This window comes from Gluconobacter sp. R75690 (assembly GCF_015244525.1).
Classification (GTDB): domain Bacteria; phylum Pseudomonadota; class Alphaproteobacteria; order Acetobacterales; family Acetobacteraceae; genus Gluconobacter; species Gluconobacter potus.
This window is the reverse complement of sequence record NZ_JABCQB010000004.1, coordinates 282309-327761: the sequence shown is the minus strand read 5'-3', so window position 1 is coordinate 327761 and position 45453 is coordinate 282309. Positions and strand designations below refer to the sequence as shown.

Sequence of the window (45453 nt, the reverse complement as noted above, 5' to 3'; positions counted from 1 at the left end):
CTTCTGCGGGCCGCAAGACGCTCAATCTGTCGAAACAGGCTCGTGCCGCCTGATCGTTCCTTTATTGTTCATGCCAAACGTTGTTTAGCGTACCATCCACACGATGGCCTCTACCGGCTTACTGCTATGGGGGCTCGGCTTGTGGTGGATGCTCATGGCGATGCTCATCACGGTGCGCTACATGCGGGCTTCCATGCCATTCAACTTGGGCTGGTGGGGCTTTACCTTTCCACTGGGGGTCTACACCGTTGCCACGCTGAAGCTGGGGGCCCTGCTCCATCTGAGTTTTTTCAACATCGTCGGGACATGCCTTGGCGCCATGCTTGCGTTGCTTTGGATCATCGTCGCGGGTCGTACCGTGGCCGGGGCTTATCGGGGCGACCTGTTTGTTTCACCGTGCATCGCCTCATTAAAAGCAACGGCGGCTGATTGACGGGTGAGGCGACGGGCCTGGCGCAGCGCGCTCACGATGCGTCGGGCGACCTCGGGATGCTGGTTGACCGACAAAGGGCTAGGATGCGGCATCGTCAAGATGGGGATTTCCGGGCGCCATTGGTGGACGGTGGGTATGGCGCCAGACGCGGTGCGGCCCGCTAGTACGACGACCCGCAGAGCGGGCAACAGCCCAAGCAAAACGGGCAGTGCGGCCAATCCCGCAGCAATGTCTGCCCGGCGAACCGAGCTGACCGGATGATCGTCCGGCGGAAGCCAGGGGATCAGGTTCCAAAGCACCGTCATCTTGCGCGGCACGTTGGCCTCCAGCAAAAACCGTTTGAGATTCTGCTGAGCCGGACCAGGATTGTCCCGAGACACAAACCGCGGTCGCATCGGATGCCGAGCGGGCCGTTCAAGGAGAACGAGCATGGAGGCATGGACGCCGCCGTCGAGGGGGTCAAAGTAAGGCAAGGATTCTCCTGGCCGGGACTGTGCCTCCACGTAACGCGTCAACGATGAAATATGGGCGGCGTGGAGCCCAAGCACCCTCGCGTTCACGGCCTTGGAGTCGTCTAACCGGCGCGTTCTGGCCCCGAGTTTACCCAAATGCTTTTTCTCTTATTGACAGTGCCCGGTGCGTCGCGCCAAACAGCGCGATCGCGCTAGCAAAAAGGCGTAACCGATAGATGGCGAGAATCACCAGCAGGATATAGGTGCCTATAGTGTTTCTGGGCCTGATTATAGGCTGGCCTACCCACGTCGACAATTCCGCGTTCGGCCGCCTAAGCGGTGCGCTCCATGGCGAATAAGCGGGTGGCGTAGTTGCGCATCATATCTCCCGAATGCGTCATCGGTATGCCGCAAATAGCCGTTCGAGCAACACTACGCCAAGTAGGTCTTTGCTACAAAAGCGCCGGCTGGGAAATGAAGGCGTGCCTGGCGACCTTAATGAGGTTGTCAGCCGCAATTATCGCGCAAAAGAGAATAAGCGATGAACGTCATTCATATCAAAATGATATGGCACTACGCAGTAACTTGCATTCGAGTTGCATTTCAGATTGGGGCATCCTACTCACCCACCAACAGGATTATCGACCATGCGCCGTTTTGCCAAGATCTTCGTCCTTGTCAATCTCGCACTTGCCGCCTCCACTGCGTTTGCCCAGCATAACTTTTCAGACCCAGGTTTCTGGACCACGCCGACCATCCAGAGTTACGGCAAGATGCACATGCTGCCCAACGCGGCCTACAAGCCCGAAAAAGATGCGACCTACAAGATCGTGTTTTCGCTGACCAAGGGCTCAAAGACGCCGGCCGACGTGAATCCGTCGCTGGATCACGTGGCCCGCACCGTCAATCTGTATGTCGCATCAGGCGTGCCGGTTTCGCACCTGAAATTTGTGGCCATTGCTTATGGCGAAGCGACGTCGCTGGCCCTGAGTGACGAAGCGTATCGGGCCAAGTTCGGCAGTGCCAATCCCAACCTGCCGTTGATTGCCTCGCTGCGCAAGGCTGGCGTGGATGTGGCGGTCTGTGGCCAGGCCGTCGCAGAGCATCAGTTCACTTACGCAGATGTGGACAAGTCGGTCACCACCGCGCTGTCCGGGCTGACCACGATTACCACGCTGGAGCACGAGGGTTACGACCTGATGCCGATGTAAGGATCGGTCCGCCATTTCCTTGTCCAATTCGAATGCGTTTCTTTGGAGATACATCATGTTGAAACAGTCGACTCTGGCTGCCGGTCTGTTGTGCGCACTGTTTACCTCGCTCGCCAGTCCATCCATGGCGCAGGACGCTTCTTCGCAACGTTTCAACGAGGCGTTGTCGCCGCCCTGGCAGAACGGCGCCAACGACGACGCCACGGATCGCGGCTTCGACTTTACCGTGCCTGATGCGGACAATCTCGCCGATTTCCACGGTGACCCGGTTAACCCCAAACTTGCGCTGTACGTCGGTGGCAACTATTTTTTTGCGATGGCGCCGCTAGTGCAGGCGTTCGAAAAACTGCATCCCGAGTTCAAGGGCCGTATCTACTGGGAGACCATTCCCCCCGGTTTGCTGATGAAACAGCTGAAGGCCGGCGGCACGGTTACTGTCGGTAACATGACCTGGACGGTCAAGCCGGATGTCTATCTGGCAGGTCTGAAGAAGGTTCAGCAGTTTGTCGCCGACGGCACGCTCGACGCGCCGGCTGTGCCCTACGTCACCAACACGCTCACCATCATGGTTGCAAAGGGCAACCCCGAGCACATTACCAAGCTGGCTGATCTGGCCAAGCCTAATATCAAGCTGGCCATGCCGAACCCGGAGTTCGAGGGCATTTCTCGCCAGATCACCGATGCGCTGACCAAGGCGGGCGGTCCATCGCTGGCAACCATGGTCTACGAAACGAAGCGGAAGGACGGCAGTACCGTGCTGACGCACATCCACCATCGTCAGACGCCGCTGTGGATCATGCAGGGAAGGGCCGAAGCCGGCGTGACCTGGCAATCGGAAGCGATATTCCAGGAGCAGGCCGGGCATCCCATTTCGCACGTGGATATTCCGGCATCAGAAAACAGCACGGCGATCTACGGCGGTGCGGTGGTGAAAGACGCGGCGCATAAGGAAGCCGGCCGTGAGTGGCTGCAGTTTGTCCGCTCACCCGAAGGGCTGGCCATCTTCGAACGCTATGGCTTCAAGGCCTACGCGGGCGGCGGCAAAAAATAATTCGGGTGTTGACGCTGCATTAACGTAGGGGTACACGGCATGATCAAACGGGCCATCGCTGCAGTCTTCTGTTTCGCTGTATCACTGGGCAGCGCCCATGCGGCGGAAGTCATCCACATCTATGGCCCGGGTGGTCCGGCGCCTGCCATGAAAGCCGCTGCCAAAGCCTATGGCGATGCGCACGGCGTGGAGGTCATCGTCACGGCTGGCCCCACCGACGCCTGGGCCGACGATTTCAAAAAGGATGGCGACCTGATCTACAGCGGCTCGGAAGCGATGATGAGTGACTTCGTCACGCAGTTCGGTGGCGCGATGCTCGACGGGACCATCGAATCACTGTATCTGCGACCAGCGGCTATTCTGGTTCGTCCCGGCAACCCGCGGCATGTCGGTGGCTTCACTGACCTGCTCAAGCCGGGTATGCGCGTCATGGTGGTCAACGGTGCCGGTCAGGTCGGCATGTGGGAAGACATCGCCGGACGTGACGGCGACATCCGCACGTTGCAGGCGTTGCGTCACAACATTGTTTTCTACGCGCCGAACAGCGCCAAAGCGAAGGCGCGCTGGACGCAGGATGCGAGCGTAGATGCGTGGATCATCTATGCAATCTGGGCCAAGGCCAATCCGGGCATTGCCGACGTCGTACCGCTGGATGCCGACCACGCCATTTACCGCGACTGCGGCGTAGCGCTGACGGCCAAGGGCCAGAAGGATGCGGCGACCACCGGTTTCGTGGCGTTTCTGAAAAGCCCCGAAGGATATAAAATCTTTGCCCGCTATGGCTGGAGCGATCATGCGCCTGCCCATTGAACTGCGCGCCTGCCTGCTGATTCTCGTCCTTCTGATGACTAGCAGCGTCGCGGCGGCTAACATGACTCAGGGCGCGCAAATTGCAAATGCTGGCAACGGCCATGGCGCTCCGCCCTGTGCGAGCTGCCACGGCGTTATGAGCGAAGGCAACGCGGTGGCAGGCTTCCCCCGGCTAGTCGGTTTGCCGCCTGAGTACTTGCAGAACCAGCTGACCGATTTCGCCAGCGGACAGCGGCAAAACGCCATGATGACGCCTATCGCCAAAGCTCTGTCGGCCGACGAGATGGCATCACTGGCAGCGTATTACACGCAATTGCCGGTTCCGACCAAGGTCACGCCGCTTGCTTCCGGGACTGCAGGTAATACTGCTTCCAGCATAGGCGAGCAGCTGGCTAACCGCGGGCGCTGGTCCGATGGCGTGCCCGCTTGCAGCTCGTGCCATGGTCAGGGCGGCGTGGGCGTGGGCGCGAACTTCCCAGCACTCGCCGGGCAGTCATCGTTGTATCTGGTGAACCAGCTACAGGCGTGGCGCAAGGGTACACGCGATGCCGGTCCGCTGGGCCTGATGGGCGGCATCGCGAAAAAACTGTCCGATGCCGAAGTCCAGGCCGTGGCCGATTACTTCAGTGAGCAGACACCTGCCACACCCGGGGAAAAGCCATGAAAACCTCTTACGTTATCGCCGCCGTTGTCGGTGTACTGGCTATCGCCGGTGGCACCATTTTCATTTCGGGTTACCACGAGGCCGACGAACCAAAGCCGGTCGCGGTCGTCGTTGCCAAACCGGCGGCGCCGAAGCCCGAGAAGAAGCCCTTTGCGCCGCCTTCGGAGGCATCCATGCCAAAGGACGATTTCGGCAAGATGGTGAGCCTGGGCGAACAGATTTTCGAGCACCCGAAAGAGAACGCGCCCGAGTTTGTCGGCAATCAGCTGCACTGCAGCAGCTGTCACCTGGACGCTGGCCGTAAGGCCGGCGCGGCGCCGATGTGGGCCGCGTACGTGGCGTATCCTGCTTACCGAGCCAAGAATGGTCACGTCAATACATTCGAAGAACGCCTGCAGGGCTGCTTCAAGTTCAGCATGAACGGGAAGGCGCCGCCGTTGGGTGACAAGACACTCGTGGCATTGGAGACCTACGCCTACTGGCTGGCGAAAGGCGCGCCGGTGGATGACAAGCTTCCCGGCCGTGGCTATCCGAAACTCGACAAACCTCCGCTGCCTGCCGACTACGCCCGCGGGCAGACCGTCTACGAGGCCAAATGCGCGCTTTGCCATGCCAAGGACGGAGGCGGTCAGATCGCCGCCGATGGCAGCATGGCATTTCCTGCCCTGTGGGGGCCAGGGTCGTTCAACTGGGGCGCCGGCATGGGCAGCATCAAGAACGCAGCAGCCTTCATCAAGGCGAACATGCCGCTCAGTCGCGGTAACACCCTCTCTGATCAGGACGCCTGGGACGTGGCGACCTATATGAATAGTCAGGATCGTCCACAGGATCCGCGCTATCTGGGAACCGTGGAGGCAACCCGCGCCAAGTTTCATGATTCGGCCAGTTCGATGTACGGCAAGACGGTCAACGGTCATGTGCTCGGCAGCGCATCGGTGCCATCCGGCGGTACGACCATGAAAGGCGCGCCCAATCCATGAGCAGTGTGGCGATAGATACACACGGCGACAGCGAACTCGATCTGCCGATCACCGGGACGTTGGCCGGCACCGAACACGGGCTGCTGCGTGCGCATGGGCTTGCGGCCCTGACTACGCTGATCCTGTCAGCGGTCTTCGGCACCGTCGTCGCGATCAAGTTCGTGCTGCCGAATTTTCTTGGTAGCGAACCGTGGGCGACCTGGGGTCTGCTGCGTTACAACCATACGCAGGGCATCATGTTCGGCTGGCTGGGTAACGCGTTTCTGGCTTTTCTGTATTTCGCCACGCCGCGATTGTCGGGACGTGCGGTGACCAGCCGAGGCCTGGGCTGGACGCTGTTCGTGCTGTGGAATTTCGGCATGGTGCTGCCGGGCTGGGCGCTAGTCGAGGCGAACCTGCCGCACTGGCTCTTGGCGATCAAACCACTGGAATGGACCGAGTTTCCGCTGCTCATCAATGCGATGACGGAACTGTGCCTGGTGTTGCTCGGGGTCCAGTTTCTTTGGCCGATCGTGCGCGGGCCTGAGCGCGATCGACTGTACATTTCGGCGTGGTATGCGCTGGGTGGCGGCGTGTTTACCCTGCTGTCGTTTCCGATGGGCAGCCTGATTCCCGAGTTCACTCCCGGCGCCGTGGGAGCGGCGTTCAGCGGCTTGTGGATCCACGACGCGGTCGGCCTGCTGGTGACGCCTTTTATCCTGTCCATGTCGTATTACGTCATCCCCGCCGTGACCGGCAAGCCGGTCTACAGCCACTTTCTGTCGATGCTCGGGTTCTGGGTGCTGTTTTTTGTCTACCCTCTCAATGGCACACATCACTACGTGTACTCGGCCATTCCGATGGATACCCAGCGCGCAGCGATTGCTGCTTCGATGCTGCTGGGCGTCGACGTCATCATGGTGGTGTTCAATCAGCTGATGTCGCTGCGCGGATCCGGCGCCATGGCGATGCGCGACGTACCTCTGCGTTTTGTGACGGTGGGCGTGGTGTTTTACCTGCTGGTGAGCATCCAGGGTGCGGGACAGGCCGCAATGCCTGTGCAGCGGCTGATTCATTTCAGTGACTGGGTAATCGGCCACTCGCATCTGGCGATGCTCGGCTTTGCCAGCTTCATTGCTATCGGTGCCCTGCTGCATGCGTGGCAGCGCACGCCCGGCGCGCGCTATCACAATGGTCGTGCCAATGCCGCGTTCTGGCTGATTCTGGGTGGACTGACGCTGATGGTCGCCGACCTGACGATGGCTGGACTGGTGCAGGGCGAGCTGTGGGGCGAGCACGTGCCGTGGATGGATTCGGTGCGTGCATCGATGCCGTATTGGTGGTGGCGCGTTGTTTCGGCCGTCCCTATTCTGGCCGGCTTCGGTTTCCTGATTGCTGCCATGCTGAGCGGCCCACGTGTTACCGCCGCGGCGCGGGTGCCAGCATGAGCCTGCTGCCGCGCAAACGCTGGTTTGGCGCCGCCCAGATGATTCTTTTTGTGGCAGGCATCGGCTTCTTCGTATTGTCTGTCGTGGCGCTCGGGATCCTGCCTGGTTTACGGCTGGAGAAATCGATCCATGATCATGCGCCGTTGACGCTGGCTCCCTTCACGCCGGCCGAGGCCAGAGGCCGTATTACCTATGGCACCCAGGGCTGCGCGTACTGCCATAGCGAGCAGGTGCGCAGCACGCCCGAGGACGTGCGTCGCTGGGGACCGCCGACCACACCATGGGAAACCAAGTTCGAGTCGCCGCAGCTGTGGGGCACCCGACGAATCGGGCCCGACCTCGCGCGTGAATCCGGAGTCCGCAGCGACGACTGGCAGTTGACCCACCTCTACAATCCACGGCTCATCGTTCCGGGCTCGGTGATGCCCGGCTTTGCCTGGATGTTCAAAGGCAGCCCCAACCAGCCAACCGACGTGGCCAAGGATCTGCTGGCCTATATGAAAACCTTGGGCCGCGCACGCATGCAGGCGGGGAGCGCCGCGCACGATGCGCCCAATGAAGCCATGCCGGGCATGCAGCCTGACAGCGATGCATCGCTGGACGCGAATGGCGCACGCGCGCATTTGGCGAGTCCTGGCAGGGAACTGCCACGGACGCTTTCTCCAACAGGGGTCGCCAATCGGGGGGCAACGCTGTTCGCACAGAATTGTGCAGGCTGCCACGGTGCGCTGGGCAATGGCGCGTCGGTGGCTAGCGCATCGTTGCTGCCACACCCTACCAACCTCACCGTGTTCCGTTACAGCGAAGGCGCTTTTGCCGGCATTTTGCATGATGGAGTCGTTGGTAGCTCGATGCCGGCCTGGCGAGACCTGACCGCACAGCAGGTCGCTGACCTTGGGGCCTTCGTGTCGACACTACATGCGGCCGCAGAACCGGCAACGTCCGAGCCCGGCGGCGTCTCGCGGGGTGTAGAACTGTATGCGCAAAACTGCACGGCATGTCACGGCGTCGGCGGCGGTGGCGACGGTCCGGCATCGCTTGCGTTCAAACCGCGGCCCTACAACTTCCGGCATCTCCAGCCCGACGTGAGCGAGATTGACCGCGTACTCCGCGTGGGTGTTCCCGGAACGGCCATGCTTGCTTTTCCAACGCTCAGCGAACCGGACCGCCAAGCGCTGGCCGCTTATGTGCGCTCGCTATACGGGCAGGCAGCCGAACAGGGTTCGCTGAAAGCCGCGGCGCCAGTGAACAAGCCCTGATGGCGAATGTCACCATCGTTACCTGATCGAGGGACCGCTGCATGTTTGCCTTCATCGTCATTGCCTTGCTCGTATGTGTCCTCGCCGTGGTGCTGGTGTGGTGTCTTTCGCCGGCTTATCGCAAGCGGGTGGAAGAACCGAAGTACCGGTTTCTTGAAATGCAACGTGAATTTTTCGATCAACCCCACACGAGGCTTCCCGAGCAGTCGACAAAACCGCCAGCCGAAAAGTAGCCCTAAAGCACCCGCCTATATGTAGCGCCGGGAGGCGGCGACCCAACCATGCAGCTGTGACAAGCTGCCTTCTGCAGCCAACTTATGCTGAAGTGATCACGAGCAGCCGGCCCATTTATGCTTTCAAAACATCATAAACTGGCCAATCGGGCCAATCTATGCTTTTCAGAACATGCGCCGTTTCCTGTTCCAGACCATTCATGATGTCTGTCTGATGCTTGATCGTGAAGCGGCAGGACGCGAAACCAGTCCATCGGGTGGTGTCATTGATAGCCAGAGTATCAAGGCACCCCACGCAAAGACACGTGGTTATGACGCAGGCAAGAAGATCGTCGGTCGGAAACGTCACATCGCAGTTGATACGGATGGCCGCCTTCTCCTGGTTCAGCTGACAACAGCCGATATTTCGGACAGTGCAGGAGGACAGATGATCCTTGATGCCATTCGTAAACGCTGGCCGTGGGTGAAGCACCTGTTCGCAGATGGGGCCTATGACCGCTTGCAGTTGATGGACAAAGCCGCCTTTCTCGACTTCACAGTCGAGGTCATCCGGCGGTCAGATACAGCAAAAGGGTTTGAAATCCTGCCGCGTCGGTGGGTTGTGGAACGGACCTTCGGTTGGATGATCCGCTGGCGTCGCCTTGTGAAGGACTACGAACAGCGGATCGACGTCGCAGAGGCCATGATCCACATCGCCATGGGAAGCCTCATGCTACGCCGAAACGCTCATCCGTGAATTTCCAAAAGGGCTCTTACGCCTCATCTCGGAAATTCAGGCCCTTGACACGGTTTCCCGAGAACTGACATTCGCATGCTTATCTCAATCGGTTGGGTTGGAGACAGTCGCGACCTTCAGATTCTGTTGATGATCATCCAGAAAGCAAATGTCAGCGACGCTAGCCTTGAATGCCTCCTGTCTTCCATAGTCCGTTCAGATCGATCAGGGTTGGTCGATATCTCGTCAGCGGCTAATCAAGCTTGTTGTCCTACAACAGGCGCGTATCGCAATTGAAAGGACCAACATGTCAACGAATGAATCAACTACCGCTGATCAAAGGTTTGACCTTAACCAATTGCGACCTTACCTCGGGGACAAGATCGTCGACACGATGCATGCGATCAATGCAATCTCCGGTTACGAGATGGCCCCCGGACTACGATCGCCATTTGTCGATTTTAGAAATTGGCTCAATACAAAGCCATATTTTATCGAGCAATGGCGCTTGTCCAAGAGCGACGAAATTAAGAAATATGGACGCTTTTCGAATGGCGTCGAATATTGTGAACGGGCCATGGCAGAGTGCTATTATAGACTAGACTTGATCCGGGATATGGATACTCGCTTACGCAAAGAACTCGCGGACAGAAATATTTCAAGTCAGATTCCCCTTGGATCGACAATGTGCATAGGAAATACTGCGAAAATCGATTTCGAGTATAGATCGTTCGTCCTGTCATACCGAAGGGCGCTCGATTATCTATCCTATGGCTTGTCGACGTATTTCAATGAATCTCAGGATTCGTTCAATCGGTTTGCGAAAAATATCCTGAAGTCCCATCCGACTACCGTATCAGCGGTCCTGGCCCCTATTTTGAAAAGATATATGCCCCATTTCTCCTTCGTCATTGGTGATCAGAAGGGCCGATCCACGCGCGATATCATTGCTCACAAAGCTGCGCTGGATGCAGGATCGATCAACATCAGAAATAATGGGTTTGTGTTGTTTGGTGGTGGCGAAAATCTCGGGATCAACACGGAACGCGGTGATGATTTTCTCAATCCGCCGACTTTGCCTGACGTTCTTGAAACCAGAATGGTGAATTTACAAGGGTGTATTGCGGATCTTTTGGCAGGCATCCGGGAGGCGATTACCGATTACGAAAAATCCCAAGGATGGCGCTAGGAAGGACCTTTCACAGTGAACCACGCTGCGTCTACGGAGGCCATTTGATTTAAACCCAACAGCCACTGACGGTTCGATGAACGCAACCGACTGATCTGAATGACTACTTTTCTTATCTCACCACCAGACAACAGACTTTCCGCTTCCCCCCCTCAGCGGACAACCACTCTTACGCTAGCGAGATTCTGAGCCAGCGCATAAGGATCCTTGCCGGCTGGTGCGACGTTGGGCGGGCGCTGTTCACGCGCGGCCGAAACCCGCACAGTGGGGAAATACACACCAGGCCGGGCAAATGTGTGTTCTCCCGTCAGGTTCGCAGCATCCCCAGTACCTCCGGATGATACAGGGGGTGCGTAGTGGCCGGTGCCGTCCAGATCCCATTCGACTTTCACGATCCGGCCTGTTCCCGGAGGCACTTGTGCCGTCATCAAAAACGTCACTGGCTGGCCTGCCCGAACCTCGATTTTCTCACGCCCGTTCCCGGTCAATGCCACGACTGGCTGAACCCCAAGGCGCCGGGACGCGGGGCCTGTCACAACCGTCTGGGTGTCGGGAGAGATGCTGTAGGTCGTGCTGGCAGGAGGCGCCACATCCCTGGCGACCCAGTCGTTGAGATAGAGTAGCGCCTGCTCGTATTCCCCCTGATAAGGCACGATATGGTCGACCGCCCGGGGGGCGGTTGTCGCCCTTGGGCCTATGGGATCATGATCGGCGTTGTCCATGTACCACAGACGGTAGCTGCTCCAGAGTTGCCCGCCCTTCTCCTGCATGGCCTTCTTGCGATACCAGTCTGCCCCCCAGGAGAAAGCCTGAACGTCCATGGTCGACGCCAGCATAATCATCCTGCCGTGGAAGCGTCCGTTCGTCACCGCTCCGCCACTGCTGTTGGCGTCCAGCATGGGTCCTACGAGAACGGGGCGTTGAATGTAGCGTGGTTTCCCCTGAGTATCCCGATACTGGTTCCACCCATATTCGTCCGATGACGGGACCTGATGCCGGGGATAATACTGCAGGGCGACAGCCCACGAATTGTCGAGCGTTACGGACGTACCCGGCACGAGAGCACGAAGTGATGCACCCGTCCTGTCATTCGCCAGAGCACCATTGGTGGTGGCGATCTGCACCGTATGGCCCTTCACGCCCACGATCTTCAGCGTCGTGCCGGCCATCGCACCATCATGCACGACAAGATCCGCGTTGAGCAGGTCGCCTGTGGGGACATTGGCCAGAACGAGGCCTGACTCTCCCTCGAAACCTTTAACAGAGGTCGTGGCCTGAATCCGCAGAGCTTTGATCACCGGATCGAAGCCTTCATAACCGGTCTTGTTCCAGAAATCTGAGGCATAACCCGGGTCAATCGCCTGCACCGCACCTTCGACCGCGATAAAGGCACCTCCTGTCAGGGCCTCATATTGCCACCATCCCCGTAACGGAAACCCAAGCCGAGAGACTTCCTGAAGGGTAGACTGCTGGACTGGCGTGAGACCCGAGAAAGGCGATCCACTTCCACCCGGTGCCATGGCATCAACAATCTGTGGGAGGACAGGGCTGAGGACCCGGAGCCCGAGGATCTGCGCCGACTGGAAACTCGGAATGGAATTTGGCACACCCATCACCATAGGCACGCTGCCATCCCAGATATTGCTTGTGTTCTCTGCGGCGGCCAGAGTCTGATACGCGCCGCCACTCGCACCAAAGATGAACCCGCGAGGCCGCGCGATGCGACCGTAAATGCGAGTTGCTTCGAGGCGCGAGAACTTCGAGGCGGCGGCGTTGGCACGATAGGCCGCGAGAAGCCCACCTGCGGGAACGCCTCTATTATTGTTGGTGGAGACGACATACGCGCCGTGCGAAATACCAAAAACGATAGTGGCTGGAGTAGCAGCTTCATCCGTGACCGTTGGGTAGGTCGATTCAATGAACCAGCCCCGGTAATCGGCCTGCGCAGGGAAGTAAAATGCGAACTTCGTTTTCGAGCCTGCAAAACCACCATGCACATAGCGATAACGCACAGACACACCGGTTTCCGGATCGGTGGTTTCTCCTAGTTTGTCCTTATCAATATAGGGACGGCTGAGTTCAGGATCGTCACAAAGCGGTGTGATGAAAAGCGCCCCCTTCGGGAGCGGCGCCTGACAGACGGGGGAGGTTGCTGCCTGAGCTGGAAGAGTTGCCAGCACACAGGCGAAGGTTACAGCTGGCGCCGGAGCGAGTGTGCCGACAATGCCTCGGATAAACCTCGTCCTGATCACTAAGTGACTCCTGCTGTCTGCGCCACCATTGGTACTCTGGCTCGAAGAGCCTTTTGAAATCAGCCTTCTGTCTGGAGCATGCCACCATTGTGTGGTAGCAGAAACCGGGGCATTCGGGCGAGACGCCGTCCGGACACTAATCCCTGAGCAGTTCCGCTTCAGATCCTGCCAAAAGAGAAAGAATGAGCTTGTTCAGTGGCGTTGGAATGCTTTGCCGTGCGCCAGCCCGCACGACAGCTCCTGTCAGAGCCTGATATTCCAACGGAGCCATCGCCTGTTTGTCCTGCAGCATGGAGCTCCGACTTTCTGGTGGAATGGTCGATATCCATTTCATGATCGCTTCGACATCCTGCCTCGTAATCTTCGCTCCCTCTGCTCGGGCAACAGGAAGAGCTTCGAACATCAGAGCTCTTGCGCTGTCCGCAATGTCCAAACGGTGCATGATGCCTGTTGGCTGCCCAGTTAAGGCCGTCAACGGGTTGACGGAAATGTTTGCGAGTAGCTTCAGCCATAGATATGTCTGGATATCCTCTGTCAGTAGGACACGAAGGCCGCCAGTGGAGAATGCGCTGGCTAGCAGTCGTGTTACGTCCTGTTGAGGCAAGCACACGTCCTCATGACCGATCCTGCGCAGATTGACGCTTCCCGGCTTGTCTCGCTGTGCATTGAAGTAAATAACTGCCGGAATAATGGGTGAGTTAGAAAAGTAGTTTCGAAAAGTCTGTTGCTGATCAACGCCGTTTTGCGCCACCAATACGGTCGTACTTTTGCTATCAAAGGCAGGCAGCCAATGCGATATCGTCTCAACCTGCTGGGATTTGACCGCAATAATCAGAACCCTTGGTTGCGTGAAGCTTTGATTGACGTCGAATGTCTTGACCGAATATTCCGAGGAAACTCCGTTGTCCTGCAGAGAAATTTTATCCAAAGGCATCCGGGCGCCGACAATCGAGACATCCCAGCCTGCTTTTGCCAGGGAGGCAGCAAGCACCAGACCAACGGATCCCGCTCCAATCAGGGTGGCTGAATATCGTGATGAGGTCATGTAAGCTTTCGATAAGATCAGTCAGAAAGATGCCCGGAGTACCGCGCGGGCTTTGCGTAAAACAGGGTCAACGTGACATATGCAACCCCAAAACCTGTTGAACTCGTTCTGGGAGGGACATCCTGTGAGCACAAATCTACCGCAAAAGAGCCTCACGGTTTCAGACATCCAGGGTCGGAAGGGAGGCGTTCCTCTCGTATGCCTGACGGCTTATACGACGCCGACAGCCCGGCTTGTTGACCAGCATTGTGATGTTACTCTTGTCGGAGACAGCCTGGGCATGGTTTTGCACGGCCTGCCTTCCACACTGGGGGTGACCTTGGAGATGATGGTTCTTCATGGTCAATCTGTAATGCGGGGCCTCTCACGTTCACTATGCGTCATTGACCTGCCATTTGGGACCTATGAAGAAAGTCCCGCACAGGCCTTCCGGAATGCGTCCCGTCTTCTGGCTGAAACAGGAGCCGCAGCGGTCAAACTTGAAGGCGGCGTGCATATGGCTGAGACGATCGCCTTCCTTGTCGCACGAGGCATCCCTGTCATGAGCCACCTTGGTCTCACACCGCAATCGGTCAATGTTCTGAGTGGTTACAAGGTTCAGGGAAAGGGTCCGGATGCTCAGCGTATTCTTACCGATGCCCAAGCCGTATCAGACGCGGGCGCATTCGCAGTGGTATTGGAAAAGATACCACAAGCCCTGGCCCATGAGATTACACAAGCAATTGCAATCCCTACGATTGGGATCGGCGCCGGACCTGCATGTGATGGACAGATCCTGGTCGTGGATGACATGCTTGGTGCCTTTGCTGATTTCAGACCCAAATTCGTGAAACGCTATGCGGAGCTTTCAAAGCAGGCCTCTCAGGCGATCGAACAGTACGCTGCGGAGGTTCGGGCTGGAGAATTTCCGGCGCAGGTGCATAGCTTTGGTCAGCCAGCTTGAGTTTCCCGACCGCTGCGGCCCTTTAGGATCAGGCCTGCCAAGATAAAAGCACCGTCGTCAGGAATACAAGACGGAGCGGAAATGCCTGCATCGGCTAATATGTTGATGAAAACGTCTATAACGCGGTAAGAACCCAAACATACTTCAAGAGAAGTCTGAGGGATGTTATTAGTAATTGGTGCAATCTGCCTGCCAGAAAAATATAACTTCCGCGTGCCTTATAATAAAAAGATGGATGGATGTAGAAAACAGAATAGTTGTTTATAAAATAAAGATATTTAAATATTTTATATGAATTAGTTAATGATTCTAAAGAAGTTCCGGACAATTAAATGTCAATTTATCGACATTATTATTCTGACTATATTAAAGAATGATGCGCCTCTTGGTCGTCTCCTTACATGCGCTCCTGTAATATTCGCATATATGACGTAGACAAACCTCGCTAAAACTGAAATCAAACATCGATAGACAGCCCTACGTATCTCCTACTGATGATAGAGGTCCGAAATGGACAGGCAGCAACTATGTCTCCTCGGTGCTGGAGTGTCTGCTTTTGGTCCTTTGCACTCGAAAGCCGACATTCCGTTCTCCCCCCTAAGAAGACATTATGCTCCCGTGAAGAGCCGACCTCATCAAGCTCTCTGGTCTGGTATTGCTTTCCACTGAAAGATGGGGGTGACTGTCTATCGCTTTTGGTGACCGAGCAAATCAGTTGGGGGTGAAGCGTTGTCCATAAGAAGATCGGCCCAGATCTGAGCGAGTTCTTTTCGTCGCTCACGATGAAGAGCACGATTATAGGCTGCTTCCACCCGGTCCTTGTTCTGATGCGCCAGCATGAGGTCGATGATGGCTCTGTCGGACGGGTAGCGTTCGTTCATGATTGACGAGAATGACGCCCGAAAGCCGTGCGGAACCTGGCGCCCGGAATATCCCGCCCGCTGAAGAAGATAACTGAGCGCGTTCTCACTCATCGGGCGATGCGCCCATCGGTTGTTTGGGAAAACGAGCGGCCCTTTGCCTGTCAGCAGGAAAACTGCCTCGAGAATCTCCCGCGCCTGTCGGGAAAGGGGGACTTCGTGTTCCCGACGCATCTTCATGCGCTCTGCCGGAATCAGCCAGACGGATCGATCCTCTGAAAGTTCGTGCCATCCCATGGCATGGACCTCGCCAGGACGTACAGATGTCAGGGCCAGAAAGCGGAGCGCCAGTAACGTCACAGGGTGAGCCGGGATGGCTTCAACCTGACGGAACAGATCGCGCAGTTCCCCCAGATCGGTGATGGCGGGCTGACGACCTTTTTTCAGCGGGACGAGTGCCCCCTTGACGATCGCTGCGGGATCCTGCGTGCCCAGACCATGGGCGATTCCGAACAGGAAAATCGCGCTCAGTCTCTGGCGTATCCGGCGTGCCGTTTCCCTGGCTCTTCCGGCTTCAATCTTTCTGATGGTCGCGAGCACCATTGGCGGAATGACATCGTCAAGATTGAGAGAGCCCAGATCAGGCCAGACGAACCGCTCCAGACTCGTTTCGACGTCTTTCCGGTGGCGCGGAGTCCAGCGCGATGCCTGGGAAGTAATCCAGATTTCTCCAACGTTTCTGAGTTGGCGATCTGTCTGGCGGGCTTCTGCCTGACGCTGTTTGCGGGTCAATGAAGGATCCCGACCGGCACGGAGTTCGCTACGCGCCTGATCCCGGGCGTCTCTCGCCTTTGCGAGCGTCACTTCAGGATAAGTGCCAAATGCAAGGAGCTTCTCCTTGCCACCAAAGCGATACTTCATACGCCAGAGGCGCGATCCGTTGGCTGGACCAGAATAAAAAGACCACCTGCGTCTGCAAGCTTGTAAGCCTTGTCTTTCGGGGCAATGCGCCGGAGCTGGACATCTGTCAGCATTGATACCCCCAAGACCAGTCTGATACCCCCATAACTACCCCCGCATTGCATGCGCTTCAAGGATTGCCACAGTACGCTCTGGATCGTTAAAATCGCCGGTAACCCGCCGAATTCAAGACCGGATGCGCATTATGGAATGTCATGGAATATATCTTCTGGCGGAGAGGGTGGGATTCGAACCCACGATACGCTCTCACGTATGGCGGTTTTCAAGACCGCTGCCTTAAACCACTCGGCCACCTCTCCATCCGGCAGGCTTCATTTCTTGAAGGATTCTGCTTGGATCGGATGCTTCATGCGACGGGAAACTTCTGCCGTCAAGGTCTGGTGTTACATAGGGGTGGGGGGCTTACTTTTTGAAACGCAGAAGGGGGCGGTCAGCAACATTGAAACGTGCCATCTAGAAACGTATGGAGGCGTTTTGTGCGTCTCCGGCTGCCATAACCTCCAAGGATATGACGTCCATGACGATCTTTCGTCCCGCTGTTTTTCTTCCTGTCATCGCTGCCCTCGGCCTAGTGGTGGCTCCTCTGGCGGCTTCTGCCGAGGGGCATCATGGCTCTGACGGCCATCGCCCCCCCCCGGGCGGTGCGCCCTATGGCGGCCCGGGCTCCATGATGCCGCCCATCCCCCCTGGCATCACGCTGACCACGGCGCAGAAGGCAAAGCTCAAGACTATTTTTGAGAAGGCCCATCAGGACGAGCGTGCGCTGCGCCTTGAAGGACGTGCCATCGAGGGCAAGATCCACGACGCTCTCAGTGTGGCTGGTGATCTGGATCGCGCCACGCTGGCGGATCTGAGCAAGCAGGAAGACGAGGTCAAGGCCAAGGTTTCCGCCCTTCACCTCGACACCATGGAGCAGCTTCACGATCTGCTGACCCCGGCACAGCGTCAGCAGGCCAGGGAGACCATGGACAAGATCAAGGCGCTCCATGAGCAGATGAAAGCCCTGATGGGGCCGCCGCCGGAGGGTGATCCGGACGATATGCCCTGAAAACTGCTGCTTCCCCGTCTATCGCTTGACGCTTCGGCGGCAAGAGGATAGACGGGCTCTGTTTCCGGACACGCCACCTCGCGAAGACTCGCGCAGTGGCGTGTTTCTGTTTGCTTTAAGGTGACCCGTTGTTCGAACAACTCTCAGGCAAGATGTCCGGTGTCCTCGATGGGCTTTCCAGGAACGGGAAGCTCTCGGAGGCTGATGTCACCGAGGCCATGCGTGAAGTGCGTCTCGCCATGCTGGAGGCGGACGTTGCGCTGCCTGTGGTGCGGGACTTCGTCAATAAGGTCCGTGAGCGCTCTGTCGGGCAGGAAGTGCTGGAAAGCGTTTCTCCCGGTCAGGCCGTTGCCAAGATCGTCAATGATGCACTGATCGATGCGCTTGGCGGGGCAGGGGCTGTTCCGCTGAACCTGTCCGCCAATCCGCCGGTTCCGGTGCTGATGGTGGGTCTGCAGGGTTCGGGTAAAACCACGACGTCCGGCAAGATCGCCCTGCGTCTGTCCAGCCGCGAGCACAAGAAAGTCCTTCTGGCCAGTCTCGACGTCCAGCGTCCGGCGGCGCAGCTCCAGCTCCAGCAGCTGGCCGAGCGCGTCAACGCCAAGACGGGGCGTGTTCAGGCTCTGCCGATCATTGCCGGGCAGTCTCCCGTTCAGATCGCAAAGCGTGCGCTCGAAACGGGTCGTCTTGAAGGTTATGACGTTGTCATCCTCGATACGGCAGGCCGCTTGTCGATCGATGAGGCGCTGATGGATGAAGTGCGGGAAATCCGCACGCTCACCAAGCCGGCCGAGACGCTGCTGGTTGTCGATGCGATGACCGGTCAGGACGCCGTCAATACCGCCAAGGCCTTCAATGAGGCTGTCGGCATCACCGGCGTCGTCATGAGCCGTATGGATGGCGACGCCCGCGGTGGCGCTGCTCTCTCCATGAAGGCCATCACGGGCGCGCCGATCAAGCTGACCGGTTCGGGTGAAAATCTCGAAGCGCTTGAAGAATTCCATCCCGAGCGCGTTGCCGGCCGTATTCTCGGCCTGGGTGACGTGGCCGGGCTGGTGGAACGTGCAGCCGAAACCCTCGATCACGAGGAAGGCGAGCGCGTCGCCAAGAAGATGCTCGCGGGCAAATTCGACCTGGACGACTACGTCTCCCAGATCGACCAGATCAACCGCATGGGCTCGATTTCCGGTATTCTCGGCATGATGCCGGGGATGGGAAAGATCAAGGATATGCTGGGTGACAAGGAGCTCGATACGTCGATCTTCAAGCGTCACAAGGCCATCATTTCCTCGATGACGAAGCAGGAGCGCAAGACGCCCGAGATCATCAAGGCGTCCCGTAAGAAGCGCATCGCGGCGGGCTCGGGAACCACGGTTCCGGAGATCAACCGTCTGCTCAAACAGTTCAACGACATGTCCACCATGATGAAACGCATCAGCAAGATGGGCCTTGGTGGCCTGATGCGCGGCATGGGTGGTGCAGGAGGTCTGGCGGATCTGATGAAGGGCATGGGTGGCCCCGGGGGTAAACCCGGCGGACGCCCGCCTTTCGCCTGATCCGTCCCGTTTTTACAAGTCTGTCTCTCAGGAGTATTTCATGAGCCTCAAGATCCGCCTTGCACGTGCAGGTGCCAAGAAGCGTCCTTACTACCACATCGTTGTTGCCGACAGCCGCAGCCCGCGCGACGGCCGTTTCATCGAGAAGGTCGGCTCCTACAATCCGATGCTGCCGGCTGACCACGCTGACCGTATCCGTCTGGTTGACGAGCGCATCAAGCACTGGCTGTCCAACGGTGCCCTCGCTACGGACCGTGTTGCCCGTTTCCTCGGCAACGCTGGCCTGGCTCCGAAGCCGACCTACAACGAGCAGCCGAAGAAGTCCGCTCCGAAGGCGAAGGCTCAGGAGCGCGCCAAGGCCGCTGCTGCCGCTGCTGCCGCGGCCTGATTGAGCCGCTTTTCAGGAAGCCCGAGACGTGCCCCGCTTCAACCCTGACAGTGATGTCCTGATCGCTACCGTCGGTCGCCCGCACGGTGTTCGCGGTCTTGTGCATCTTCATGCTGCCACCGACGATCCGGCTTCGGTCGAAGATCTGGGTGCGCTGCATGACGAGCAGGGTAGGGCATGGACGGCACGCTGGATTTCAGCTGGCGTGGCGGCGCTCACGGATGCCGATGGTCAGGACCTTCCTGACCGCACGGCCGCCGAGCGGCTGGTCAACGTCAAGCTGTATGTCCCGCGTGCGGTCCTGCCCGAGACCGGAGATGACGAGTTCTATCATGCTGACCTGATCGGCATGACGGCGGTCTCCGAAGATGGAGATGTCCTGGGAACGGTTTCGGTCGTTCATGATTACGGTGCAGGCGTCAGCCTCGAAGTGGATCGTGGTCTGATCGTGCCGTTCACGCTGGCCTGCGTTCCCCGTGTGGACCTTGCGAAACGGGAAGTGGTTCTTATCCCGCCCGTTGAAGTCGAGGTCGAGGGGGATCTGGCTGGCGAGGTCCAGGTGCGGGCATGAGCTGGCGCGCGGACATTCTGACCCTTTTCCCGGACATGTTCCCGGGGCCGCTGGGATTTTCCCTTGCGGGCCGGGCACTGGAGCGGGGGGTCTGGTCCTGTGAGGCGCATGACCTGCGCCAGCACGGGCTGGGACGTCACCGGGCCGTGGATGACACGCCCTTCGGTGGCGGGGCCGGCATGGTGATGCGGGCAGACGTTCTGGATACGGCCCTCTCGGCGCTTCCCGCGCTGGATGGGCGTCCGGTCGTCTATCCGACACCGCGGGGACGGCGCATGTCGCATGAAGATGCGGAGCGTTTGTCGTCCGGTCCGGGGGTCGTCGTTCTCTGCGGGCGTTTCGAAGGGGTGGACGAACGCGTTCTGGAAAAGCACGATATCGAACAGCTCTGCATGGGCGATGTCGTACTGTCGGGAGGGGAAATTCCCGCCCTGACGCTTCTGGATGCGTGTGTCCGTCTTCTTCCCGGCGTCATGGGGTCGGACGTCAGCGGTCAGGACGAGAGCTTCGCCGACGGGCTTCTTGAATATCCACAGTACACCAAGCCGGCAGTGTGGGACGGGCGGGACGTGCCCGACATTCTTCTCTCCGGCAACCATGGTGCCATCGCCCGCTGGCGCCATGAACAGTCAATCGCCGTCACGAAGGCGCGCCGCCCGGACCTCTGGGATGCGTATCTGGCACGACAGCAGGTCCATTGAAGTTTTGTTTTCAGGAGTTTGGTCATGAACATTATCCAGCAGTATGAGGCGCGCGAGATCGAGCGTCTTTCCGGCGTCCGCGCTGTTCCCGAGTTCATTGCAGGTGACACGGTCCGCGTTGGCGTCCGCGTTGTCGAAGGCACGCGTGAGCGTGTGCAGAGCTTCGAAGGCGTTGTCATTGCCCGTTCCAACAAGGGCCTAAACAGCAACTTCACGGTTCGCAAGATCTCCAACGGTGAAGGCGTGGAGCGCGTGTTCCCGCTGTACGCACCGTCGATCGCCAGCATCGAAGTTGTGCGTCGCGGTAAGGTCCGTCGCGCGAAGCTGTATTATCTGCGTGGCCGTTCGGGCAAGTCCGCCCGTATTGCCGAGCGTCCCCGCGATCTGCCGAAGGCGGACAGCAAGGCCGCTTCCTAAACCGTTCGGAGTAGAGACAGGATGCCCGTTACCAATTCGCCCAGAACCCTTTTTGACAAGATCTGGGACGATCATGTCGTCGAACGTCTCGAGGACGGGACGTGCATCCTCTACATCGACCGGCACCTCGTCCATGAGGTGACAAGTCCGCAGGCTTTCGAAGGCCTGCGGATGTCCGGGCGTCGCGTGCGTCGTCCGGATGCCACGGTGGCCGTGGCGGACCACAATGTCCCCACGTCCGATCGTTCCAAGCCGATCGAGGAGCCGCAGAGCCGCCTCCAGATCGAAACGCTTGAGAAGAATGTCGCCGAATTCGGCGTCCCCTATTTCCCGCTGCGCTCCGCCTCTCAGGGCATCGTGCATGTTGTCGGGCCGGAGCAGGGCATTTCCCTGCCGGGCATGACGATCGTCTGCGGCGACAGCCACACCTCCACGCATGGCGCGCTCGGCTCGCTGGCGTTCGGGATTGGTACGTCCGAAGTCGAACACGTGCTGGCGACCCAGACGATCCTGCAGAAGCCCGCGAAGAACATGCGTGTCTCCGTCGAGGGGAAGGTCGGTCCCGGCGTGACGGCGAAAGACATCATGCTGGCGATCATCGGCCGGATCGGTACCGCTGGCGGCACCGGTCATGTCATTGAATTTGCAGGATCTGCGATCCGTGATCTGGACATGGCCGGCCGTATGACGCTGTGCAACATGTCCATCGAAGCTGGTGCGCGTGCCGGTCTGGTCGCGCCGGACGAAACGACCTTCGCCTATGTGAAGGGCCGTCCGTTTGCACCGAAGGGCGAAGCCTTCGAGCAGGCCTGCGACTACTGGCGCAGCCTTGCCTCTGACGAAGGCGCCTATTTCGATACGGAAGTCACGCTCGCGGCTGAAGAGATCATCCCGTCCGTAACCTGGGGCACCAGCCCGCAGGACGTGCTGCCGATTGATGGTTCCGTTCCGTCCCCGTCTGATGAGCCCGATCCGGCTCGGGCAGCCCAGATCCAGCGTGCTCTGGACTATATGGGGCTTGAAGCCGGGCAGAAAATCGCGGGAACGCCCGTGGATGTCGTGTTCATCGGCTCCTGCACGAACAGCCGTCTGGAAGACCTGCGCGCTGCTGCGGACGTGGTCCGCGGACGGCATGTCGCGGAAGGTGTTCGCGCCATGATCGTTCCGGGTTCAGGTCTGGTGAAGCATGCGGCCGAGACTGAAGGTCTGGACAAGATCTTCCTGGATGCCGGTTTTGAATGGCGTGAGGCCGGTTGTTCGATGTGTCTCGGGATGAATCCGGACCGTCTGACGCCGGGTCAGCGCTGCGCTTCGACATCCAACCGCAATTTCGAAGGGCGTCAGGGTCCGGGCGGCCGGACGCATCTGTGCTCGCCCGCCATGGCGGCTGCCGCCGCTGTTACGGGACGTCTGTGCGACGTGCGTGAACTGGTGAAGGAGACCGTCTGATGGACAAGTTCACGGAACTGACCGCCATTGCGGCGCCGATGCCGACCGAGAACATCGATACGGATCAGATCATTCCGGCCCGTTTCCTGAAGACCATTCAGCGGACGGGTCTGGGCAAGAACGCTTTCGCGGCTCAGCGCTATGACGCAGATGGCAACGAAAAGCCGGATTTCGTGCTCAATCAGGAGCCTTATCGGCACGCCGAGATCCTGATCACGTACGACAATCTGGGATGCGGTTCCTCGCGTGAGCATGCGCCCTGGGCGCTGCTGGATTTCGGAATCCGCTGCGTTATTGCGCCCAGCTTTGCCGATATCTTTTTTAATAACTGCTTCAAGAACGGCATTCTTCCGATCCGGCTGCCGCGCGAAATCTGTGACGAGCTAATGGATGATGCCCGTCAGGGTGCGAATTCGCGTCTGACGGTGGATCTGGAGCGTCAGGTGATCGTGCGCCCGAACGGCGACACCATCGCGTTCGACGTGGATCCGTTCCGTCGTCACATGCTGCTGGAAGGGCTGGATGATATCGGACAGACCATGGCGCATGATGCCGAGATCACCAGTTTCGAGCATCGTCCGAGCCGTGCCTGGGTGCCGTCAATTACCATAGGGACTGTGAAATGAGCGACGCATATAAGCTTCTGGTTCTGGCCGGAGACGGGATCGGTCCGGAAGTCATGCGCGAAGTCGCGCGGATCGTGCACTGGATGAGCGCATATCGCGGACTGAAACTGGACATTACGGAAGAGCTCGTCGGCGCCGCATCCCTTGCCGTACATGGCGTGCCGATCCGTGATGAGGTCATTGAACTGGCCCGCCAGTCTGACGCCGTGCTGTTCGGTTCTGTGGGCGATCCGGCTTGGAGCCACGTCGGCTTCGACAAGCGTCCGGAAGTTGCGATCCTCAAGCTGCGCAAAGAACTGCAGCTGTTCGCCAATCTGCGTCCGGCCAAGCTGTTCGATGCCCTGATCGATGCGTCAGCGCTGAAGCCGGAAGTGGTGCGTGGACTGGATCTGATGATCGTCCGTGAGACGGTCGGGGGCATCTATTTCGGTGAGCCGCGTGGGATCGAGACACTGCCCGATGGCTCGCGTCGTGGCATCAACACGGAAGTCTACACGACGTCCGAAATCGAGCGCGTGGCACGCGTTGCTTTCGATCTTGCCCGCAAGCGCGACAACCGCGTGTGTTCGGTCGAGAAGTGCAACGTCATGGAAAGCGGTCTCCTGTGGAAGGAAGTCGTGACCGACGTACACAAGCGTGAATATCCGGACGTCCAGCTGTCCCACATGCTGGCGGATAACTGCGCGATGCAGCTGGTCCGCGACCCGAACCAGTTCGACGTCATCGTCACGGGCAACCTGTTCGGCGACATCCTGTCCGATCTGGCCTCTATGCTGACGGGCTCGCTCGGCATGCTGCCTTCGGCCACGCTTGGCCCGGTTCGCGCGGATGGCAAGCGCAATGCCCTGTACGAACCGATCCATGGCAGTGCCCCGGACATCGCGGGCAAGGGGATCGCCAATCCGCTGGCCCAGATCCTTTCGTTCGCCATGCTGTTGCGTTATTCGCTCAATCGTGCTGAGGATGCTGACCTGATCGAGACGGCGGTTTCGAATGTCCTGGCTTCGGGTCTGCGGACCGGCGACATCATGTCACCGGGAATGGCTCGAGTCGGCACCGAAATGATGGGGCAGGCGGTACTTCGCGAAATGGAAAAGCTGGCCTGATTTTTCTACGACTGGCTTTCCCGCATTGTCAGCCTCAAGGCGCCTTCCTCAGGGAAGGCGCCTTTTTTGTTGCCCAAAGCCCGCCCACCTGTGGTCAAAACTGCCCGAACATGTCTAGGATCGCGACATCGAAATGATCCGGAAACCTGTCATGTCCTTTATTGCCGACCGTCTGAACCGTATCCTTCCCAGCCAGACGATTGCCGTGACCCAGAAAGCCCGTGCCCTGAAGGCAGAAGGCCGTGACATTATCAGCCTTTCCGCAGGCGAGCCGGATTTCGATACGCCTGATTTCATCAAGCGGGCGGCAATCCGGGCCATTGAGGCCGGCAAGACCAAATACACGGACGTGGCAGGCACACTCGAACTGCGCAAGGCCGTGGCGGCGCGTCTGAATGCTGATTTCGATCTTGATTATAAAGCTGAGGAAATCTGCGTGTCCACGGGTGGCAAGCAGGTCATTTACAATGTCATGGTCTCGACCCTGAATGCGGGTGACGAGGTCATCATTCCGGCTCCTGCCTGGGTCTCCTATCCCGACATCGTGACGCTAGCCGATGGTACGCCCGTCATTGTCCAGGCTGACCCGGAAAACGGCTTCCGTCTGACCGCCGAGCAGCTTCGCGCCGCGATTACGCCCCGGACAAAGTGGCTCTGTCTCAATTCGCCCTGCAATCCGACAGGCGCGGCTTACGATACCGAGGCTCTCAAGGCACTGACGGATGTGCTGCTGGACTATCCGGATATCTGGATCCTCACAGACGATATGTACGCCAAGCTCCTGTATGACGGTGCTGTTGCAAAAACCGTGGTTCAGGTCGAGCCGCGCCTGCGTTCGCGTACCGTGACGATGAACGGTGTGTCCAAGGCTTACGCCATGACGGGCTGGCGGATCGGTTTTGCTGCCGCTCCGGTGGATTTCACACGACAGCTCATCAAGCTCCAGGGACAGAGCACGAGCAATCCGTGCTCCATTGCCCAGGCTGCCGCACAGGAAGCTGTTTCCGGACCGCAGGACTTCATTTCCGAAATGGTCGCGGTGTATCAGGAGCGGCGCAATCTTGTGATCGGGATGCTGAATGAGGCGCCGGGCCTGTCCTGCGCTCTTCCTGAAGGCGCTTTCTATGCGTTTCCGTCCATCGCCGGCACACTGGGCAAGACGAGCAAAGGTGGCCGTCTCATCGATGGTGACGAAGCCTTCGTGACGGCCCTGCTAGAGGAAACCGGTGTTGCGGCCGTGCATGGCACGGCGTTTCTGACGCCCGGCTATTTCCGGATCTCCTATGCGACCAGCACGGAGCTTCTGAAGGAAGCCTGCACCCGGATCCAGAATTTCTGCCGAGGGCTTTCATGAGTTTCACCATCGCATCCCGTCTGGCTGATCTTCCTCGTCCGGCCACCATCGCAATGGCAGCGCGCGCGCGTGAACTGAAGGCGCAGGGAGCGGATGTCATTTCGCTTGCACTCGGGCAGCCGGATTTTCCGTCGCCGCCTGAAGCGATCGAAGCCGCTTATGCCGCTGCGAAGGCTGGGGATACCGGTTATCCGCCGATCCCCGGTCAGAAGCCGCTGATTGACGCCATTATCCGGAAGTTCCGTCGTGATAACGCTCTGGACGTCACGTCTGACCGGATCATGGTTGCGAATGGTGGCAAGCAGGTCATTTTCAACGCGCTGATGGCATCGCTGGAAGTCGGAGATGAGGTTATTGTGCCCGCGCCGTACTGGGTCAGCTATCCGCTGATCACCCGGATGCTGGGCGGAGTTCCAGTCGAGATCCGCTGTCGGGAAGAAAACGGCTTCCGTCCTGACCCTGAAGCGATCCGTGAGGCCATTACGCTGCGGACGAAATGGCTGGTCCTGAATTTCCCGAACAATCCAACGGGTGCGATCCTTGAGCGTCAGGATCTGGAAGCCATCGCGGATGTGCTGCGTGAAGCGCCGCATGTTCTCGTGATGAGCGACGAGATCTATGAGCATCTGACGTTCGACGGGAAGAAGCATCTGTCGCTGCTGAGTGTCGCACCGGATCTGGCAGATCGTATCCTGATTGTGAATGGCATGGCCAAGGCCTATGCCATGACGGGCTGGCGCGTCGGGTTCGCCTGTGGTCCGGTCCCGCTGATCCAGGCCATGGTCGCGGTGCAGGGCAATTCCACGTCCGGCGTGTGCACGCTCGCGCAGGCCGGGTCGGTTGCGGCACTGGACGGAGACGCTGGCGGGATCGCCCGGATGCTGGAAACCTATGAGCGCCGACGTGGTCTGGTTGTGGGCGCATTGCAACAGGTCCCGGGTCTGACCTGCGTGATGCCGGATGGTGCGTTCTATGCCTATCCGGGGATTGCGGCCCTGATTGGAGGTACATCGGGGCAGGGACGGTTGCTCGATACGGATGTGGCTTTTGCGGAGGCACTTCTGGACGAGGCGCATGTCGCGACCGTGCCGGGCTCGGCGTTCGGATACAGCCCGTATCTGCGCCTCTCCTTTGCCGCTTCGGATGAGCAACTGGTCGAAGCCTGCCGTCGTATCACGCAGTTTGTGGGCGATATCCGGACCGTCTGACAGGCATGGACGCGGGGGGCGGGGAATGGCAGAATTATGCCATGACGAAGACAATCCCTCCCTTTTCCGAACTGTCTTTCCCCCGGCCTGACGATCAGTCTCTCAAGGCCCGTTATGATGCCATCGCGTCCCTGCTTGATGCCGGCGACCGTGTGGAAGCCCTGCACGCTTTTGATGCTGTGCGGCGCGAGTATGAGTCGTGGGCGTCGCATGTGCATCTGCAGTTTTCGCGCAATACGCAGGATGAAGCGGCGAAGGCTGATCGTGACTATGCCGACCGGCTGTCCCCGGTCGCGACCGATCATGAGGTAACGGTCAAGAAACGCCTTCTGGCCGATCCTGACCGCGAGGGGCTTGAAGCCATCGTGACGCCGCATGTGGTGCGGCTCTGGGAATCTGACACGACGACCTTCGATCCGCGCATCAGCACGGATCTTGAGGAAGAGGCACGGCTTGCGGGGGAATATACGGCCCTTCTGGCAGCCGCGAAAATCCCTTTCGACGGCAAGACGCTCAACCTGTCGGGACTGGTGCCGTATCTTCAGGGCATGGACCGGGATGTCCGTCATGCTGCCGAGGCGGCGCGCTGGGCCTTCTTTGAGGAAAACGGGGCCGAACTCGATGCCCTTTACGGCAAGCTCGTCGCCCTGCGGGACCGGATGGCAAAGACGCTCGGTTTCGAGAACTATATCGAACTGGGATATCGCCGGATGCGGCGGACGGATTATGGCCCCGAGCAGGTCGCGGCTTTCCGCGAGAAAGTCCTGGCCTATGTCACGCCGTTGATCAGCTCGCTGATCGAACGCCGGCGCCTGAAAATGGGCTGGGACAAAGTGATGGCGTGGGATGAGGCGCTCATCGACCTTCAGGGGAATCCCGGGCCGGCGGGCGATCATGATCTTCTGGTCGCGCGTGCGGAAGGCATGTTCCGCGATCTCGATCCGTCAGGCGAGATGGCCGATTTCTACGCCCAGATGCGGGATCTGGGCTATCTTGATCTGAAGAACCGTGAGGGCAAAGCCGGGGGCGGGTTCTGCACGTCTTTTCCGACAGTTGGAACGCCTTACATCTTCGCCAATTTCAACGGTACCCATAACGATATCGGCGTTTTCACGCATGAAATGGGTCACGCCTTCCAGAACTGGAAAAGCCGTGACCTGCCGTGGATCGATCAGCTCTGGCCGACCATGGAAGCGGCTGAAATCCATTCCATGGGGCTGGAGTTCCTGACCTGGCCGCAGATTGGCGCTCTGGTCGAAGATGGCGCGGCGGACCGGTATCGCCGGATGCATCTGATCGACGCGCTGTCGTTCTTCCCGTACGGCGTCTGCGTGGATCATTTCCAGCATGAAGTCTACGCCCGTCCGGAGATGACACCGGAAGAGCGTCATCAGATCTGGCAACGGCTTGAAAAGCTTTACATGCCGTGGCGGGACTGGGGCGATCTGGCCTATCCGGCGAAGGGCGGACGCTGGCAGGCGCAGCTCCATATCTACCGGCTGCCGTTTTATTACATCGACTACGCGCTGGCCCAGTGCTGCGCATTGCAGCTCTGGCTGGGTTCGCGTCTGGACCGTGAAGGGACGCTCGAAACCTATCGCAGACTTTGCGCTGAAGGAGGCTCAAAGCCCTTCGCGCAGCTTGTGTCCGAGGCCGGGCTGACCTCTCCGTTCGAGGCGGATGTCCTGGCAGAAGTCGTGCATGAGGCCGAGCAGGTGCTTGCTCTCTGAGTATGGACTGAGGCTCCGGAAAAAGCCGGAGCCTCAGGGACTTAGCCGCGTTTGTTCCAGCTGGAAATGAGGTCCAGAACAGCCTGTGGCGACATGCTGCGGGCATTGCCCAGAGCCGTGGAACCGTCGCCATTCAGGGCATGGCCGTCCGGTGTCACGATAATGACGGTCGGGACGGCCTTGATGGTCACGCCATAGCGCGCGGCCAGATCAAGATTGGTATTGATGCGCCCCACATTGACCGGGACGACGACGAACTGGCTGTCCAGCCAGCGTGCCGCGTCGGGCAGGGCAAAAATGCCGCTGAGCATCTTGCAGTCCGGGCACCAGTTGCCCCCGAAGTCCAGCAGAACCTTGCGATGGGTCTTCTGCGCCAGGGCAAAGGCCTGGGTCACCTGATCGTGGGCGACGGTCGTATCCGGATATGGCGTGGCGACGGGTGGCGCCGACGTTTCAGTCAGTTGCGGGGCAGGTGTCGGAGTCACTTCCGTGGACGCGGCATGAGCGGGAAGGGTTGCGGTAAGCGCCAGACCGAGGCCGGCAGCGGCAAGAAGGGAACGGCGCATGAAAAAGGCTTTCATTGATGTTGTCCTCTGCATGCCATAACGCAGAACGACAGGAACAGATGATTAAAGCCCAGTTTTGACGAAAGGTCATGCGTTTGAAAAAAACACCATCACGCCCGGACGTGACGTCTCCGCGCGAGATCAGCGTTGCGGAAACCCTGATCCGGACCGTAATTCTCGTGGGTTTGACGCTCGCATTCGCATCGGTGTTCCGCTTCTGGCAGCCGGCGATCAAGTTTGCGCAGCATGTGGCGGGAACATCCGCCTGGCAGGAGCTCTACAGCCTGTTTCATATTGAATCCGGTCTTGGGCGCGAACAGCTGATCCTGACGGGGATCATGATTGCTTGCTTCCTTCTGGCGCTTGGCGTGCAGGCAATCGGTCTGCTGATTTTTCAGCGAATCAGAAAAAGCCGCGTCTAACGGAGCTCAATTTCGGAACGGACGCCGCAGGGCAGATGCCGCGGCCAGGCACCAGGCAATCATGAGCATCGTCCCGCCATAAGGGGCAATCCGTCCGACTGACATAGGCCCCAGTCTGAGATTGAACAGGGCGAGCAGTGTGACCGGCACGCAGAACAGCACCATGCCCACCGCCATGCACAGACAGGACAGGCGGATCAGTTTCGGCGAGAGACGGGATGCGTTCAGGGACAGCACGCAGAGTCCCAGTGCATGCCACATCTGGATCTCGATTGCGGAATGCAGCATGGCCCGTCCCCCCGGCATGGCAAAAAGCCGGTCCGGAAGATGGGCGGACAAGGCGCCGAGCATGACGCCGGAAGCCGCCGAAAGGGCGGCGAAAATGAAACTTCCCCGGATCAGATCTGGCATGTCGGTGCGGACAGGATTTGCGGACATGCCGTGAATGTATCATGTGTTGTCTGAACAGCGAATGAGAGACTGTCATGAGTGGAGTGTCAGTCTGTCGCGGCCTGTCCTTTTGAGGTCAGGTGCGTTTGAAAAAGGAAGCTTCGATGACTGTTTCGTATCTCCGTCTGTGCCTGTCCGCCGGCCTTCTTGCCGGTCTGGCCGCCTGTAATGCTCCTGATGCGCCGCCGGCTCCCGCTCTTCCGAGCGTGGCATCCACATATAAGCTGACCACGGCGGACGCGGCCTTCATCCAGCAGATCGACGAGATGGACCAGACGCAGATCGCTATTGCGACACTTGCGGCTACGCACAGCAACAGCGACGTGATCAAGGCATTCGCGTCGACCGTTCAGGCGGATCACACGACCAATCAGAAGGCCGTCGCCAAGATCGCTTCGGATGGCAACCTGACCGTAGCCGCCAAGATCGATGCCGCCGATCAGGAGCACGTCGATTCGTTCTCGCATCTCTATGGGGCGGCATTTGATCGCATGTTCCTGCGTGATGTCGTGAGCACCCGCACGGCGGACCTGGGCAAGGCAATTACGACTGCCAAGGCTTCGGGTGGTACGCCCGATGTGAAAACCCTCGCGTCAGACACGGACAAGCTGCTGACGGATCACACATCCCGTGCGCATGACCTGATGGGTGATCGCACGATCAGCCATCACGCGAAGCACAAAAGAAGCCACTAAGCAGCAGGATCAGGGCATGAGCATCCGCATCGACAGGATCGTGACCCGTGGTGGCGACGGGGGACAGACGTCACTTGGCGACGGAACACGCGTTTCCAAGTCGTCTGACCGTATCGAAGCGATGGGGACTGTTGATGAACTCAATGCCCAGCTGGGTGTCCTGTGCTGTTACATGGCACAGGACACCCGGACTGCCGCTCTTGAAGACGAGGTCCGGCAGATCCAGTCCTGCCTGTTTGATCTCGGTGCGGATCTCTGTCTGCCCGACCCGGACCGCACTCCCAGCCTGACTGCGGAAGCCAGTCTCTGGCTTGAAGTCCGGCTGGAGGAGATGCGCAAATCCCAGCAGGATCTCAGAAGTTTTGTCCTGCCCGGCGGAACCCTTGTCGCGGCGCACGCGCATCTGGCAAGGACCATTGCGCGGCGGGCCGAGCGGCGGGTGGCTTTGCTGGAACAGGCACCTGCGGAAACACTTCGTTTCCTGAACAGACTGTCCGATTACTTCTTTGTGCTTGCCCGTCATGCCAATAATCATGGTGAAACGGATATTCTCTGGTCTCCGGGACGCTGGCACCAGAAGAAAATATAAGCCATCGCTTATTGTTCTGATGACAGAATGCCGGTGAAGTGCTAGGACACTTGCGTCAGAACGCTGGAGTTTCTCCAGACGAGTCGACTTTTCATATCCTTGTCAGGGCGTGTCGTTGCTGGGTGGGCCAAGGTCCGGTCAGCTTTTCTGTCTTTCGGCAGGCCTGTCCGGCAGGGACGAAATCTACAAATATCATATTGGTTGAAGAATACAGAATGCAGGACGAGCATCAGGTTAACGAAGAAGACAAGCTGCGACAGGCTCTGGCCCGTCTGGGGGCAGGAGCCTCCTCCCGTTCTTCCAAGCCCCGCCCTCTCACACCCACTCCCGAACGTCGCCGGCGTTTCGTCCGTGATGGACAGGTTGTGGTCGAACATCAGGGGAGCCGCGGAATTGCCGCGCGCAATCCCAGTCAGGAAGATCAGGAAGAAATCGAGCGTCTGCGCCAGTCGGTCAAGCGAGAGCAGCGCCGCTGGGAAGAAGCTGAGCGGAGCCTGATTGATATCCGCGCCCAGCTCAAGGCATTCGAAACGCGCGAAGCCCATGCGAAGATCCAGATCACCGAACTGAACCGCGAACTGCGTGAAAACCAGGATGCGATCCAGACGCTGAAGGCATCCCTGCATCAGGCCCGTGAGCAGGCTGCCGAGGCGGCACGTCGTGCGCCCCGTCCTGTCGGTCGCCCCCGTAAGGAAGCCGCTCCGGCAGCCGTGGAAATGGCAGAGACGGAAGTAGCCGAGCAGGAGCCGGTGCAGTGGTGGGTGAAGGCCTGATCCCGGGTTTTACCCTGCTGAACTCAGTCTGACTGTCTGACCTGCCGTCCGAACCAGAGCAGGACGCCACAGAAGACTGCCCAACCCAGCCCTGCATTCAGCAGGGTTGGGACGGGAAGCGCCAGTGTATCGGCGCTTCCTGTTGCTCCCGCCATGGCGGCGAGCGCCACGCCGATCAGGCTCTCTCCAACAATGAAGCCTGACGCAATCATCGTTCCCTGTTCCTTGGGGAAGCGACGCAGCAGCCATCCCAGCCCCGCACCAATGCCAATCGTGACCGAAACATCTGCCGGAAGATAGATGCCCATCCCGACCGCCAGCGGCGGAAGGGCCAGATTGCGGCGGTGCAGCACGACATCCAGGATGACCAGAAGCACGCCGAGAGCCGCTCCGATTTCCAGCATGAGCCAGTCGAGCTGGTGGGTCAGTATCCCGGTGGCGATGGCGGCCATCAGCGCAGGCTGTGGCGCGGCAAGCGCGCGCGACGGGTCCATGCCCTCACGTGGCATTGCTCCGGCAAAGCCGTAGGCCTGATACAGGACCTGAAGCACCCAGGGGATAACGATCGCACCAACCACGCAGCCGATCAACAGGGCAACTTCCTGTCTCCAGGGCGCCGCCCCGACAAGCTGGCCGGTCTTGAGGTCCTGCAGGTTGTCATTGGAAACAGCTGCCGAAGCCGTGATGGCGGAGAGCACGAAAAGTCCGAAGGCAATCGCTATGGGGCGCTGTTCGACGCTGAGCAGTCCAGTGCTTTCCAGCCCCCACAGGGCGACCGAAATGGCAATGATGGCAATGATCCCCACGCCGGAAATTGGCGAGGACGAAGATCCGATGATCCCGGCCATGTAGCCGCAGGCGCTGGCGACCAGGAAGCCCAGCCCAAAGCAGGCGACCAGGCCCAGCAGAATCAGGGTGGCCAGTGCACCGCCATGTGGCATGACGGGCCATAGGAAATAGGCGAACAATCCTGCCAGCAGCACCGCGATGACTACACACAGGGCAATCAGCGTCCGGGGCGTCAGATCGCGGTCGCTGTCATCTCCCGTTGCCAGATGAGTGACGGAGAGTGCTTCCTTCAGCCCCTGGGCCACGGGCCGCGCGAGTGCCAGCAGGGTCCAGACCGCGGCAACCGCAATGGTTCCGGCACCGATGAAGCGCACCTTGTGCAGCCAGAGCCCCGTTGCGTCTGCCAGGGGTGTGGCTGAAGGGGTGAGATGGCCCAGAACCGGCACCATGATGCCCCATGCCAGAAAGACACCGAGCAGCATGGCAATCCCGCCACCGATCCCGACCAGATAGCCCGTTCCCAGCAGGGCCAGCGAAAAGCTGCCATTCAGCCGGAAAGCGGACGATCCCACGACGGTTGCGGCTGAGAACCCGTCTGACAGAAGACGCAGCCCAGAAGTCGCGAAGGCAACGGCACCTGAAACGATGGTGCCGAGGGTGAGGGATCTCAGGCTCCGGGCATCACCTTCGGGGGAGGAGGCGCGCAGGATTTCCGCGCAGGCCGTGCCTTCGGGGTAGGGCAGATCGGAGTTGCTTACGAGCGCGCGTCGCAGCGGGATGGTGAAGACAACGCCCGTCATACCGCCGGCCATCGTCAGCAGAAGCGTGATGACATAGGGAAATTCATGCCAGTACCCGACCATGATCAGGGCCGGGAGCGCAGCGAACACACAGGACAGGGTTCCAGCCGCGGAAGCCTGGGTCTGGACCATGTTGTTTTCCAGCATGGTCCCGCCGCCCATAAGGCGCAGGACAGCCATCGAGATGATCGTGGCGGGAATGGACGAGCCGAAAGTCAGACCGATCTTGAGGCCCAGATAGACGTTCGCTGCCGTAAAGACGACCGTGATGAGGGCTCCGAGAATAATCCCGCGGAGGGTCAGTTCGCGATTGTCCATGTGTTTCTGTTCCGAAATGATAGCCGGCACGGAACATTCCGCCGTGTCCGTATGCCGGGCCATTCGCGACAGTCCGTTATCATGAAATAACGGGCTGCCGCCTGTGTCTGAAGGGCTGACCCGGCGCTCTGGTTACTGTGTGTGGCTGTGGAAGGACACCGGTGCGAGATGCTCGCGGTTATACCCGAGTTCGCCATGTGTCAGCTGATAGCCGATTTCAAGCGTGTAAGGATTTTCCTGCGTCATGTTGTCCGTGGCAGGAAGATCGATCAGGCGCAGGTTCGTCCGCACTGATTGTGTGCTGACGTTGGCCGGGAAGCGGAAGCTGTCGGTGAAGACTTTCTTGTCCACGATTTTGCCGTCACGCATGATGACGATGAAATATGGCACGTCGATCGTGCTGCTGGTCGCAGCCGGACCACGGGTCAGGTTCATGGCGAGGCTCAGTCGGGTGCGGACCGTCTGGTGGCCATGCGGGCCATCCGGACCACGTTCGCAGTCCCCGGAGAGGGAGGCGATCTGGGCATGGCTGACGAGACTGCCGATATCCGCGCTCTTGCCGTCATAGACGAACTGGTCCCCTGCCGAACCCGGGATATCGAGCGCCGGGCAGGCAGGGGCGAAGAAACTCGGGTTGGATTCGTCGCAGCCGGCCAGACTCGAAAGCGCCACAAGGGCAAAAGCCGGAGCAAACAGAGGCGAGGCGAGGCGCCGGATGGCTGGCATCAGCTGAAGAAACTCCCAACAAAGCGGCCCGGACGTTGCGACGAGAGGCAATCCGGTCGATACTGGTCCTACATATCGAACTCCGCCCGCTTGGGGAACACCATGTCAGAACAGACGACTTTCGCTCCTTCCCGCACCGACGGTGTGGAAGCCCATAAAACCCTTCGCGTCCTGCTCGCCGGTCCGCGTGGATTCTGTGCCGGTGTGGACCGCGCCATCCGTGTCGTGGAAGAAGCCCTGCGCCGTTACGGTGCTCCGGTCTATGTCCGACACGAGATCGTCCATAACCGGACCGTCGTTGAAGGGCTGGAAGCCAAGGGCGCCATTTTCGTCGAGGAACTGGATGAAGTGCCGGAAGACGGACATGTCGTTTTCTCGGCGCATGGCGTTCCCAAGGCCGTGCCGGCAGAAGCACAGCGCCGCAACCTGCTATATCTGGATGCGACCTGCCCACTGGTGTCGAAGGTTCATCGTGAGGCCGAACGTCACTTCGCGGGCGGTGGCCCGGACCAGCTTCATATCCTCATGATCGGCCATGCGGGCCATCCAGAAGTCGTAGGCACGATGGGCCAGCTTCCGCCGGGCGCCGTCACGCTCATCAACGATGCGGAAGAAGCCCGCACGATCCAGCCGGAAGATCCAGCCAAGCTGGCCTTCATCACGCAGACAACGCTTTCGGTCGATGACACGGCCGAGATCGTGGACATCCTGCGCTCGCGCTTCCCGCTGATCGAAGGGCCCAAGCGCGAGGATATCTGCTACGCCACGACCAATCGTCAGGAAGCCGTGAAGGCCATCGCGCCCGAGAGCGATCTTGTGATCGTGATCGGCTCACCGAACTCGTCCAACTCGCAGCGCCTGCGGGAAGTGGCCGAGCGATCCGGTGCACGCCGTGCGCTGCTGGTGCCGAAGCTCGAAAATCTGGACTGGAGCGTCCTCGAAGGCGTGGAAACGCTTGGCATCAGTGCCGGCGCGTCTGCTCCCGAAAGCCTCGTGCAGGAAATGGTGACGGCGCTCGCCGAGAAATACACGCTCAAGATCGAAGAGCGGATCGTCAAGGAAGAGAACATCAACTTCCGCCTGCCTGGCCCCCTGGCTGGCGAGGACGACTGATCTCTCATGGCCGTCTACACGGAACTGGCGGCCGAGACGCTCGAGGCGTTTCTTGGCACTTACGATATCGGGACGCTGGTCTCGTTTCATGGCATCGCCGAGGGTGTCGAAAACAGCAACTTCCTCCTTCGCACGACGGAGGGGGATTTCATTCTCACGCTGTTCGAGCGGCGTGTGAATGCCGCTGAACTTCCGTGGTTTCTGGGGCTCATGCAGCATCTGGCGGGCAGGGGGCTGAACTGCCCGCTTCCCGTATCAGACCGGAGCGGGACTGCCCTGCGCAGCCTCGCAGACCGCCCCGCCGCCATCACGACATTTCTTCCCGGCGTTTCTGCAACGCAGCTTGACGCGAAGCTGTGTCTCGAACTGGGCAAGGTGCTGGCCCGGCTGCACATTGCTGGCGAAGGGTATGATGCCGTCCGACCCAATGCCCTGTCTCCGGCGGCATGGGGGCCACTGCTCGAAAGCTGTGGCGAAAGCGGAGACGCTCTTTCACCCGGTCTGACGGCTGAAGTCCGGAAGGCGCTTCAGAACGTCGAGGCCGCATGGCCTGCACCGGACGCTCTCCCGCGCGGGCAGATTCATGCGGACCTGTTTCCAGATAATGTCTTTTTCCAGAACGGGCAGGTCTCGGGGCTGATCGACTTCTATTTCGCCTGCACGGATTTTCTGGCCTACGATCTGGCGATCTGCCTGAATGCCTGGTGCTTCCGGGACGAAAAAACGTTCGAGCCGTCTTTTGCTGCCGCCATCATGCAGGGATACGAGAGCGTTCGTCCCTTGAGTGACGCAGAAAAAGCCGCGCTTCCGACCCTGTGTCAGGGCGCTGCGATCCGCTTTCTACTGACGCGGCTTTACGACTGGATCAACACGCCCGCAGATGCCCTGGTCACCCGCAAGGATCCGCTGGCCTATCTGCGGCGCCTGCGTCATTTCCAAAGCGCGTCTCATGTCTGAGGCGCCTGGAGAACGTCCCCGGGTCGAAATCTGGACGGATGGGGGATGCAAACCCAATCCGGGCCCCGGCGGATGGGGTGCGCTACTGGTCTGCCGCGGTCAGGAAAAAGAACTTCTGGGCGGCGACCCGGAAACCACAAATAACCGCATGGAACTGACAGCAGCAGCCGAGGCGCTGGAAGCTCTCAAACGTCCGTGCATCGTGACGCTGCATACGGACAGCGAATATCTGCGCAACGGCATCACCCGCTGGCATACAGGCTGGGTGCGGCGGAAGTGGCGCAATGCGGCCGGCGATCCCGTCGCCAACATGGATTTGTGGCAGCGGATCCTGGAAGCCGCGAAACCGCATGAAATCGACTGGCTCTGGGTCAAGGGTCATTCGGGCGACGAGAACAACGAACGCGTGGATCAACTCGCGACCCGGGGGCGTGAAGAGCTCTGAAAAATGACGGTTTTTCTCAGGTCTTTGAAGAGAAACGAAAAAATCGACAAAAAAAGTTCATTTAGGGGCTTTACCGACCCCGACCATTTGGCTACATACCACCTCGCCGGTCCCGAATAGCTCAGTTGGTAGAGCAAGCGACTGTTAATCGCTGGGTCGTAGGTTCGAGTCCTACTTCGGGAGCCAGCCTTTCCTTCGGAAAGCTGCTCCGGCCGCAAACAAAGCTCCCTTTCGGGAGCTTTTTGCATTTCCGGGCTTACTATTCTTCCGGAAAGACGTCTTCCAGACGATCGAGCGCCCACAGGCGCGGGAAGAAGCGGGCCCATGCAGCCGCCACCAGAATTGTCCCAATACCACCGGCGATGACAGCAGCTTCCGGCCCTATCGCGGTTCCGAGCATGCCGCTTTCGAATTCGCCAAGCTGATTGCTGGAGCCAATGAACAGCGTATTCACGGCCGAGACGCGCCCGCGCATCGAATCCGGCGTTGCAAGCTGAATGAGCGAGGAGCGGATCACCACGCTGATGACGTCGGCGGCTCCGAGGACCATCAGGGCCAAGATCGAGAGCCAGACCGTGTGGGATGCCCCAAAGACGATCGTCGCAATGCCGAACACAACGACAGCCACAAACATGATGAGGCCAGCGCGTCCCTTAAGGGGATAGCGTGACAAGCCCCAGGACATCAGAAGCGCCCCAACGGCTGGAGCCGCACGCAGTAGCCCCAGACCGATCGGTCCGACATGCAGGATACCGTCTGCATAGACTGGCAGCATGGCTGTCGCGCCCCCCAGCAGTACGGCAAAGAGGTCGAGGGTGATGGCTCCCAGAAGGTCCCGGCGGCGATTGAGGAAGGACAGACCCGCAAAGACCGAAGCGAACGTGATCGGTTCCTTGGCCGGAACGGTATGAAGCAGTCTGAGCGAGAATGTTCCGGCAAAAGCCACTGTGAACCCGGCCGTGGAGAGCCCGTAGCAGACGACCGGTCCGATGCCGTAGAGCAGACCGCCCAGACTTGGCCCGACAATGGAGGAAGTCATGAACAGCGACGAAAGCATGGCCTGTGCCCGGGGCAGAAGGGCGGGCGGGGCGATTGCGGGCAGGAAAGCCTGCTGGCACGGCATCTCGAAGCTTCTCAGAACACCGTAGAACGCCGCGAACGTATAAATGGCGCCTGTTGTCAGCAGATGAAACGCGGCCCCGAAGGCCAGTGTCGCAGTGGCCAGGATTTCGCAGACCTGACAGATCAGGACAATGCTGCGCCGGTTGAAGCGGTCCGCGACATGACCGGCGACAAAGGTCAGCGGCACCATGGGCAGGAACTGGGCCAGTCCCAGATATCCCAGAGACGCCACGTCATGCGTCAGCGCATAGATCTGCCATCCGATGGCGATCGTCATGGTGGTCGCTGAGAGCTGTGAGAAAATTCTTCCGACAATCAGGGACGGAAGACCGGGGAGAGAGCGCAGGGCCGGATCGATCATTGCAGCACTTTAGGCATTTCCGTCGCTCAAGTTTATTGCAAAATTACGAGACGGAAGGCAGAGGAAGACCATGACAGCCAATCAGACCCCCCAAACCGTTCATTATGCGACCGTCACCTGGGACCAGCTCCATCGTGACGCACGCCTTCTGGCCGCAACCCTCATGCAGAAGCATGGTCCTTTCCGTGGAATCGTCGCCATTACCCGTGGTGGCCTGATCCCCGCCGCCATTCTCGGGCGCGAAATGGGCTGCCGCCTGATCGAGAGCGTCTCGGTCATCAGCTATGCCGGCGAGGAAGGCACGCAGCACGAGCCGAAGGTCGTCAAGCCGCCTGTCGCCGCTGGCGATGGTGAAGGCTTCCTGATCGTGGATGATCTTGTGGATTCGGGTGTAACCGCCCGTATAGTCCGTGAACTGCTGCCCAAGGCCGTGTTCGCCTGCCTCTACGCCAAGCCTGAAGGCAAGCCCTTCACCGATCATTACGTGACGGAAGTTGCTCAGGACACCTGGGTCCTGTTCCCGTGGGATACGGCGCCGCTTTTCGTTCCCCCGCTCGTGAGAAGTGAAGGCGAATAAAAAAACCCCCTTGCCTCGGCCGGTCAGACATCCTAGGTTCCGGCCGGTTCGGGGCGTGGCGCAGCCTGGTAGCGCGCTTGTTTTGGGTACAAGAGGCCCCCGGTTCGAGTCCGGGCGCCCCGACCAGTTAATGGCTTCATTGATGCGCCCTTAGCTCAGCTGGATAGAGCAACAGCCTTCTAAGCTGTGGGTCACTGGTTCGAATCCAGTAGGGCGCGCCAGCCATTCCCCACGCTCGACTGGCGCCTGATTTCCTTTAATTTCAGTCTGATGGATTATTATCCCGATAGGCTTTGAGAAGAACCTTCTGCATGGCTGCGTCCGGTGCGCCCAGAAAGTTCTGCCTGAGCGATTTCTCGTTCTTGAGGCTCAGAAGGCCCCAGGCTGCTGAATGATCCTTCGCGAATACGACTTCCAGCTGTTCTGCGGCACAGTCATGGGGGCGGCACATATGGCCCAGAATGTAGGGCTTGCCCTCTAGGCTGAAAGTGCTGACGGGTACGGACGTCGCCTGGGCTGTCGTCACCCATGACGGAAGGGTCAGCATGGCCTGATAGGCCTGCCTGAATCCGTTTTCTGCAGCCAGTTCAGCCGTTGTCGGTGGTGTCGCAGCCGAGACTGTCCGGAGTGCCGCAAGTGCGAGAATGACAGGAAGCAGTCTGGTTATCCGCATTGTTCCGACCTTCAGAAAGTGTTCAGGTTTTTGAGCAGAACACCCTGTTTTTCAAGTTTTTTCAGCGCATCGCCGGGGTCTGGAGCGATACCCCGACAGGCTTGTGGAACCACCTCTGTGCGATAGCCGCAGTGTACGGCATCCAGCGCGGTGGCCGTCACGCAGTAATCAAGTGCGAGGCCGCAGATCACGACGTGCTCTATGTCCAGCCCCTTCAATAACCCGTCCAGCCCGGTCGAGGTTGCACGGTCATTATCGAGAAAGCCTGAATAGCTGTCCCGTTCCTGGAGCACGCCCTTGCGGATGATATGCGTCACCGGCTCTGGCAGGAGCGTTTGCGGGAAATCCGCGCCATGAGTGCCGGCAACACAGTGAACGGGCCAGGGACCGCCCTGCGTGCTGAAGGAACAGTGCTGGGGAGGATGCCAGTCCTGCGTCGCGATAACCGCCCTGAATGGATGTCTGGCAAGCGCATTGACGGCTTCAAGAATACCGTCTCCGTCCGGAACGGCCAGAGCGCCGCCAGGCAGGAAGTCATTCTGGATATCGACAAGGATGAGAGCGGAGCGGCTGAGATCGGTCATGGTGCGATCTAAGCAGTCTCCACCCCGGACAGGAAGTCAGTTCAGTCGTGTGACCAGCAACTGGTTGATTCTGAAGCCTTCCACGTCAACAACTTCAAAGCGGAAGCCCGAAGACTGCACACTGTCCGCCTTGCGGGCCATGCGGCGCAGACGGTTCATGACGAAGCCGCCAACCGTGTCGAAATTCTGGGCATCGTCGAACATGGGAATGTCCAGTTCGCGGATGACGTCGCCGATGGGGGCGGCGCCGTCGATCAGCCAGGATTTGTCGTCACGGCGGACGATGGCCTGCTCTTCGAACGGGCTGACCAGACCGTCCATCAGCGCGCCCATGATGTCCTTGTAGGTGATGAGGCCCACAACCAGACCGTATTCATTGACGATCAGGGCAAAGCCGGCCGAGTGGGCTTCAAACTGGGCCAGGGTTTCCCACAGGTTCAGCGTGTCAGGCAGGGAGAGGACATCACGCCGCATCTTGAAAATCTGGCTGGCGACGGGGGCCAGACCGGTGCTTTTGGGCTGCGGTTCGTCCACGACAGCGACCAGCACGTCTTCGGCACGGATAGAGCCGATGACCTTGTCCAGACCGCCATCGCAGAGCGGATAGCGCGAATAGGGACGCACCCGGACCTTGTCGCGCTGGCTTTCCGGGCTTTCCTGAACGTCGAGGAACACGATTTCATCGCGCGGGGTCATGGCGGACGTTACGGCGCGGTCCTGAAGGCCCAGAACGTTCTGGATCATCTGGTGTTCTTCTTCGAGAAGCACACCCGACGCTGTTCCTGCCGCAAGAATGGCCCGCAGATCTTCGGGCGTTACGGGCTCAACGGTTGCTGCGGCCGGGATCTTGAGGAGCTTGAGAAGCCAGTCGGAAATCTTCGAGAAGACCAGAACGGCCGGATAGAGAACCTTGAGGGCGACGGCGGGGAACCAGCCGACCTTGAGCGCGATCCGGTCCGGCGCGTTCATGGCGATCCGCTTGGGCAGCAGATCCGCGAACAGGACGAACAGGCCGGTGATCAGGATGAACGAGCAGGCGGAGCCGAGCTTGCTGGCGAGTGACGGGCCTGTGCCCAGAGCCCGGAAGCCTTCCGCAATGGGATCGCTCAGCATGGATTCGCTGATGATGCCTCCCAGAACACCGACGGCATTGAGGCAGATCTGAAGGACCGTGATGACCTGACCGCTGTTGCGGCGCAGCTTCAGGAACGCAACGGCCCGTGGGTCGCCCGCTTCCGCCCTTGAGCGCAGCCGCACGTCGCGCGCGGCGGCAAAGGAGATTTCGGACAGCGAGATCAGCACGGAGACGCCAATCAGCGCGACCGTGGCGACAAGGCCCAGCAGGAGAAGAACGATCTGGTGCTGGGAGGAAGGGGAGACTGACATGCGGAAGGCGTTATACCCTGAAAAAGTGGGATGTTACCAACTTTCTCAGCGTTCCGGTTTTGCAGTTCTGTTACAGCCCCGCCAGCACGCGCCAGCCGCTTTCATCGACGGTCTCGATCCCGAGTTCTGCGGCTTTTTTGGCCTTGGAACCAGCTTTTTCGCCCAGCACGACGAGAGAGGTCTTTTTCGACACGCTATCCGTCACCTGCGCGCCCAGACGCTCGGCAATGGCCTTGGCTTCCGGGCGGCTCATGGTGGTCAGGGTGCCGGTGAAGACAATGACTTTGCCGGAAAGATGCCCTTCCGAGGGCGCTTCTTCGGCAATGATGTCTTTCAGCTCCGAGGCCAGATCATCGAGGGTCTCGATATTGTGGCTTTCGGAGAAAAAAGCGGAGAGTTCATCGGCGATCGCATCGCCCACGCCCATGATGGCGCCCAGGGAGGCGCGTTCTTCGGAGTCCGGTCGGGCGGCCAGCATGGCGATGCGCCAGTTTTCGAAGGTCTGGTAATGCCGCGCCAGAAGCTGGGCGTTGCGCTCTCCGATCCGCCGGATGCCAAGCCCGAAAATCAGGCGGGACAGGGGAATGGTGCGGCGGTCGTCGATGGCGCGGAAGAGGTTGTCGACCGACAGTCGTCCCCAGCCGTCACGCTGGAGCAGGGCCTCTTCGTGCTGGCGCAGGCGGAAAATGTCGCCGGGCCTGCGGATGTAGCCCGCGTCGTAGAACTCACGGATGCTGCGTTCGCCCAGCCCGTCGATGTCGAACGCGTTGCGTGACACCATGTGGATCAGGCGCTCCACGATCTGCGCTTCGCAGGTCAGGCCACCTGTGCAGCGGCGGACGGCTTCACCATGCACGCGCTCGGCGAGCGATCCGCAGACGGGGCAGTGGTCGGGATAGACGAAAGGCTCTGAACGGGGCTCCTCGCTCGGGACGGGGCCGAGGATCTGCGGGATCACGTCTCCGGCGCGCTGCAGGCGGACCAGATCCCCGACGCGCACGTCCTTGCGGGCGATTTCGTCTTCGTTGTGCAGGGTCGCGCGCGAGACGATGACGCCGCCGACATTCACGGGCTCCAGATGCGCGACGGGTGTCAGCGCACCCGTGCGGCCGACCTGGATCTCGATTTCCCGCAGGCGCGTGATGGCCTGTTCTGCCGGAAATTTCCACGCGATGGCCCAGCGGGGGGCACGGCCGGCAAAGCCGAGACGCTCCTGAAGGCTCAGATCGTCCAGTTTGAAGACGATGCCGTCGATGTCATAGTCCAGCTCCGAGCGTTCGCGTGCCAGCTTCTCCACATAGGCCGGGATGTCGCGGGCATGGGCAATCATCTGGGAGAGCGGATTGACCGTGAACCCCCAGCTCCGCAGTTTTTCCAGATAGTTCCAGTGTGTCGTCGCAACCGGCGAGGACGTGTAGCCCTGCGCATAGGCGAAGAGGGACAGCGGACGGCTGCGGGTGATTTCAGCATCAAGCTGGCGCAGGGACCCCGCTGCGGCGTTGCGGGGATTGGCGAAAGGCTTTGCTCCGCGTGCGACCTGCTGTTCGTTGAGGGTCAGGAAGCTGCTTTTGGAGAGGAAGACTTCGCCGCGGATTTCAATCCGTTCGGGTGCTTCGCCGCGCAGTTCGCGTGGAATATCCTTCAGGGTCAGCAGGTTGGCCGTGACGTCTTCGCCTTCGATGCCGTCTCCGCGCGTGGTCCCGCGCACGAAACGTCCGTGCTCGTAGGTCAGGCTGATGGAGAGGCCGTCGATCTTGGGCTCGGCCACGAACTGGAGCGCCTGAAGTCCGTCCTCGTCCAGGCCGAGAAAGCGACCCACACGCGAGACAAAGCCATCGAAACCTTCCGGATCGAAGACATTGTCGAGCGACAGCATGGGGACGAGATGGCGATATTTGCCGAAAGCGGAATCAGGTGTGACGCCGACGCGCTGGCTGGCCCCTTCTGTGGAGCGGAGATCCGGATATGCTTCTTCCAGCGCCAGAAGCTCACGACGTGCAGCATCATAGACGGCATCGGAAACTTCCGGTTCGTCGCGTCCGTGATACGCCTCGTCCCACCGCGCGAGGTCTGCTTCGAGTGCAGCGTGACGCTCGGCGGCAGAAACAGGGGCGGTTGTCATGAAATCTGATGTCCCAGAAGGCTGTCGGCAGCCCCTCGGGCTGCGTCTGTAATGATGTCGCCCGCAAGCATCCGGGCGATTTCCTCGCGCCGGGCGTCATGGGGCAGGGGTTCGGCCAGGGTCTCGGTCCGGTCATTGCGGACGCGCTTGGCGATCCGCAGATGATGGTCGCCGCGCGCCGCGACCTGCGGACTGTGGGTGACGACCAGAACCTGTACGTCCTGCGCGACCTTGTGCAGTCGGTCCCCGATCGAGGATGCCGTGGCACCGCCAACGCCGGAATCGACTTCATCGAAGACGAGCGTCCCGACATCGGAGCGTTCCGCCAGCACCACTTTCAGCGCAAGCATGAGACGCGACAGCTCACCACCAGAGGCTACCTTGGCGAGAGGGCCGGGAGATTGTCCGGGGTTGGCGGCAATCAGGAAGGAGGCCTGTTCCATGCCCTGACTGTTCCAGTGGTCGGGCTCAAGCGGCAGAAGCGAGACGATGAAGCGGGCGCGCTCCAGCTTGACGGGGCGCAGCTCGGCACTGACGGCCTTTTCCAGCTTCTCGGCGGCTTTTTTCCGGGCAGCGGAGAGCGTGCGGGCCGCATCTTCATAAGCAAGGCGCGCTTCGGTCAGGGCCGTTTCCAGACGGGCCAGTTCAGCGTTGCCAGAATCGAGGGCCGCGAGCCGTCTTTTCAGTTCGGCAAGAAAACCGGGAAGTTCTGCAACGGAGATATTGTGTTTACGGGCCTCGGCACGAAGGGCGAAAAGCCGCTCTTCCGTCTCCTCCAGCAGGCGGGGGTCGCCTTCGGTGTCGGCAGCCAGACGGCTCAGCAACATTTCGGCCTCGGCCAGGGCTTCTTCAGCTTTTCCGAGGGCGTCGAGCGCGTCCTGGGCCTGTGTCTGGTGGCTGTCGGAAAGCGTTTCCGTCTCCGTAGGGGCGGGCAGAAGTCTGGCAAGGGCGCGGCTGGCCGAGCGCAGGGCGGCAGCAGGGGCGGAAGAGCGGCGATCGCGCGGGGTCAGTTCCGAGAGTGCAGCGGCAACGGCTTCGCCGCGACGTTCATCGCGCTGGAGACTGACGCGTGTGGCCGCGAGAGCATCCTCTTCGCCTTCCTGAGGGGCCAGTCGCTCCAGATCATCGACTGTCTGACGCAGCCATTCTTCCTCGCGGGCCGCGGCTTCCATGTCGTTCCGCGCCGCTTTCAGGGTACTGCGGGCCGCGGCCCACTGGCGGAAGGTTTGAGCCGTTTTTTCCCGCAGGGAGGGGGCAATCCCGAAAGCATCCAGCAGATCGAGATGGGTACTCTGATCGGCCAGGCCCATCTGTTCGTGCTGGCCC

45 protein-coding genes, 4 tRNA genes and 1 pseudogene (1 of these 50 cut by a window edge) are annotated in these 45453 nt (G+C 59.7%); 35 read left to right on the top strand and 15 right to left on the bottom strand.

Features of this window, described 5'->3' with window-relative positions; translation table 11 throughout:
* Nucleotides 1-103: 103 nt before the first annotated feature.
* Complete coding sequence (locus HKD27_RS07180; protein ID WP_062446550.1) at nt 104-433, top strand: hypothetical protein; 330 nt, start codon at nt 104-106, stop codon at nt 431-433.
* On the opposite strand, the gene HKD27_RS16750 is transcribed toward HKD27_RS07180, so the two are convergent.
* A complete protein-coding gene (locus tag HKD27_RS16750; protein ID WP_370544252.1) occupies nt 370-828 on the bottom strand; it encodes a uracil-DNA glycosylase family protein in 459 nt (152 codons plus the stop codon). The two genes, HKD27_RS07180 and HKD27_RS16750, sit on opposite strands and share 64 nt — an antisense overlap.
* 704 nt (nt 829-1532) lie before the next feature.
* On the opposite strand from HKD27_RS16750, the gene HKD27_RS07170 reads away from it, so the two are divergent.
* The 10 genes and pseudogenes from HKD27_RS07170 (at nt 1533) to HKD27_RS07125 (ending at nt 10424) form a co-directional block, all read left to right on the top strand.
* Entirely contained in the window at nt 1533-2096 is a 564-nt protein-coding gene (locus HKD27_RS07170) for a DsrE family protein (protein WP_010516204.1), read from the top strand.
* A 55-nt stretch (nt 2097-2151) separates the two neighbouring features.
* Nucleotides 2152-3147: a substrate-binding domain-containing protein gene (locus HKD27_RS07165; protein WP_010516202.1), complete on the top strand. Its 996-nt coding sequence runs from the start codon at nt 2152-2154 to the stop codon at nt 3145-3147.
* A 39-nt stretch (nt 3148-3186) separates the two neighbouring features.
* Nucleotides 3187-3957 (top strand): substrate-binding domain-containing protein, encoded by a 771-nt coding sequence (locus HKD27_RS07160; RefSeq protein ID WP_010516201.1) that lies wholly within the window; start codon nt 3187-3189, stop codon nt 3955-3957.
* Nucleotides 3941-4621, top strand: coding sequence for a cytochrome c (locus HKD27_RS07155; protein WP_228518364.1), 681 nt, complete (start codon nt 3941-3943; stop codon nt 4619-4621). Before HKD27_RS07160 ends, HKD27_RS07155 begins: the two co-directional genes overlap by 17 nt.
* Entirely contained in the window at nt 4618-5601 is a 984-nt protein-coding gene (locus tag HKD27_RS07150; protein WP_010516197.1) for a c-type cytochrome, read from the top strand. The genes HKD27_RS07155 and HKD27_RS07150 overlap by 4 nt, the downstream gene beginning before the upstream one ends.
* Complete coding sequence (locus HKD27_RS07145; protein ID WP_062446546.1) at nt 5598-7028, top strand: cbb3-type cytochrome c oxidase subunit I; 1431 nt, start codon at nt 5598-5600, stop codon at nt 7026-7028. The genes HKD27_RS07150 and HKD27_RS07145 overlap by 4 nt, the downstream gene beginning before the upstream one ends.
* A complete protein-coding gene (locus tag HKD27_RS07140; RefSeq protein WP_010516192.1) occupies nt 7025-8287 on the top strand; it encodes a cbb3-type cytochrome c oxidase subunit II in 1263 nt (420 codons plus the stop codon). The genes HKD27_RS07145 and HKD27_RS07140 overlap by 4 nt, the downstream gene beginning before the upstream one ends.
* 41 nt (nt 8288-8328) lie before the next feature.
* Nucleotides 8329-8520, top strand: a complete 192-nt coding sequence (locus tag HKD27_RS07135) for a hypothetical protein (protein WP_010516191.1) — start codon at nt 8329-8331, stop codon at nt 8518-8520.
* Nucleotides 8521-8695: 175 nt separating this feature from the next.
* Nucleotides 8696-9256, top strand: a pseudogene (locus HKD27_RS07130) (IS5 family transposase); the annotation flags it as partial.
* Between the two features lie 286 nt (nt 9257-9542).
* Nucleotides 9543-10424: a hypothetical protein gene (locus tag HKD27_RS07125; RefSeq protein WP_173575030.1), complete on the top strand. Its 882-nt coding sequence runs from the start codon at nt 9543-9545 to the stop codon at nt 10422-10424.
* 152 nt (nt 10425-10576) lie between these two features.
* Here the strand turns inward: HKD27_RS07125 and HKD27_RS07120 are convergent, their stop codons facing one another.
* Together HKD27_RS07120 and HKD27_RS07115 are read right to left on the bottom strand one after the other, a co-directional pair.
* Complete coding sequence (locus tag HKD27_RS07120) at nt 10577-12676, bottom strand: PKD domain-containing protein (protein ID WP_197436604.1); 2100 nt, start codon at nt 12674-12676, stop codon at nt 10577-10579.
* A gap of 136 nt (nt 12677-12812) precedes the next feature.
* The gene (locus HKD27_RS07115) at nt 12813-13721 is read right to left on the bottom strand and encodes a ketopantoate reductase family protein (RefSeq protein ID WP_081107150.1); all 909 of its coding nucleotides are present in this window, start codon (nt 13719-13721) and stop codon (nt 12813-12815) included.
* Between the two features lie 124 nt (nt 13722-13845).
* Between HKD27_RS07115 and panB the strand changes: the two genes are divergently transcribed.
* Entirely contained in the window at nt 13846-14664 is an 819-nt protein-coding gene (gene panB, locus HKD27_RS07110; protein ID WP_062493782.1) for a 3-methyl-2-oxobutanoate hydroxymethyltransferase, read from the top strand.
* A 686-nt stretch (nt 14665-15350) separates the two neighbouring features.
* Here the strand turns inward: panB and HKD27_RS07105 are convergent.
* Both HKD27_RS07105 and HKD27_RS07100 read right to left on the bottom strand, forming a co-directional pair.
* Entirely contained in the window at nt 15351-16445 is a 1095-nt protein-coding gene (locus tag HKD27_RS07105; RefSeq protein ID WP_370544248.1) for a tyrosine-type recombinase/integrase, read from the bottom strand.
* Nucleotides 16446-16714: 269 nt separating this feature from the next.
* A tRNA-Ser gene (locus HKD27_RS07100) sits at nt 16715-16804 on the bottom strand.
* Nucleotides 16805-17022: 218 nt separating this feature from the next.
* Between HKD27_RS07100 and HKD27_RS07095 the strand changes: the two genes are divergently transcribed.
* From HKD27_RS07095 to HKD27_RS07040, 12 genes are all read left to right on the top strand, one after another.
* Nucleotides 17023-17553 (top strand): Spy/CpxP family protein refolding chaperone, encoded by a 531-nt coding sequence (locus HKD27_RS07095; protein WP_228518363.1) that lies wholly within the window; start codon nt 17023-17025, stop codon nt 17551-17553.
* Between the two features lie 128 nt (nt 17554-17681).
* Nucleotides 17682-19109: a signal recognition particle protein gene (gene ffh / locus HKD27_RS07090; protein ID WP_194264505.1), complete on the top strand. Its 1428-nt coding sequence runs from the start codon at nt 17682-17684 to the stop codon at nt 19107-19109.
* A 40-nt stretch (nt 19110-19149) separates the two neighbouring features.
* Complete coding sequence (gene rpsP, locus HKD27_RS07085) at nt 19150-19497, top strand: 30S ribosomal protein S16 (RefSeq protein WP_153429026.1); 348 nt, start codon at nt 19150-19152, stop codon at nt 19495-19497.
* A 28-nt stretch (nt 19498-19525) separates the two neighbouring features.
* Nucleotides 19526-20068 (top strand): ribosome maturation factor RimM, encoded by a 543-nt coding sequence (gene rimM, locus HKD27_RS07080; protein WP_194689009.1) that lies wholly within the window; start codon nt 19526-19528, stop codon nt 20066-20068.
* Complete coding sequence (trmD, locus tag HKD27_RS07075) at nt 20065-20769, top strand: tRNA (guanosine(37)-N1)-methyltransferase TrmD (RefSeq protein WP_194689008.1); 705 nt, start codon at nt 20065-20067, stop codon at nt 20767-20769. Before rimM ends, trmD begins: the two co-directional genes overlap by 4 nt.
* A 24-nt stretch (nt 20770-20793) precedes the next feature.
* Nucleotides 20794-21186 (top strand): 50S ribosomal protein L19, encoded by a 393-nt coding sequence (gene rplS / locus HKD27_RS07070; RefSeq protein ID WP_041110658.1) that lies wholly within the window; start codon nt 20794-20796, stop codon nt 21184-21186.
* 21 nt (nt 21187-21207) lie between these two features.
* Entirely contained in the window at nt 21208-22635 is a 1428-nt protein-coding gene (gene leuC, locus HKD27_RS07065; protein ID WP_194689007.1) for a 3-isopropylmalate dehydratase large subunit, read from the top strand.
* Nucleotides 22635-23261, top strand: coding sequence for a 3-isopropylmalate dehydratase small subunit (gene leuD / locus HKD27_RS07060; RefSeq protein ID WP_062493916.1), 627 nt, complete (start codon nt 22635-22637; stop codon nt 23259-23261). The genes leuC and leuD overlap by 1 nt, the downstream gene beginning before the upstream one ends.
* Nucleotides 23258-24367, top strand: coding sequence for a 3-isopropylmalate dehydrogenase (gene leuB / locus HKD27_RS07055; protein ID WP_194689006.1), 1110 nt, complete (start codon nt 23258-23260; stop codon nt 24365-24367). The genes leuD and leuB overlap by 4 nt, the downstream gene beginning before the upstream one ends.
* 151 nt (nt 24368-24518) lie before the next feature.
* Nucleotides 24519-25721, top strand: a complete 1203-nt coding sequence (locus HKD27_RS07050; protein ID WP_194689005.1) for a pyridoxal phosphate-dependent aminotransferase — start codon at nt 24519-24521, stop codon at nt 25719-25721.
* On the top strand, nt 25718-26929 hold the full coding sequence (locus HKD27_RS07045; protein ID WP_194689004.1) for a pyridoxal phosphate-dependent aminotransferase: 1212 nt from the start codon (nt 25718-25720) through the stop codon (nt 26927-26929). Before HKD27_RS07050 ends, HKD27_RS07045 begins: the two co-directional genes overlap by 4 nt.
* 41 nt (nt 26930-26970) lie before the next feature.
* Nucleotides 26971-28659 carry a M3 family oligoendopeptidase gene (locus HKD27_RS07040; protein WP_194689003.1) on the top strand — a complete coding sequence of 563 codons (1689 nt, stop codon included), beginning with the start codon at nt 26971-26973 and terminating at the stop codon, nt 28657-28659.
* Nucleotides 28660-28700: 41 nt separating this feature from the next.
* On the opposite strand, the gene HKD27_RS07035 is transcribed toward HKD27_RS07040, so the two are convergent.
* Nucleotides 28701-29225 carry a thioredoxin family protein gene (locus HKD27_RS07035; RefSeq protein WP_228120395.1) on the bottom strand — a complete coding sequence of 175 codons (525 nt, stop codon included), beginning with the start codon at nt 29223-29225 and terminating at the stop codon, nt 28701-28703.
* Nucleotides 29226-29314: 89 nt separating this feature from the next.
* On the opposite strand from HKD27_RS07035, the gene HKD27_RS07030 reads away from it, so the two are divergent.
* Nucleotides 29315-29647 carry a hypothetical protein gene (locus tag HKD27_RS07030; protein WP_062493906.1) on the top strand — a complete coding sequence of 111 codons (333 nt, stop codon included), beginning with the start codon at nt 29315-29317 and terminating at the stop codon, nt 29645-29647.
* A 6-nt stretch (nt 29648-29653) separates the two neighbouring features.
* On the opposite strand, the gene HKD27_RS07025 is transcribed toward HKD27_RS07030, so the two are convergent.
* Nucleotides 29654-30085, bottom strand: coding sequence for a DUF423 domain-containing protein (locus HKD27_RS07025; protein ID WP_194689002.1), 432 nt, complete (start codon nt 30083-30085; stop codon nt 29654-29656).
* A 116-nt stretch (nt 30086-30201) separates the two neighbouring features.
* Between HKD27_RS07025 and HKD27_RS07020 the strand changes: the two genes are divergently transcribed.
* The 3 genes from HKD27_RS07020 to HKD27_RS07010 all read left to right on the top strand — a co-directional run bounded on the left by HKD27_RS07020 (nt 30202) and on the right by HKD27_RS07010 (nt 32154).
* Nucleotides 30202-30792 carry a DUF4142 domain-containing protein gene (locus HKD27_RS07020; RefSeq protein WP_062493901.1) on the top strand — a complete coding sequence of 197 codons (591 nt, stop codon included), beginning with the start codon at nt 30202-30204 and terminating at the stop codon, nt 30790-30792.
* A gap of 16 nt (nt 30793-30808) precedes the next feature.
* Complete coding sequence (locus HKD27_RS07015) at nt 30809-31381, top strand: cob(I)yrinic acid a,c-diamide adenosyltransferase (RefSeq protein WP_062493898.1); 573 nt, start codon at nt 30809-30811, stop codon at nt 31379-31381.
* Nucleotides 31382-31596: 215 nt separating this feature from the next.
* The gene (locus HKD27_RS07010; protein WP_194689001.1) at nt 31597-32154 is read left to right on the top strand and encodes a hypothetical protein; all 558 of its coding nucleotides are present in this window, start codon (nt 31597-31599) and stop codon (nt 32152-32154) included.
* 23 nt (nt 32155-32177) lie between these two features.
* Here the strand turns inward: HKD27_RS07010 and HKD27_RS07005 are convergent, their stop codons facing one another.
* Nucleotides 32178-34061 (bottom strand): OPT family oligopeptide transporter, encoded by a 1884-nt coding sequence (locus tag HKD27_RS07005; protein WP_228518362.1) that lies wholly within the window; start codon nt 34059-34061, stop codon nt 32178-32180.
* A gap of 132 nt (nt 34062-34193) precedes the next feature.
* Nucleotides 34194-34787, bottom strand: coding sequence for a hypothetical protein (locus HKD27_RS07000; protein WP_194688999.1), 594 nt, complete (start codon nt 34785-34787; stop codon nt 34194-34196).
* Between the two features lie 102 nt (nt 34788-34889).
* On the opposite strand from HKD27_RS07000, the gene ispH reads away from it, so the two are divergent.
* The 4 genes from ispH (at nt 34890) to HKD27_RS06980 (ending at nt 37488) form a co-directional block, all read left to right on the top strand.
* Complete coding sequence (ispH, locus tag HKD27_RS06995) at nt 34890-35900, top strand: 4-hydroxy-3-methylbut-2-enyl diphosphate reductase (protein WP_062494789.1); 1011 nt, start codon at nt 34890-34892, stop codon at nt 35898-35900.
* A 6-nt stretch (nt 35901-35906) separates the two neighbouring features.
* The gene (locus HKD27_RS06990; RefSeq protein ID WP_194688998.1) at nt 35907-36857 is read left to right on the top strand and encodes a homoserine kinase; all 951 of its coding nucleotides are present in this window, start codon (nt 35907-35909) and stop codon (nt 36855-36857) included.
* Nucleotides 36850-37302 carry a ribonuclease HI gene (gene rnhA, locus HKD27_RS06985; protein ID WP_041110635.1) on the top strand — a complete coding sequence of 151 codons (453 nt, stop codon included), beginning with the start codon at nt 36850-36852 and terminating at the stop codon, nt 37300-37302. Before HKD27_RS06990 ends, rnhA begins: the two co-directional genes overlap by 8 nt.
* Nucleotides 37303-37412: 110 nt before the next feature.
* Nucleotides 37413-37488, top strand: a tRNA-Asn gene (locus HKD27_RS06980).
* A gap of 73 nt (nt 37489-37561) precedes the next feature.
* Here HKD27_RS06980 and HKD27_RS06975 read toward each other — a convergent pair.
* Nucleotides 37562-38785, bottom strand: a complete 1224-nt coding sequence (locus HKD27_RS06975; RefSeq protein ID WP_194688997.1) for an MFS transporter — start codon at nt 38783-38785, stop codon at nt 37562-37564.
* 70 nt (nt 38786-38855) lie between these two features.
* On the opposite strand from HKD27_RS06975, the gene gpt reads away from it, so the two are divergent.
* The 3 genes from gpt (at nt 38856) to HKD27_RS06960 (ending at nt 39583) form a co-directional block, all read left to right on the top strand.
* Entirely contained in the window at nt 38856-39362 is a 507-nt protein-coding gene (gpt, locus tag HKD27_RS06970; RefSeq protein ID WP_011251768.1) for a xanthine phosphoribosyltransferase, read from the top strand.
* Nucleotides 39363-39411: 49 nt separating this feature from the next.
* Nucleotides 39412-39488: transfer RNA gene (locus HKD27_RS06965), tRNA-Pro, on the top strand.
* An 18-nt stretch (nt 39489-39506) separates the two neighbouring features.
* A tRNA-Arg gene (locus tag HKD27_RS06960) sits at nt 39507-39583 on the top strand.
* A gap of 41 nt (nt 39584-39624) precedes the next feature.
* Here the strand turns inward: HKD27_RS06960 and HKD27_RS06955 are convergent.
* From HKD27_RS06955 to recN, 5 genes are all read right to left on the bottom strand, one after another.
* Nucleotides 39625-40035, bottom strand: a complete 411-nt coding sequence (locus tag HKD27_RS06955; protein ID WP_194688996.1) for an Ivy family c-type lysozyme inhibitor — start codon at nt 40033-40035, stop codon at nt 39625-39627.
* 11 nt (nt 40036-40046) lie between these two features.
* Nucleotides 40047-40619 carry a nicotinamidase gene (locus tag HKD27_RS06950; RefSeq protein ID WP_194688995.1) on the bottom strand — a complete coding sequence of 191 codons (573 nt, stop codon included), beginning with the start codon at nt 40617-40619 and terminating at the stop codon, nt 40047-40049.
* A 36-nt stretch (nt 40620-40655) separates the two neighbouring features.
* Nucleotides 40656-42005, bottom strand: a complete 1350-nt coding sequence (locus HKD27_RS06945; RefSeq protein WP_011251765.1) for a hemolysin family protein — start codon at nt 42003-42005, stop codon at nt 40656-40658.
* A gap of 70 nt (nt 42006-42075) precedes the next feature.
* Nucleotides 42076-44127, bottom strand: coding sequence for an NAD-dependent DNA ligase LigA (gene ligA / locus HKD27_RS06940; RefSeq protein WP_194688994.1), 2052 nt, complete (start codon nt 44125-44127; stop codon nt 42076-42078).
* On the bottom strand, nt 44124-45453 hold the 3' portion of the coding sequence (recN, locus tag HKD27_RS06935) for a DNA repair protein RecN (protein WP_194688993.1). 392 nt of this gene lie beyond the right edge of the window; only the last 1330 of its 1722 coding nucleotides appear in the window; its start codon lies beyond the right edge, outside the window; it ends in the stop codon at nt 44124-44126. Before recN ends, ligA begins: the two co-directional genes overlap by 4 nt.

Coding starts and splice junctions, on each gene's coding strand:
- HKD27_RS07180 (WP_062446550.1), top strand. CDS start 104: ATGGCCTCTACCGGCTTACTGCTATGGGGGCTCGGCTTGTGGTGGATG.
- HKD27_RS16750 (WP_370544252.1), bottom strand. CDS start 828: ATGCGACCGCGGTTTGTGTCTCGGGACAATCCTGGTCCGGCTCAGCAG.
- HKD27_RS07170 (WP_010516204.1), top strand. CDS start 1,533: ATGCGCCGTTTTGCCAAGATCTTCGTCCTTGTCAATCTCGCACTTGCC.
- HKD27_RS07165 (WP_010516202.1), top strand. CDS start 2,152: ATGTTGAAACAGTCGACTCTGGCTGCCGGTCTGTTGTGCGCACTGTTT.
- HKD27_RS07160 (WP_010516201.1), top strand. CDS start 3,187: ATGATCAAACGGGCCATCGCTGCAGTCTTCTGTTTCGCTGTATCACTG.
- HKD27_RS07155 (WP_228518364.1), top strand. CDS start 3,941: ATGCGCCTGCCCATTGAACTGCGCGCCTGCCTGCTGATTCTCGTCCTT.
- HKD27_RS07150 (WP_010516197.1), top strand. CDS start 4,618: ATGAAAACCTCTTACGTTATCGCCGCCGTTGTCGGTGTACTGGCTATC.
- HKD27_RS07145 (WP_062446546.1), top strand. CDS start 5,598: ATGAGCAGTGTGGCGATAGATACACACGGCGACAGCGAACTCGATCTG.
- HKD27_RS07140 (WP_010516192.1), top strand. CDS start 7,025: ATGAGCCTGCTGCCGCGCAAACGCTGGTTTGGCGCCGCCCAGATGATT.
- HKD27_RS07135 (WP_010516191.1), top strand. CDS start 8,329: ATGTTTGCCTTCATCGTCATTGCCTTGCTCGTATGTGTCCTCGCCGTG.
- HKD27_RS07125 (WP_173575030.1), top strand. CDS start 9,543: ATGTCAACGAATGAATCAACTACCGCTGATCAAAGGTTTGACCTTAAC.
- HKD27_RS07115 (WP_081107150.1), bottom strand. CDS start 13,721: ATGACCTCATCACGATATTCAGCCACCCTGATTGGAGCGGGATCCGTT.
- HKD27_RS07105 (WP_370544248.1), bottom strand. CDS start 16,445: ATGAAGTATCGCTTTGGTGGCAAGGAGAAGCTCCTTGCATTTGGCACT.
- HKD27_RS07095 (WP_228518363.1), top strand. CDS start 17,023: ATGACGATCTTTCGTCCCGCTGTTTTTCTTCCTGTCATCGCTGCCCTC.
- rpsP (WP_153429026.1), top strand. CDS start 19,150: ATGAGCCTCAAGATCCGCCTTGCACGTGCAGGTGCCAAGAAGCGTCCT.
- trmD (WP_194689008.1), top strand. CDS start 20,065: ATGAGCTGGCGCGCGGACATTCTGACCCTTTTCCCGGACATGTTCCCG.
- rplS (WP_041110658.1), top strand. CDS start 20,794: ATGAACATTATCCAGCAGTATGAGGCGCGCGAGATCGAGCGTCTTTCC.
- leuC (WP_194689007.1), top strand. CDS start 21,208: ATGCCCGTTACCAATTCGCCCAGAACCCTTTTTGACAAGATCTGGGAC.
- leuD (WP_062493916.1), top strand. CDS start 22,635: ATGGACAAGTTCACGGAACTGACCGCCATTGCGGCGCCGATGCCGACC.
- leuB (WP_194689006.1), top strand. CDS start 23,258: ATGAGCGACGCATATAAGCTTCTGGTTCTGGCCGGAGACGGGATCGGT.
- HKD27_RS07050 (WP_194689005.1), top strand. CDS start 24,519: ATGTCCTTTATTGCCGACCGTCTGAACCGTATCCTTCCCAGCCAGACG.
- HKD27_RS07045 (WP_194689004.1), top strand. CDS start 25,718: ATGAGTTTCACCATCGCATCCCGTCTGGCTGATCTTCCTCGTCCGGCC.
- HKD27_RS07040 (WP_194689003.1), top strand. CDS start 26,971: ATGACGAAGACAATCCCTCCCTTTTCCGAACTGTCTTTCCCCCGGCCT.
- HKD27_RS07035 (WP_228120395.1), bottom strand. CDS start 29,225: ATGCGCCGTTCCCTTCTTGCCGCTGCCGGCCTCGGTCTGGCGCTTACC.
- HKD27_RS07030 (WP_062493906.1), top strand. CDS start 29,315: ATGCGTTTGAAAAAAACACCATCACGCCCGGACGTGACGTCTCCGCGC.
- HKD27_RS07025 (WP_194689002.1), bottom strand. CDS start 30,085: ATGTCCGCAAATCCTGTCCGCACCGACATGCCAGATCTGATCCGGGGA.
- HKD27_RS07020 (WP_062493901.1), top strand. CDS start 30,202: ATGACTGTTTCGTATCTCCGTCTGTGCCTGTCCGCCGGCCTTCTTGCC.
- HKD27_RS07015 (WP_062493898.1), top strand. CDS start 30,809: ATGAGCATCCGCATCGACAGGATCGTGACCCGTGGTGGCGACGGGGGA.
- HKD27_RS07010 (WP_194689001.1), top strand. CDS start 31,597: ATGCAGGACGAGCATCAGGTTAACGAAGAAGACAAGCTGCGACAGGCT.
- HKD27_RS07005 (WP_228518362.1), bottom strand. CDS start 34,061: ATGGACAATCGCGAACTGACCCTCCGCGGGATTATTCTCGGAGCCCTC.
- HKD27_RS07000 (WP_194688999.1), bottom strand. CDS start 34,787: ATGCCAGCCATCCGGCGCCTCGCCTCGCCTCTGTTTGCTCCGGCTTTT.
- ispH (WP_062494789.1), top strand. CDS start 34,890: ATGTCAGAACAGACGACTTTCGCTCCTTCCCGCACCGACGGTGTGGAA.
- HKD27_RS06990 (WP_194688998.1), top strand. CDS start 35,907: ATGGCCGTCTACACGGAACTGGCGGCCGAGACGCTCGAGGCGTTTCTT.
- rnhA (WP_041110635.1), top strand. CDS start 36,850: ATGTCTGAGGCGCCTGGAGAACGTCCCCGGGTCGAAATCTGGACGGAT.
- HKD27_RS06975 (WP_194688997.1), bottom strand. CDS start 38,785: ATGATCGATCCGGCCCTGCGCTCTCTCCCCGGTCTTCCGTCCCTGATT.
- gpt (WP_011251768.1), top strand. CDS start 38,856: ATGACAGCCAATCAGACCCCCCAAACCGTTCATTATGCGACCGTCACC.
- HKD27_RS06955 (WP_194688996.1), bottom strand. CDS start 40,035: ATGCGGATAACCAGACTGCTTCCTGTCATTCTCGCACTTGCGGCACTC.
- HKD27_RS06950 (WP_194688995.1), bottom strand. CDS start 40,619: ATGACCGATCTCAGCCGCTCCGCTCTCATCCTTGTCGATATCCAGAAT.
- HKD27_RS06945 (WP_011251765.1), bottom strand. CDS start 42,005: ATGTCAGTCTCCCCTTCCTCCCAGCACCAGATCGTTCTTCTCCTGCTG.
- ligA (WP_194688994.1), bottom strand. CDS start 44,127: ATGACAACCGCCCCTGTTTCTGCCGCCGAGCGTCACGCTGCACTCGAA.